We start from the raw sequence: 56897 nt of genomic DNA on the forward strand, positions 1-56897 counted from the left end.
AAATCCTGCTCCCGCAACCAGCGTTTCCGGCTAAGCCTCCGCAAAATGCGGGGCTTTCTCGTTTCAGGGTTCCCCAAAGCCATCAGACCGGCCAATTCTCCAACAAGTTCAAGCTGATGGCCGCCCGGCGCAGCACCGTCCGGAACCATCCGCACTTCTGAAATCAAAGCCCGCAGCGACGCCGTCGCCGCCCGACGCACTTCCGGTGCATTCAAAGCGCCAGCAAGATCCTCGATCAGCTCCCGGTACCGAGCCGACAGGCTCGGATGAAGCCTCAGGGCAGGGGGGGGGCGGGTTGTCCGTGATGAGCGCCTCAAGGCGGGCCTTCTCACCTTCCAGCTCAGACATTTTGTCCTTCATCGAGGCGGAGTACATGCCGTCCTCGATGGCTGTCAGGATGTTGGCGATCCGGCTCTCCACCTTCTTGAGGGAGCGTTCGGCCTTCTGTCGGTCCTGGCAGGCCCCCACGGCGGCGTCGTTGAAGGCCTTGCGGTACTCCTCCGCGAACTGCGCCAGCAGGTCCGGTGCCAGAAGCCGCTGCTTCAGCCCGGAAAGCACCCGCTCTTCCACTTCTGCCCGGCCAATGGTGGCGCAGTTGGTGCAGACCGCAGCGCCCTTGTTGCGGGCACCAGCGTAGCCATAGCGCGTCTTGTTGATCAGCGTGTAGCTGGCGCCGCAGCAGGCGCAGCGCAGGAGGCCTGACAGCAGGTAGGTGGGGCGGCGCGCACGTTCCAGCTTCGGCCGTTCCGTCAGAACACCCGCCGGGTTCATCGCCAGCCGCCCTTATCGAGCGAACCTTGCGATGGCCACTTTGCAACGGTTGGTGACGAGCTGCGCGCGCAAAATCCTGGCAAGCGATCAGGGTTCGCATAGGGCTCTTCCGCCTGCCCAAGCTCGCAGCGAACGTCAGGATCGTGCGCCTAGTGACTTGGATTGACCAGGTGATTTAAAGTGTTCCTCATACAACAATAGGAATAGCCCTCTGCTGATGATGAAGCTTTCTAGCAGCACGCTCCGACGACTGCTCTTCGTCTCCCTCAATCTTGCGTTTCTTGCTGGATCCGTCGCGATTGGCGAAGAAAGCTCAGAACTGATTTTGGAACTCGACTGCGCACTCAACAACACTGAAGGAGAAGAAATTTCAATCGCTGTTCGAGCGACTATCGAGAGTGAAATACAACTTAAAATCAACGAACTGATCGTAGATGCCGTTTTCGTTCCAAACCTGATTAGCCACCCGCCAACTATTACCTTTTCAGCTTCATTCGGCGAGGGTGTTTATACGCTAGTCGTGCACAGGGACTACTTTTTGCCTCATCCAGAGGGATACGATCCATCGAAGCCGCCAGCTAGTTTGACGGTTCAATCTTCAGATACAGATGTGACGCCTGTCGTAGACGTGTTCTTGGGCAATTGCTCTGGGATGTAGCCGGTTCTGAGCGGCAAACTTGTCCCGCATAGCGGCGAGTCCGGGGCCCGGTGTTGAGCGTCCGCTTCGCGCCGTTCACGGCTTGCTGCAGGGGCGAGGGCTTGCCTGGTGATCAGTGACCGGAATGGGCTCAGAGCACCCGTCTGCGCTCCCCGCAGCGGGCAACCGGATCGAGCCCAAAGCGACGGATGCTGCAAGGCGCGCGATCGCCCGCTTTTCGGATAGTCACCGACACGAGGCAAGTCTAAGAAAGTTTTGCCAAAGGTTTGTGGCACCAAAATTTCAACGATCTAGGTGGCGATGCCATCCGTGCCAAAAGCGACCATCCGAGTTTGCGGCCTCCAATGAGAACAACTTTGACCGACCTTCAAGCAACACATATGTCGACGTAGCTCCCGCTAAGGTACCTTTTGAAACAGGGTCACGCTACATGCGCCGCGAATCCATTGTTTAGCTGAATAGCTTCTTTACCACTGAAACTGCCTCGGAGAGCTCCTTTAAAGCAGGTGCAGCAGAAATTGTTGCGTCCCATAACGCTTTCAGAATAGTTTTGTTGGGTCCTTTCTTCTCATGTTCCTCCAAAATTCTTCAAAATTTTCAGCAGCTTCTTCATTTTTGGAATTCTCAATAAATTCAATAATTTCCGCTATTGCTTGAGCTAGAATTGGGTCGCTAGACTGCACTCCCCGAGTGATTTCAATCGTACCAGATCCGACAACAATCGCGGCATCAGGTGAGTTGATTATGATATCGCCCATTTGTATTGAGTTTTCACGAATTTTGGACATAGACTCTTTGATCTTCTCCAGAGTTTGATTGGTCGCTTTCTCGCGCTCCGCCAAAGAGTTAGTGCTTTTTGCAGTCGTTTTTGACAAGCGGCGCACCTCTTCGGTCTTATCTACTCCTACTCGCCTTTGATGATTAGACACTTGTTCCGCCCGAGACAGAAATTTAAACCAAAAGCCGAGAGCGGGCACAAAAGCAATTCCTGCAATGACTATAGGTGTGGCGGTTGCTGCAGTTGGAGCGATGATAAAAAAACTACAATAGAAACCATAGTGAGCGCAAATGACCACCAATATGGAGACCGCAGGTAGCCTGAAGGCCTGCCTTGCTCGTCGGACATCTCAAAATATGAATGAGCCTTGAAAATGTTCATTTCGTACACCTACCCAAAACGATATGCGCTATTCGATCCTATATTCGCCTGACTATCTTCAGGGTCAAGGAGTGTTGCTAAGCGACGGCTTTGCCTTGCGTCTATCCGAAAGCGGACGTTGGTGCAGACGCAGCGAAGGTTAACTTCGTCCCGGTAGCGGCCTTACCGGAACCAGGCGTTGGGTGTCCGCTATGCGCCGGGTTTGCGCCGTGCTGAAGATGCGAGGGGGTGACTGGCGGCCAACGGCGGCAATGGGCTCGATGCGGCCGTCCGCTGCCGCAAGCCCGAACGTCCGCTGGTCGCGACTTGCTACACATGCGCTGGCGGACACCGTGGCAAATGTCTGCAGAGGGCTCCTCTGCCCCTTGTTCTGACCGTGTCCGCTAATCCTATGCTTCGTGACGATCACCTCGCTGGGTCTACTAGGTGTTGTAGATGCTAAATCTCGCGTCCTATAAATCCAGCGAGTCGTAGCATCTTTTTTCATTGAGGAACACAATGCGATTTATCCTTTCAATTCTTTTGGTCTGCGGGTTGAGCAGTGCCCAAGCAGAAACCCTAAGCGGCGTCGAACTAAAGGCGAAACTTAGCGATACAACTGTGATGCTCTCGAAGAACGGACGCAAAGTCAGGCGACGTCTGGAGATGACTTTACTTAAAAATGGGGCAGGCCAGTCGCTTCATGTGCCGTCAGGACAGTCAATTCCAGTGGAATGGGAAGTCAGAGGGCAGGAACTGTGCATTCTCAAAGGGCGAAACGGTCAAGACGCCTGTTATGCAACTGAAATTGAAGGTAATAGCATCCGGCTTCAAGCGAGAACGAGCAGCGGTAAAATTCGCCAACTTAAGGGGACGATCTCCCCACTTTAAGATGCAAGTTTAGCCGGGCTGTCACACAACGCCCGGCAATTCCACTTGTTCTCTGCTTGGGACAGGGATCCATCTAGGCGATAGCAACGCGCGGTGTCTGCGAGGAAAGACCAAGTAATGGATGTCCGCTGTGGGCTCGGAGCGGCGGTTGCGCTGACGTGCTAAGCGGGTAAGCTGCGGCCAACAAAGGAGTTTCAGAGGCTGAGTAGGCATACTGTTTTAGCTACTTGATGATGGGTTGCCTTGAAGCTGGCTTTGCGATCGATAGGAACTGAAATGCGTATGACATTTTTGCGGAAAATCTGTTGTTTGGCGACTGCTGCACTATTGGCACCCGAGGCAGCCCGCGCCTCTGATTGTATCGCAAGTTACCGGACAGAGTTGCGGGTGGGCACCCAGGAGCAGTTGGACCATCTATTGGGGCTGCTAGATGACTTGCCCAGCGATCTATCCGCCCACTTGGCTGTACAAATCGATGATAGCTTCCTCAGGGCTTTTTCGGCGCAACCCTTTGCAGCAGCCAGATTCAGTGACCTTATCTATACCCTGGAGTTTCTAAATAAAGCCATGGGAGCAGAGTTTACACCGCAAATGCATGCGGCTGTCGTAACGCAATTTACCAGCCCGGTGACGATGCACCAAATGATGGCTCCACTGGAGAAGGCCCTTTTGAACGCGCCGGAACGTTTCTCGGATCTTATAGATCGCCATGTGGGAGCACATAGATTTTGGGAGCGATACGGCTTATGTGCATCAAACTCACCGTATTGGTTTTATCGCAAGGTAATGGAAACAGCCCTCCTTGATGTAGATGCAGCCACAATCCACGATGCGAGGAGGTTTATTAGATCTAGAAATGCATCGATACCGATGCGAAAACTCGCCGATGAAAACCTAATTGTTCGGAGGACGTACCAGCCGCACGATACCGCGCCTCGCGTTGAATACCATCTGCCGCCTTGCAGTGATCAATTGGGCCCGAGGCGAGTGGCTTATCGTTATGATGCAGCTGCAAGAACGTGGGCCGAGACTGCTCCTGTGTATGATTATCATGAGACGCCTAATCTAGGATTTTCGGATTGGAGTGAAATTGATTCAAGTCACAAAAGCCGGTTCAATCACTCAACGAATCCTGAGCAGTATGCTTTGCGCCAAGCTCAGTTGGCTGTTTTGTTTCAAGACGCCCAAAGAGAACTTGGTTTGCCGGTTAAGCTGCCTAAAGTTGATCTTTTACGTTGTAATTAAAGAACTTTGGACGGGGTGCTTTTCTAATACCTCTCCAGGCTCAGGACACATAACCAATAATTGACGATTGCTGCTAGAGCTATGGCGGACCGGAAGACCTTTGGGCATTTGTCGCACCCGCAGCTGTCGATGGGCTTTTCCATTCGAACTAATTGACGGATGTGCCTATTTCTCCAGAACAGTTGCTCTGCCGCTTGAATCCGCAGACCAACAACTGAAGTCACCTTTGGCCTCAATACATATTGGTCGCTTTCAGCTGCGTTGATGAGGCAATTGGATTGGCAGTTTTGCCCCGACTGTAGTTTTTCGTTGGTAGTATTTGACTGACGGCTTTACGTCGTTCACGGCTTGCTGCACACGCGAGGAGCCGCAAACCGACCAATGACTGGTGAGGGCTCGCTCCTGCCGTACGCCGCACCTGGCGCAGTCGGCCGGAAGGAGCCCTTAGTGACAGATGCCGCAGAAAGAACCGACGTCCGCTAACGCTTGACCGCCAGCATTGCCCAGTAGTCAGGGATTAACGCAATTGTTGCGGTTAAGGCCGGATCCTCCGATGTGATTTGCTCGCGACGTGCGCCAAGGGTTGCGCTCACTCCAGCTGCCAGATCGAAGGAGAGCCTGCAGCTTGCGCCTTGCCTATCTGTCTCCGCAGGGTCAGGACTGTAGAAGCACGTGACCCGTCCGGGACCGAGTACAGTGCCGGTATAGCGTGCCGCCAGTTCTGGTTCGTCGCGATCAGATGGGCCAGGTGTTGCATCCTTTCGCAACTCAAACTGCATCGCTGGTGCGTCCTGGCACCAGATGCTACCTGCCTGGTCAGGGCGGATCTCGAGGCACCAGCGGTCGATCTTCTCTTGTGTGAGGCAGTAATCATTGCTTGGGCGGCAGTCGTGCTCAGTTGCAGAAACACTGATGGTCCGAAAGATGATCGGATCGCTACGTTCGTTAAGGAGCACTTCATCAGGTTTGGTGAAAATGGAAACGGGATTGGTCAGGCTCGTCGAACAACCAAAGAGTCCAGATTGGACACCTGGCGCACAGTCATCGAACAAGTGCAAGCGAGGGCTGGCCGGAAAAGCCAGCTGATGTCCAGCCAGCATGCCTTTGAAATCTGAGCGGATAATTGCTTCGGCGCGCGTTTCGCGGTTCTCGGCGAGCTGGTGTTTTGTTATCTCACTTTTCGCAACGGGCAGCAGGGTCAACGAGGCCAGCAGCCCTAGGATCGCCGCTCCCGTGGCCCAGCTTACCCGCCTCGCACGCCCTTGCCCGGCCCAAAGCACAACAGAAGCGGCAGCCATGCCCAGAGCTGCACTGCTGGCCGCAAATGGAACCAGCATGATGGGTCCAAGTGCGAAGAAAGCGAAGTTCAGAACCGAGCCGATGCCTTGAAGCGGCGCATTACCTGGCCCAAGCAGCAGCGCCAGAGGCACGCCACCCAGTGCCATCCCCCAGATCAGTGCTCTTCGTGGCTTGCCGACAAAGCGTAGGGCAAGAGTGAAGCCGATGAGAAATCCTAAAAAAATGAATACAAGCATGGTGTCCCTGTGGCTATCGCGCTGAACCCATACTGAGGGTCAACTGACACATAACTGAGTTTTAACAAGACTGGTGGAGAACACAAAAGCGGACATTGGGGCAATCGCAGTGAAAGAGCGCTTTGTCCCGACTACCGTCATTCATTTCATTGCGATGCTGATCGACTAATAAAAGCACCGCTATGATGGGTTGCTTCGTGGTATCGTGAAAGTTCGCTGGAGGTAGGTATCCCGAACTCAGTGAAGACGGCTACACGAATGCGGAGAGGGCGGGTAGAAAGCGGCGGTTGCCTGCTCCCGCAACCAAAATTACCACAATGGAAACAGAATCTTACGCCCCGCAGCCGTGGGGCATTCTGCGTTCGCCCCCTCACCGCTGGAAGCACTGTGGAAGCAAATGGGGCGGAATGGCGCTGTGGCGGGCTGGCAACAGTTGAAGTTTTCGGGTGGCGGTTTGCGGACCTTCTCCGCAAGTGCGAGATCTCGTGGCGTCATTCAAGGAAGCTGACGTCCGGGCGTTCAAATAAATTCGTACTATTGCGCACCGCTGCCGAGTACAGGTCCGCGGGAAGATAGACGAGGACATGAAGCCCGTCATTCTGGCTCCCCGGCAAATTCGGCGAGCAGGCGGTTGAATTCCGCGGCCTGCTCGATGTTGACCAGATGGCCGGTCCCGGGAAACTGGTGCCACACGGCGTTGGGCAAAATGTCTTGCAGGAAGGCATTTGTCTCGCCCACCAGGTAGTAATCCTCGTCTCCGGTCACCAGAAGCACTGGCTTTTCGAAGGCTTTCAGCCGCGCCTGATCCTCAAACAGAGACCGCCGGTTCCAATGCACGGTCGACAGCACATGAACCGCGCCTTCGGATGATTGGCCGCGCAGGTTCTTTGCATAGACGGCCCAATTCCCGGGGTCGTTCTTCTGAAAGCTCAGATAGGCAGGATCATCCTCGAGCACGGCAACCGCGCCGTCACCGCCGCGCTCTTCGCGCAGCTTGGCTTCGTGGCTGACCCACTCCTGCCGGTAGCGGATCCGCTCCTGGCCGTCGCGGGGGCCGGAGCTGTTGCCGACAAGGGTCACGCTGGCAACACGGCCCGGATGGTTAAGTGCGAAATCGAGGCTGGTGAAGCTGCCCATGGAGGTCCCGGCCACGTGGGCCTGGTCCAGCCCGAGATGGTCCATCAGGGCCAGAAGATCTCCTGTCGAGCAGGATTGCCCGTATTGGCTGCGGTCCTGCGGAACCGCGGAAGGCAGAAAACCGCGGGCGCTGTAGGTGATGCAGCGGAAGGATTGGCTCAATTCCGCCACCTGCAGGTGCCAGCTGCGGTAGTCGCCGCCGAATTCATGAACTAAGACAATAGGGGCGCCGCTTCCGGTCTCTTCAAAGTAGATCGAAATGCCGTCTGAGGTTTGAAATTCGGGCATATGCTGTGTCCTGAATTGGCCGTTAGGAAGTTTCTGCGGTCAGCGCATCGATGGCCGCCTGGGCATAGCCCAGATCGGCCAGAACCTCGCGGGTGTGCTGTCCCAGCTGCGGTGCCGGGCTTTCCTGCAGATCCTTTTCTGCAATCGGGTTGCGCGCAAACTGCATGTCGCGCCCGTTCGCGTTCACGGTAGAAAATGCTGCATATTCACTGGCAATCGGGCTGTCGGCAATGGTCTGGATGTTTTCCACCACCGAACAGGGGATCGCGCTGCCGATCAGGGTCTTTGTCCAATAGGCTGAAGGGTGCTGTTTCAGATGCGCACCCAGCACCTGGTCCAGGGCGTCGCGGTTTTCCAGCCGCGCCTCATCACCCTGAAACCGCGGGTCGTTCAGCAATTCGGTATAGCCAATGGCTTCGCAGAACCGCGGCCAGTCCTTGTCGCTGCCAAGGCCAATGACAATGTCCCGGTCGGCGGTCGGATAGGGTTCGAACGGCGTCATCGACGGGTGACGCGAACCGATCGGCCCCGGAACGATGCCCGCATTCAGGTAGCGGGCAAAGGCGTTTTCCAGGCACACCCACTGGCAAGCCAGCATGGAGACATCCAGGTGGCTGGTTTCCTCCGCCCCTTTGGCATCGCGCTCATAGAGGCGCTGCATAATGCCAATGGTGGTAAACAGCGCGGCGGCGATGTCGCCAACCGAGAAGCCGACACGGGTCGGATCGCCGTCCAGCTCGCCGTTGATGCTCATCATGCCGCTCATCGCCTGCACCACGATGTCATAGGCAGGGCGGTGCGACAGGCTGCCGGTCTGGCCGAAGCCGCTGATCGAGGCGGAAATCAGCCGGGGATTGATCCGCTTGAGGTCGGCGTCGCTGCAGCCCAGCCGGTCGCGCACTCCCGGGCGCATATTCTCGACAAACACATCGGCGGTGGCCAGCAGCTTGTGCAGGGCTTCCTTGCCCTCCTCGGTTTTCAGATCCAGTTTCACCGAGCGTTTGTTGCGGTTCAGCGAGGCAAAATAGAGGCTGATGCCGTCCTCGAACGGCGGCGTGGTGCGGGCCAGATCGCCGTTCGGATTTTCCACCTTGATCACATCGGCGCCGAGGCTGGAGAGCAGCCAGGTGCAGAAAGGACCGGACAGGACCGAAGTCATATCAACAACGCGGATGCCCTTCATGATGAGCCTCCCTTCAGCATGGATTTCAAGGTCTTCAGATGCGCGCCCTCGGCGGCCAGGGCTGTGGCGCAGAGGCTGCGGCAGGTCTCCTCCAGCGCGTCACGAGAAACCATCCGGTCCGCCAGCCCCCAAGCCGCGGCGTCTTCAGCGCTCACCGCGGCACCGCCAAGCAGAATTGCGGCGCTGCGGCCCGTTCCGGCCAGCGCCGTCAGTGTATCAACGTCGTATTGCCCGGGCAGCACCTTGTTCTTGAGCACGGGGTAAGAGAACCGGGCTTCCGGCACGCAGACGCGGATGTCGCAGCCAAGCGCCAGGGTCAGCCCGCCGCCGATACAGGGTCCGTTGATCGCCGCCACCGTCAGCACCGGAACCGCGCGCAGCGCCGCGGCCATTTCGTCCCAGGGATCGGGGCCGTTTTGCACATCGTACAGCGTGTTCAGGTCCGCGCCGGCGCAAAACACCCGTTCTCCGGCGCCGGTGATGAGGACGACCCGCAATCCGTCGTCGCTGGCCGCCGTGCGGAAGATGTCCCGCAGCGCGGTCAGCATCTCCGTGGTCAGCGAATTGGCCTTGTCCGGCCGGTTGATGGTCACCGTCAGACAGGCGCCCTCGCGCCGGGTGAGGATCAGGCTGCCTGCACTCATGACCGGTACTCCGGCACCGTGCGCTCCAGCATCCGGAGAAGCGAGGGCCATTGCACATCGCCATGCGGGCCGTTCTTTGGCGCTCCCCAGTCGTGCAGTGCAGCCATGGCGTCCTCGGTGATGGCAATTGGCTTGTCTGTGGCACCCAGAATATCCACCTGAATTTTGCAGGCCATCTCAAGGTAGTAGTGATAGGTGAAGGCCTCGGCCGCGGTTCGCCCGACGGCCAGCAGCCCGTGGTTCTGCAGCAGCATGGCGAAATTGCCGCCCAAGTCATGCGCCAGCAGCGCGCCCTCATCTTCGACCGCAGTCGAGTCCTGATAGCGATGGCTCGACAGAGTGCCGAGCACAAATCCAGCGTGCTGCGACAAGGGCAGCAGCCCCTCCGGCATCGCTGAGACCGCTACTCCGGCGCGGGTGTGGCTGTGGATCACGTAGTTCACATCGGGCCGCGCATTCAGGATGCCGGAATGAATGATATGCCCCGCCAGATTGATGACCTTGCCGCTGCCCGGCTGATCATCCACTGCCGCGCCGTCAAACGACATGCGGGTCAGGTTCGACGCGGTGATCTCGTCGAACATCAGGTCATGCGAATTCAACAGGTAATGCCCCGGGTCCTGCGGCAGGCGCGCCGAGATATGGGTGGAGGTCAGGTCGGTCCAGCCAAAGTGATGCGCCAGTCTGTACAGCGCGGCCAATTCCTGGCGGATTGCAATGCTCATTTGCTCTCTCCCAAAGCATCCCGGTAGAGATTGTGGAAATGGCGCAGGCCCACCTCGCTCATCGCGCCGCAGCCGTCTCCGATAACATATGGCCCCGGCTCAAAGGCGCGGCTCTGCATCCCCTTCTGGATCTTGGAGACAACAACCTCATCTTCGGCTCCGGTGGTTGCCTTGTGCTTGTGCATCAGCGCAATCACGTCCTCGTCCGCGATATCGCCGCTGGAGAACCAGCGGTAGCGGTAGACCGTCTTGTTCCAGGCGATGGGCAGGAACTGGCGGATGGTGAAGTACCCCCCCGGATAGCAGCACATCGAGACATTGGGGAAAATCCAATAGGCCCCGTAGTCACCGGCGCGCGGACTGGCGGTCAGGTCGTAATCGTATTGCTTTTCGTTTCTGGTCTGCGCCTTGCCGTCATGCCAGATCGTCTTGCCCTTCGGGATGGTGGTATAGCCTTCCATCTCGAGCACGCCATGGGTCAGCGAGGAAGCATGCACCGTCGGGCAATGATAGCACTCGTTGTAGTTTTCGACCGAGAGCTTCCAGTTGCTGTCATGCGCAATCTCGGTTTCGCAGACAAACTTCAGCTTGGTTGGATCGGGGTGAAAGCTGAGCATATTCTGGCGGTACTCTTCCAGCTCTTCCCCCATCGGCGCGGCATCTTCGTCAAGATTGACAAAGACAAAGCCGCAGAATTCCTCGACCCGGATGGTGCGCAGATTAATCTGATCACAGCTCAGCCCATCGCTCTCCACCGATCCGGGCGCGCGGCGCAGCCTGCCGTTAATCTCATAGGTCCAGGCGTGATAGGGGCAAACCAGCACCCGCTTGCCCTTGCCGCTGCCTTCGACAATCGGATGGCCGCGGTGGCGGCAGATGTTGTAATAGGCCTTGATCCCGCCGTCCTGCGCGCGGATGACAAAGACGTCCTCATCAACAATGGCGAAGGTCTTGTAATCACCCGGTTCCGCGATCTCGGACACATGGCAGACGCATTGCCAGCTGCGGAAGAAGATCTGCTCCTTGTCCCGCTCGAAGTATTCCGGCTCGACGTAATACCGCGCAGCTAATGGCGTATCCCGTGGCATCTGCCCTCCGCTTCTGGCGGATATTTCCCGGCTCCGCCGCGTTGCTTGTTCCCTGTCGAGCCGCAGCCTGCCTTGTTGTTATCGATGTGAATAGATAGAAAGATTTTACACCTAGGGTAATTTTAAGTTGGCCTATTCATGCTGAATCCTTCGGATCAGGCTCCGCTCGGGGCAGTGCGTGTCTTTGCCGTTGCCGCGCGCTACGGGAACTTCAAGCGCGCCGCAGCTGAGCTGAGCGTGACGCCAACGGCCGTCAGCTCCCAGATCAAGTCGCTTGAGGCCTACCTCGGCTGCCGGCTGTTTGACCGCAGCGCCCAGTCGGTCACGCTGAACGAGACTGGCCGCCAGTTCGCAGAGGCTTGTGAAGCGGTCTTTGCACGGCTGGACAAGGCGGTGCAGGAGGTGCGCCAATCCGCCAGCCGCACCTCAATCACGGTGGGGGTCGGCGCGCTGATCGGTTCACAGTGGCTCTCAAAGAGACTGTTCAGCTTCTGGCAGCGCTTTCCCGAAACCGGGCTGCACCTGCAGTACTCTCCCGGCGGGGTGGAATTCTCGGACGGGCAGACAGACATGATGCTGGCCTGGGGCGATGGCCGCTGGCCTGGGCTGATCTCCGAGCCGTTGCTGCGGTTCAAGACATCGCCAGTGATCAGCCCTTCGCTGCTGTATAGCAAACCGCATCCAGCCAGACCGGCGGATATGCTGACTTTGCCGCTGCTGCACTGGAAAGACCAGTTCGACTGGCTGGAATGGTTCGCCGCCATGGGGGTAGAAACCGGCGGCCGGTTGCCTGGCGTCGTCATAGATGACTCCAGCGTCCTTCTCAGAGCCGTACTGTCCGGCCAGGGGGTCTCGCTCGGACTGCTGCCGCTCATTGAAAGTGAACTGCGGTCTGGCCAGTTGATCCGGCCTTTCAAAGAAGATTTTGCGCCGTCACGTTCCTACCACCTGGTCTACCCGCCTGATGCCATGGATCAGCTGCAGCTGAAGGCTTTCCGGAATTGGATTATCGAAGAAGCCGGTTTGAAAAACCCCTAGCCAGTAAGATTGGACAGCGCATCTAGCCTGTGAGCCCTTGGCTTCAAGAGATTTGGGCAGTGCTTTCAACTTGCTCCCGCAGCAAATTACTAGACAGTCTCGGGTGTTTGTTCGCCTGATCCTGAACCATGCACCTGCAGCTAATGTCTCTTCTGACGGGTCGCACCGCAGCGCCCTGTTGCTGTGGCGAGTGACCGTTCTGGGCCGTCCTCAAACTCGGTTCGTCAAGCCTGCCTTGAATCGATGCTGCACCACCGCATGACCGTTTCGAGCCCTTCTAGGAATTGCTGCGACTGTCCTGAACGACTGCTATTGCTGCTTGGGTTTGCCGCGTCACTGAAAACATACTCTTCGGTATGATTTCATTGACTGACGACTCGAATTCCCATAATCACACTTAAAAGTATGATTTTCTGGTGCCCGCACTTCCGCGGCCCCTCCTGCAAAACGAAGGGTATGGCAATGTCTGAAACAACAAGCATCCAACCAAGCCGGAACATGCGCCTCAAAGGCGTTGGCATCGCGCTCATTGGAGCAGCGCTGATGAGCCTCGATCCGGTTTTCATCCGGTTTTCCGGCGTAGAAGAACTTGAAACCTCGTTCCTCTTCGGTCTCTTCACCGCGATCTCAATGGCTGTCGTCATTCAGCTGAAAGACAAGCGAGGCCTTCTCAGAGTATTGCGTGAAAGCGGGTGGCCCTTGCTGGCAGCAGGCATCTTGATGCTTGGAAGCGCCAGCGGGCTGGTGTTTGCGATTAAGAACACCTCTGTCGCAAACACGTTTCTGATCTTCAGCACGACACCAGCGATTGCAGCGGTGTTCAGCTGGATCCTCCTGCGTGAAAAAGTGTCCAGGCAAACATTGTTCGCCATTGCCGGGGTGTTTGCCGGCATTGCAGTTGTGGTTTCCGGCTCGACCGGCACCAGCAGCTGGTTCGGCGACATGCTGGCTGTGTTTGCGGTCTCCTGCCTCGCCCTGATGATGACACTCTTGCGCAAATTTCCCGGCGTGAGCCGCATGGGGGCAGTGGGTGTTGGAGGCTTCCTGCTGGCAGTGACAATGTTCTTCTTCACCGAGCCATCGGCCTTCAGCTTGAACACATGGCTGATCATGGGCGCGATGGGCCTGCTTACTGCTCCGTTTGGCCGGGTTCTGTCGATGGTCGCAACCCGCTATGCCACTGCGACCGAAGTGTCGATGACGCTGATGCTGGAAACTGTCCTGGCTCCGATCTGGGCATTCATTTTCTTCACTGAGGTCCTGGGTGCCAACAGCCTGGCCGGCGGTGCCATCATCCTGGTCACGATCGTGGCCTACACACTGCATCTAACCAGAGAGGAAGGCTGAAGCTAAGCGCTCGGCATCATTGTGCGCCCTGCTGCACGCACAGCAAGCGCTGACTGATCTTCCTGACCAAATCCTGAACTAAGGGGCCGCTATGATCAATCTTGAAATCGTGGGTTATGACTTTTGCCCCTTCATCCAGCCCGCGATTGTTACCTTGAAGGAAAAGGGTGCCGCATTCACCATGACCTACATCGAGCCCCATGAAAAGCCGGACTGGGTGCGCCAGGTTTCGCCGGAAGGCATGACGCCGTTTCTGTTGGGGGACGGTAAGGTTCTCTTTGAATCCGCTGCCATAAATGAATTCGTCAACGAGGCAATCAGCGGCGATCTGCATCCCCGAGATGCGTTCCTGAAAGCGCAAAACCGTATGTGGATCAGCCGCAGCTATGATCTGCTGGACTATATCTACGAGCTGAAAACCACGGATAGCCAGAATGTATTCCACGCTGAGAAAATGAAGCTGAGAACGAAGCTTCGTGCCCTCGATGAAGCGATTGGTGAGAACACATTTTTCAATGGCGCAGATTTCAGCTTGATTGATGGGGCCTTTGCTCCTGTGTTCAGGTCCATCGCCTTGCTTGATGGCCAGTTCGCTGCGGGCATTCTTGACGCTTTGCCGAATGTCGCAAGGTGGTCAATGAACATCCTTGACAGACCGTCGGTGCAAGCCTCTGTCGTAGAGAGCTTCGACGCAAGATCGGCAGAAAAAATCCTGCGAAGCCATGCTATTGCAGCCCGATTGCATTCAAGCTCTGCGGCTGCATCAGACGTTTTTTAGATCGGCCAGCAGCACCCGTGTTGCGGCCTCAGCAAGCCGGACGATTTCTTGTTCGTCCGGTCGCCCTCTTCCGAACAGAACGTCATCCCGGAACGCGAAAAGCATCGACGTAAAAAGAAGCACAGCCTCGTTTGGATTGGCAACGGATAGCCGTTCCTTCAGAAATTGTGACAAAGCCGCACTCGTCTCATCCGGCGCCACGGCAAAAAAGCTTTCTATGATCTCAGGCGACTTGGCGCTTTCGGCGACCAGTAATCTGAATATGCGCAAGGGCTCATCTGCAATGTGCCAGCGGATAAATCCCTGGGCGAAGCCAGCCAGCGCTTTCCGGGTGTCAGGATCTGTCAAGTGACGCGCGAAATCAGCCTTGCTCGATTGCCCCACAAACCTGACAGTAGCTTCGAACAGCTCGATCTTGGACGGAAAATAGCGATAGACGGTTTGTTTGGTAACGGCCGCGAGTGACGCAATCCTGTCCATGTTCGCGGCTTCGTAGCCTGCTGAGAGAAATTCTTCCCGCGCTGCGTTCAAGATTGAGAGGCGCTTCGCTTCTCTTTTTTCTTCCATTCTACCCATAGTGCTAAAGCCGGCCTCCAATTTATCATCCTCATTAGTATGAAAATTTTGGCTGCAGCTCAAGCGCAAGATAATCAAACTCAAGAGTGTGATTGTGGAGGCGGGGCCAATGGCTGAACTCAACCAGATCGGCTGTATCAAAACGCCCTGCAAGCGACTTGAAGATTGTCCGAACAATTCCCAGGCGGGTGGGCCTGAATGTGAGGTCATCTTGGATGAAGAGTTTGCACCCGGCCTGAACGGTCTGCGAGTGGGCCAATCGGTTCTTTTGTTGTATTGGTTCGAGGGTGTTGACAGAACTCTGGTCACGCAAGCGCACCGATCGCGTGCTGACGGAAGAGAGGTTGGCACATTCGCCCTCCGTTCACCGCATCGGCCAAACCCAATAGCGGCCTCAACAGTGCCGATCCAATGGATTGCAGAAGGCAAGCTAAGGGTCGGGGATTGGACTGCCTTAGCGGCACAAAGCTCCTGGATATCAAACCGGCGAAGAGATAAGTCAGCGGTTTCCGGAAGGCCGGCGTTCGCGCAAAGGCCGCGAATACCCATGCTTCGTCCCGCAGTGTATGGGCTCTCATGTCGCGTGACTTCGCGGGCGCAGCGAATGTCTTCTCTGACTGGACGGGACGGGCCGCGACTCTTGGTTATTGTGGCGAGTGACCGCTCTGGGCCGATCGTGCCTGCTGCTTGGAAGCTTCCGGATTGCCTAGGACTTTTTGCACCTTCAGCTGATTAGCTTCAGACGGTTTTCCGATATAGTTTGCAAGCTGCAAAAACTGAGAACAGACCTCTAAGTCAAGCGCGCCGACTTCCGCATTGGAAGCTCCTATTGTACGGGATAACGCGTCAGAATGAAATTCTTCCTTCTAAGGTAACCACTGCATTGCCTCCGAGAACAACTTTGGCGCCGTCATGGTGACACAAGACCGTGCCGCCCCGGGATGACAATTGACGCCCCCTTAATTGCTGCTTGCCCAGACGCGAAGACCAAAAAGTAGCGAGGCAACAATGCGCAACACCGGAGACAGAATCCTCCGGAACACCGTTGGCCGGAGCAAAAAAGCGCGAAACAAAGTCGTCCTCGCCCTGGCTTTTTGCTGTGACGATGACTGCCGGCAAGGGGAGCTTGGAAAGTACGTCAAAGTCCGGCCGAAGGCGGAGCACATCGTCCGCGTTTTCAAACACAGCCAGGTAGTGTTTTGCAGCCAGAACTTGTTGAGGTTTTGCTCCCAAGGCCTGGCTCAGGCCGTCAGGTTCTTCGACTGCCGCAGGTAACAACGCCGGCATCTGCAGTTTCAATAGCCCGTTTTCCCGGTGGACTGACATCTCGGCAGAAGAGGAAAAAAAGCGGATCTCTTCAAGCGCGGGTGCAAGACGGTTCAACAGTAGGTGGCCCGCCGCCAAAGTTGCATGACCGATCATGTCGACTTCCCGGGTTGGTGTGAACCAGCGCACGTCACACTCCCGGTGCGTTTCGGTACCTGCGCCTTCTCCTCGCGGGACAAAGAAGACAGTTTCCGATTGGTTCATCTCGGCCGCAATGGATTGCATCACCGCGTCCGGCAGCCAGCGGTCAAGCGGGCAAACAGCAGCCGGGTTGCCGGTCAGCGGCTTGTCCGCAAAGGCATCTACAAGGTAAACAGGTATTTGCATGTCAGACACTTAGTTCTCATTAATTAGCAAGTGCAGGGTGGTCGGTATGCAGTCTGGAGCCCGTGTTTCGAAGCAGGTCAGCCAGATAGGTCGGGCAGTTTCACCCGATCTTCGAGATACGGCAGGCGGGCCTGAGCTATGGAAATTTCACTTTTTTCGGCCTGCACGCACAGCAGTTCTTCTCCTTCGCCTGCTCTGGCCAGTTCCTGCCCGTTGGGGGCAATGACGCAGCTGCCACCGAAGAAACCCATGCCGTTCTCATGGCCGCAGGAATTCGCGTAGCAGACATAGATGCCGTTCTCAAAAGCCCGCGCCGGAATGATGTTATTGGCTACTACGCCCCACTGCGTGCCCAAGGCTGTGGGAACCAGGACAATCTCGGCACCGGCCTGGGCAACTGCGCGAAAGGTTTCCGGAAATTCGGCGTCATAGCAGATCAGCGTGGCGGCTTTGAACCCATTCAGTTCGAACAGCGTGTAGCTGCTGCCGGGGCAGAAGTGATTGCCTTCAAAGCCGGGCGGCAGCAGCAGCTTGCGGTGGGTTGCCAGACGCGCCCCGTCCTTGCCGATGCAGGAGGCGGAATTGTAAAAGCGTCCGTTCCTTTGTTCGGCAAAGCCGTAGTGGATGGCGACCCGGTGCGCCCGTGCAAGCGCTGCAATTTCCTGGGCGGAGGGTCCGTCAGCGGTTTCCGCCCATTCGGCAACCCGGCTTCCGATGTTATAGCCGGTCAGGAACAGCTCTGGCAGGGCAAGCAAGTCCGTTTGCTGGCCGTCCAGCCGGGACAGGCAGTCCCGCAGCCAGGTCAGCCGCGCCTGCGGACCCTCAAGGTCCGCAGGGCTTTGGGCAACAGCGATATTCAGGCTGTCAGTCATGGCTCAGCCCTTGCTCAGCAGGATTTCGCGGGGGTAGCTGGTGATGTAGTTGGTGCCGGTTTCGGTCACCACCACGGAATCCCCGATCCGGCCTGCGGTCACACCATCAACCGAGATGCCCCCATCCACCGCAAATGTCATACCGGGCTGCAGCACTGTCTTATCGCCTTCCTTCAGCTCGGGGGCCTCCAGGTAGGCAACGCCAATGGAGCGGCCGGTGCGGTAGCCGGTTTCATAGCCGCGGGCGCGGTAGACCTCATTGGCTGCAGCGGCGACCTCTTCGGCCAGGACGCCGGGTCGCATCACCGCAATCGCGGCCTGCTGGGCTTCGATGGCGGCCTCCTGCACGTCGCGGGCCTGGTCCGTCACATCACCGATGTGGAACATGCGGTCAAAGCCCAGTTTATACTGTTTGAACTGCGCCATGTTGCAGAAGCAGAAATAGACCGGGTCGAACTTCTCGTAAGCCTTCACGCTGGCACGGCGGTGCACCATCGAGGCGTCTTTGCCGCTCTGCAGGATTTGCAGGTTGTGGATCATCGGTGAAACAAAGCGGTCCCAGCCCTTGGCGGTCAGGAAGGTGGCCGCCTTGCGCGAGCCTGCCTCAATCACGGCCAGAGCGCTTTCATACTCCTGCGCGCCTTCGCGCAGACTGTCATGGGCGGCAGCCATCATTGCGCCGGCGATCTGGCCTGCTTCCTTCATGACGCCGATCTCGAACGGTGTCTTAATAGTGCGCATGGCGCCCAGCACCGGCGAGATATCTTTCAGCGGCATGCCGGGATAGGTGTCATCCAGATGGTTCCGCACGATAGCGGGGATAGAACCGCGCTCGATCCAGATCTCCTTGGGGTTTTCACCCAGGGCGCCCGCCAGAGCACGGCCCCAGCTGCGCTGGCCGATGTCTTCCCAGGTACGCACGTCCTCGACCCAGGTCATTTCCGCCACCATTTCGGATTCCATCAGCGGGGTGATGACGATGGGGGCATCATTGGCGTCGACAACCAGCATGGTGGGGCGGCCGAACTCGATCCCAAGATAGCCCCAGAACCCGGCCAGATAGGCGATAGAGCTTTCGTCGGTAAAGACGGCCTTGGCGATACCCTCTTGGCGCATGCGGTCCTGCAGGCCGAGGGTCCGTGTCTTGGCTTCTTCCAGCATGAGGTGGTTTCCTTCTTTTTGAGGTGTTGAGCGTTATTGGTCAGTCCAGCAAACTCGGCAGGAACAGGGCGACGGGCGGCACGAAGGTCACGATCAGGACCATCGGCAGGTGCCCCAGCAGCAGGAATTTCATGGTCGGGCCGACGTAGACCGACAGCGGCTGGCGGGTGACGCCGCCGGCCATGTAGAGGAGCGGTGCGCAGGGCGGGGAGATGTTGCCAAGCCCGAGGTTGGTGCCGACGATAGCGGCGAAGTGGATCGGGTCCAGGCCGATCTTCTGGGTGACCGGCAGCAGGATGATGGCTGCCAGCACGCCGCCGGAGACATCGTCGATGATCATGCCCATGATCAGCAACAAGAGGTTGATCAGCAAGAGGATGACGATCTTGTTGTCTGAGATCGTCAGCAGCAGGTCGGCAAATTGCGTGGGCACCTTGGCCAGCACCATGCCGCGGCTCATTACAAACAGGAAGAACAACACCATCAGGATTGCGCCGGTCAGCCGGGCGGCCTCAACCGTTGAGTTGAACAGCATCTGCATCGGCAGAGAGCGGTAGATCGCAATGCCCACGATCAGCGTATAGACCAGCGCCACAGCACCTGCCTCAGTCGGGGTGGCGATGCCGCTGTAGATACCGCCCAGCACGATCACCGGCATGATGATGGCCAGGCTCGCTTTCTTGCCGGTTGTTGCGGCCTCGGCCAGGGTGTCACGCAAGGGCAGCTTGGGCGCGGTGGTGATAGTTGTGTTATTGCGCAAAAAGAAGAAGTTCAACCCGCAGTAGATCAGCGCCAGCAGCACGCCCGGCCCCATGGTGGCGAGGAAGCACTTGGCGACGGATTCCCGGATCGCAATGGCAAAGACGATCATCGGGATCGAGGGCGGGATCATCAGTGCCAGCACCGAAGAGACCGCGACCAGCGCGGTGGCATGGCCGGGCGGATAGCCCTCCTTGATCATCCGCGGCACCATGATCTTGCCGATTGCGGCAATGGCGGCCGAGGCGCTGCCGGAGATTGCACCGAACAGCGCACAAGTGATGACGGTGACGGCGCCCAGCCCGCCCTTGGCACGGCCGACAAAGCTGTTCACGAAGTTCAAGAGCCGCTCGGAAATGCCAGAGGCGCCCATCAGCGTGCCCGACAGGATGAACAGCGGGATCGCCAGCAGCGAGAAGGCGCTGACCTGGGAATAGCCAAAGCCGGCATGGAAAGAGATATTGGTGCCGGACATCAGCCCATAGGCCAGCGCACCGGCACCGAAGGCGAAGCCGACGGGAACTTCGATCAGCAGCAGCAGGATAATGGCCAGGAAGGCGATAAGGAATACGGTCATAGGGTCAGTCTCCGCCTTTTCCGGTAAGCAGCGCGCGCGCTTCCAGGAAGACTTGCAAAATCAGATAGAGGACCATCAGGGCGAAGCCGCTCACCATGCTGAAGTCCCAGATGTATTTGGGCAGCCGCATGTAGGTGCTCTTGCGGTTCAAAGAGAGGTTGTAGGCCGCAAAATCCCAGGCGAACCAGGCAAAGACCGCAACCGTCACCAGGCAGCACAGGGTACCGAACAGGCGGACAGTTAGCAGCGTTTCGCGGTTCTGTGTCAGGAGCGTCAGTACGCCGCCCTCGATATGGTCGCGCTCGCGGGTGCAATAGGCCATGCCGATGAAGTAGATCCAGAGGGCCAGCATCGGTGCCAGCTCCTCGATCCCCAGGAAGGGCGAGGCGATCACGTAGCGCATGAACACCTGGGCCGCCATCAGCAATCCCAGGGCGATCATGGCGGCGAACAGCACCACCCGCATTAGCAGCGCCACCCTGTCCTCAATGGCAAAAAGCCCGCCAAGCCCGCGGTAGACAGCTGCCGATGGATCACTGCCGACCGGCATGATCGGCTCTGGGGTCAGGACGTTGTCCAAGCTGTCCGTGTGTAAAAGCTCTTTGGTCATGCGCCGTTCTCCTCAGCCGGTGCAGTGCCCGGGCCGCTGCCCGGGCACTGGGTTTCGGATCAGTTGCCGCCTGCGGCAGCCTTGATCTGGCCCATCACTTCGGCGCCGATGATCTGCTCCATGTAGGGGTATTCCACCGCGGTCACCTGCTGGCGGTAGGCGTCCAGCTGCTCGGGCGTCAGCTCGACAACCTCAATTCCGGCCTCTTTCATCTGGGCAAACCACTTGGGGCTTTCGGCTTCGGCGTTTTCCCAGGCCCAGGCCACAGCCTCATCCGCAGCAGTGCGGATCCAGCCCTGCTGTTCTTCGCTCAGGCCATCGAACCAGCGCTTGTTGGCGGTCCAAAACGTGTGCTCGAAGTTCTCGCGGGTGAAGACGTAGGCGCTGACCACATCCTTGAACAGCAGCACTTCGGAGGGCGGCGAATAGGCACGGCCGTCGACGGCGCCGGTCTGCAGGGCTGTATGCACCTCACTGAAGGCCATCGGGACGGGCGCAAAGCCAGTGGCTTTGTAACGCTCAATGGCCATCGGCATGCCGGGTACCCGCATTTTGAAGCCCTCAGCCTCTTCCGGGAAGCTGGTCGGCACCTCAACGCCCTTGCGCACCACAAAGCCGGTGAAATCGGTCGGGATCGTGCCCAGAAGCACCATGCCCAGGTCGTTCATGATGCCGTCATAGACGGAGTTCATGACCGAGCCCGGTCCATAGACTTCGCGCCCGGTTTCCCAGTCTCTGGCGACATAACCCAGCACTGACACATCCCACCGCGGGTCCAGCTCGGAATGGTTCCAGGACATGGTCATTTGCACCGCGCCCTGCGACACCTGCTCGACGATCGAGGTCCAATCCCCCAGGTCGCCGCCTGGATGGTAGTCAACGTTCAGCGTGCCGCCGGACAGTTCCTCCAGCCGCGCCGAGAAGCGCTCGGATACCTGATGGAAGATGTGCTGGGTGTCCATCACATGGCCCAGAATGATGTCCTCAGCCCGCGCCGCAGGCAGCGTGGCGGCCAGAACGCCAGCCGCCGCGGCACCCGCTTTTATTAGTGTTGCGATCCCCACGAAGGTTTCCTCCCTGTTCGTATTTCAGTCGCGGCTCGAATCGAAACTCCAGCCCTGCAATTTGCTATGCTGTATACAGCTATGGCGTCAATACTTGTTTTTGTTCGAAAATTGCCCTCATATTTGCCATGCTGCATGCATCGGTTCAATTTGCGGAGAGAAAATGTTTGATGAAGGCCGCCACCACCGGGCGAAGATCGGCTTTGTCCTGCTGGCCACGGAACAGACAATTGAGGATGACATGTTCCTCCTGTGCCCCAACGGGGTTGGAGTGCATTTCGCCCGCGCCTGGATCGGGGACAGCATAACGGTCAACAGCCTCAGCCAGCATGCCGAGGATCTGGCTCGAGCTGCCTCAACGCTGCTGCCGGATGGCAGCCTCGATGTGATCTGCTACGGCTGCACCTCCGGCAGCCTGGTCATCGGAGAAGACCGGGTTGCCGCGGAATTGAAAAAGGGCGCGCCAAACTCCAAGGCCACCAGCCTGATCACTGCCGTCCTGGAGGCCCTGCGCGCTGTTGGCGCCAAACGTGTTGCAATTGCTACGCCCTACCTGGACGAGATCAACGATCAGGAAGCCCAATACCTGGAAAAGGCGGGGGTTCAGGTCGCACGGATTCACGGGCTGCAGCTGGAAAAAGACAGCGACATGATACGTGTCAGCCCTAGGTATCTGGCCGAGTTTGCCAAGAAGGCAGACACGCCAGACAGCGACGCGCTGTTCATCAGCTGTGGGGCGTTGCGATCGCTGGAGATCGTGGATCGGCTGGAACAGCAGCTGGGAAAGCCGGTGATCTGCTCCAACCAGGCAATGATGTGGCATGTGTTGCGCCTAGTCGGTGTCCCGGACCAGATCAAAGGATACGGCCGGCTGCTCCGGGAGCACTGAAATTGGCTCTTCTTTGCTATCAAACGCCTTGATATGACTTCTGAAGCCGTCGCCGTCCCGGAAAGGAAGCTCACTTGTCTGCAGAGGCCGTACCACTGACACCACCAGTTTGGGGAGACCGCAAGCCGGGTGTTGAGGACATTCAGCGCCTGATCCTGAAACGGATCTGCTTTCTGGAGTACACGCCTGGAGACCGGCTGAAGGAGGCGGAACTGGCCGAGGAATTCGGAGTGAGCCGCACCCCGGTGCGCGATGCGATCAGCCGGATCAGTCACCTAGGCTTGGTGGAAACGATCAACGGTGTCGGCAACGTCGTGATGGAGCTGCCACCGGAAAAGATTGCCCATGTCTACGATATGCGTCTGCATCTGGCTTCGCTGATTGGCGCAACGGCGCCCGCTGAGATCGAAGACAGCCACCTGGAACGCGCCCGCGACCTTCTAGAGCAGGCTCATCAGCTCAGCGGGCAAGTGGATTCCCGCCAATATGTCATCGTGAACGATCAGCTGAACACGCTGATCAGCGATCTGATCGGCAATTCGGTCCTGCGCTCTTTCTGGACCCAGGCCTATTACCAAGCGGCCAGCACCTGGCACAGGGTTGTCGACTGCGCAGGTGCGGAAGTGGCGGATGCTTTGGTTGCCGAACTTGTGGATCTCGAAAACGCCTTGATCGAGAAGGATATCCAGGCTGTCGGGTACATTCAACGCATCCACATTGGCTATGGATATGCCCGCATCAGGAAGTTTCTGTTCAGCGAAACAGCTAAGTAACTTCCATGGTCATTGTTTGGGCGTAATGAACGAGCCTTTTCTAAAACTAAAGTACCTCAGCTTTGCTGCATACCTGCTTCATTCTAAAGTAATTCGCATCCAGAACGCGAAGAAGGTTTGGCGAGGCCCGAGCTGCCTCATTTACCTATTTGAAATGCTGCGTGGTAGAGCGAGGTCCGGTTTGGCGGGCTGCACTGCCGCAAGGAACGAAGCCGCTAAAGGTCAGCTTTGGGCCGCTGTCGACGGCCCTTTGCAACTAAATTTCAATGGCTTCAAAGATTGCCAAGGCATCTTCGAGTTCAACACCGAGATACCGAACTGTGCTGTCCATCTTGGTGTGGCCAAGCAGAAGCTGGACCGCACGCAGATTGCCGGTTTTTCGGTTGAAATACGCAACTTTGGTCCGCCTCATCGAGTGCGTTCCGTATGAAGTCGGATCCAGGCCGATGGACTTGCCCCATTCGCGGACCAGCCGTGCGTACTGGCGCGTGGAAATATGCGGCCTTTCGTGAAACCGCCCCGGCCAGAGGTATTCGGATCCGATCAAAAGAGGTTCCTTCATCCACCGCATTATCGAGTTGCGCGTTCCGTCAGTGATCTCAAACCTGACCGGCCGCCGGGTTTGCACTAAATGATTGAGGCGCGTTCCTTGACCTGACCGGAGGCGAACACATCTGCGACTTTCAGCTTCACGAGGTCGCAACTGCGTAACTTGCTGTCTAAAGCCAGATTGAAGAGAGCCAGCTCGCGATGGTTCTCCGCGATTTCCAATCGGACACCGATGGCCCAAACATGTTTCGGCATCAGCGGACGCTTCTGTCCAACAACCCGCCCTTTGTTCCAGGCGGGGCGGCAGGCGCGTATGGCCGGTAGGTTTGCAATAGTCATGGCGGCTCCTCCGGTCCGCCACGTTCCGCCGCATCGCCAATCCGTCATTGGCAGTTCTGAGTAACACGATGAAAGCTGGTCTTTTAATGATTACAGACCAGCCAAAACCAGACGACAGCGGTAGCGCGAAGCTTTGCATACGTAGCACCTCTTGAACAGGGTCAAGCAGACATTGACCTAGGGAGGAACTTTGGTGGCAATCTATTCAGCGGCATTCTTTAAAGTGGCCATCAGCTGATGGAACTTCTCACCCTGGACGGCCACGTGCTCTCGCAGTGTATTGGCAGCAAGGTCCGACGTTCCCATTTCCAGTGCCCGAACGATATGTTCATGTTCGGCCATTGATTGTGCCATCCGGCCGCGGAAGCGCAGCTGCTGGCGGCGGAACGGTTTCAGCCGTTTGTGCAGTTTTGTAGCTTCCTGAGCCAAAAAACCGTTGCCCGACTGCTGGTAGATGATTCTGTGGAAGCGCTCGTTTTCGGCGTAGTAGGCGTCCGAGTCGCGGGCGTCGACTGCGGCCTGGCAGTTTGAATTGGCGTCCCGCAGCTCCTCAAGCGCTTGGTCGGTGATCCGCAAGGCCGCAAGCCGGCCGCAAACCGCCTCCAGCTCTGCCATCACCTCGAACATCTCCATTAGCTCCACCGGTCCGGGCTGGCGCACAAAGGCGCCGCGGCGCGGGATCAGCTCGACCAGACCGGAAAGGGCAAGCCGTTGAAAGGCTTCGCGAAGCGGCGTGCGCGAAACGCCAAACTGCTCGGCCAGCCGGACCTCGTCCAACCGGTCACCGTCAGAAAAAGTTCCGTTGAATATCAGCTCTTCCAGCTGCTCGGCGATGTTGTCGGCGCGGCGTTGTTCCATGGTTTCAGGTTTACTCATGGCGCGGGTAAAATTCAACCTTGGCATTCTTGTATACAAAAACATTGACTTGAAAAACAAAGAACGTTTACCCTTTTGCCATCCCCTGGTCCGCCAGGAGAGTTTTAAGGGAGGAAAAAATGAAATCTGTTTTGAAGGCCGCCGTGGCCGGACTGGCGCTTGCTGCTGCGGGCAGCCTGGCAAACGCAACCGAGCTGCGCCTGTCGCATCAATGGTCCAATAAGGACATCCGCCATCAGGTCGCTCAGATTGTCGCCGACGAGGTGGCTGCTGCGGATGTGGATCTGAACATCAAGATCTTCGGCTCGAAATCGCTGTTCAAGCCGCGCGAGCAGTATAAGCCGCTGAGCCGCGGCCAGCTGGACATGACGGTGCTGCCGCTTTCATACGCCGGCGGCCAGCAGCCTGCCTATAACCTTACCCTGATGCCGGGACTGGTGAAAAACCACGATCACGCGGCGCGCCTGAGCGACTCGCCCTTCATGGAGGCGCTGGAGGCCAAGATGGCCGAGGATGGTGTGATGGTGCTGGTGCATGGCTACCTGGCAGGCGGTTTTGCCGGCAAGGACAAGTGCATCACCAAGCCCGAGGACGTGAAAGGGTTGCAAACCCGGGCAGCCGGCAAGTCGTTTGAGCAGATGCTGGCCGGTGCAAGTGCATCGATTGCTTCAATGGCGTCTTCCGAGATCTACAACGCTATGCAGACCGGAGTCTTGCAGGCGGCCAATACCTCTTCTTCGTCCTTCGTCTCCTACCGGATCTACGAGCAGGTCAGCTGCTACACCCCCGCAGGCGATGTGGCTCTGTGGTTCATGTATCAGCCGCTCTTGATGAACAAGCGCACCTTCGACGGCCTCAGCGAAGACCAGCAAAACGCCTTGCTGGCGGCCTCGGAAAAGGCGCAGGCCTTCTATCTGGAAGAGGCCAAGAAGCAGGACGCCGCCTCGGCCAAGATTTTTGCCGATGCCGGTGTCGAGATTGCCGAGATGTCGGCGGAGGACTTTGAAGCCTGGCGCAAGCTGGCGATGGAGACCTCCTACCAGAAGTTCGTCGATGAGGTTCCGGACGGGCAGACACTGCTCGACCTGGCGCTGGCAGTTGAGTGACCCCCTCGCCTGACTGCCGCCGGAGCGGCCCCTGCGCCGCTCCGCTCCCCCTCAACTTCTTCAACAACGGGAGGCGATGATGGCCAGCCAAAGCAATGCAGCCATTGCCCATGCCGGCAACAATCCCTTTCTTCGCCTGGTCGCGGCGCTTTCGACCCTTGCGGGCTGGTGCTCGGCCGGCATGATCGTCGCCGCGGTCGCCATCACCTGCCAGATGATCGTGGTGCGTTTTGTGCTGAACGGCTCCACCATCTGGCAGACCGAGGCCGTAATCTATTTGATCATCGCAGCCACTCTGGTGGGGCTGCCTTATGTGCAGCGCCTGCGCGGCCATGTGAATGTTGACCTGATCCCGCTGTCGCTGGCGCCGCGCGGGCGCTTTGCCTTGGCGGTGCTCACCTCAGGGCTCTCAATCGTCATCGTCGCGATCATGCTCTGGTACGGCTTTGAGTACTGGCATTTCGCCTGGGAGCGCGGCTGGCGGTCGGACACCGTCTGGGGCGTGCGCCTGTGGATCCCCTACCTCGCGATCCCTGTCGGGTTCGGCCTGCTGCTGCTGCAACTGATTGCAGATCTGGTGGCCGTGCTGACCGGCATCGATAAACCCTTTGGACTGGAGTAAAGCCGATGGACCCGCTTCTGCTTGGCGGCATTGTGGCGCTGGCCACCATTCTCGTACTGTTCTCCGGCGTCTCCGTGGCCATTGGCCTGCTGATTGTCTCCGCCGGTTTCCTGATCACCTTTGACGGTCCCCGCTCGCTGGAGCTGATGCCGGAAATCCTGTTCGGCAAGCTCGACAACTTCGCGCTGCTGTCGATCCCGATGTTCATCATCATGGGCGCCTCGATCGCCTCCACCCGGGCTGGCGCCGACCTTTATGAGGCGCTGGAGCGCTGGCTCACCCGCATTCCCGGCGGGCTGGTGGTTTCGAACCTTGGCGCCTGCGCCCTGTTTGCCGCCATGTCCGGCTCCTCGCCTGCAACCTGTGCCGCCATCGGCAAGATGGGCATCCCGGAAATGCGCAAGCGCGGCTATCCGGATGGCGTGGCAGCCGGCTCCATCGCTGCGGGCGGTACTCTGGGCATCCTGATCCCGCCCTCGGTTACCATGATCGTTTACGGCATCGCCACTGAGACCTCGATCGGCCGCCTGTTCCTGGCCGGGGTGATCCCGGGGCTGATGCTGGTCGGCCTGTTCATGGCCTGGTCGCTCTATTCGACTTGGCGTTCAGGCGATGCCACCCGCCTTGGCTCGGGCAGCTACACCTGGAGCCAGCGGTTTGAGATCCTGCCCCGCGTTCTGCCTTTCCTGGCGATCATCCTCGGCGTGCTCTACGCCATGTACGGTGGCATCGCCACGCCGTCGGAAACCGCTGCGGTTGGCGCGCTCCTCTGCCTGATGATCGCGATGATTATCTACAAGCTGTGGAATCCGCGCGATCTGTGGGTGGTACTGCGCGACAGCACCAAGGAAAGCGTGATGATACTCTTCATCATCGCTGCCGCCGGTGTGTTCTCCTACATGCTGTCCTCGCTGTTCATCACCCAGGCGATTGCCGAATGGATCGGCACGCTGGATGTGAACCGCTGGGTGCTGATGGGAGCGGTCAACGTCTTCCTGCTGATCGCCGGCTTCTTCCTGCCGCCGGTTGCGGTGATCCTGATGGCGGCGCCGATCCTGCTGCCGATCATCACCACTGCTGGCTTCGACCCGATCTGGTTTGCTGTGGTGCTGACCATCAACATGGAAATCGGCCTGATCTCGCCGCCCGTCGGCCTCAACCTCTATGTGATCAATGGCATTGCTCCGGACATTTCGCTGAAGACCATCCTCACCGGCTCGCTGCCCTTCGTGGCCTGCATGGCGGTGGCAATTGTCCTCCTCTGCCTGTTCCCGGGCCTGGCCACCTGGCTGCCCGACCTGGTGATGGGAGCGGCGCTATGACCCTCTTTGCTGATCTCCTGTCCACGGTGTTCGAGCGGCGCCAGCGTCGCGAGACCGCCGCGGAGCCGGACGGCCGCCCGCTGGAGGAGCTGGCCAGCGCGCTGGTCGGCTCCACCGGGGAAACCTCGGGGCTGGCTTTGGCAGAGCAAATCCTGACCCGCTTTGCCGCGCTGGAGGACGAGGGCAAATCCGCCTTCTTCCGCCAGCTGGCCAGCGGCATGAACATCGCGCCCGAAACTGTCCGTAAAACGCTGGAGGCCTACGAGAAGAACACCTCCAAGGACACCTACCGCGCTTTCATGGAGGCCTCTGAGCCGCGCCGGCAGGAGCTGATACGCCGCCTGAACCGGGTGCCCAATGCCACCGGCGCGCTGGTGCGGATGCGGGCGGACCTGCTGCGGCTGGGCCGGGGAGAGCCAGAGCTGGAGGCGCTGGATCTCGATTTCCGCCATCTCTTTGCAAGCTGGTTCAACCGCGGTTTCCTGGTGCTGCGCCCGATCAGCTGGGAAAGCCCGGCGCATATCCTGGAAAAAATCATCGCCTACGAGGCGGTGCATGCCATCGGCAGCTGGGACGACCTGCGCCGCCGGTTGGAGCCCTCGGACCGGCGCTGCTTTGCCTTCTTCCACCCGTCAATGCCGGACGAGCCGCTGATCTTTGTCGAAGTGGCCCTGACCAAGGGCATTCCTGTCTCGGTGCAGGCGCTGCTGACCGAGGACCGCGAGGCGATGCCCGCCGAAGACGCCACCACCGCGGTGTTCTACTCGATCTCCAACTGCCAGGCCGGGCTGGCCAGCATCTCCTTCGGCAACTCGCTGATCAAGCAAGTGGCGAGCGATCTGGCGGCCGAGCTGTCGGGGCTTGATACTTTCGTCACCCTCTCGCCCATCCCCGGCCTGACCAAATGGGTGAAACAGGAAGGGCTGCGTTGGAATGAGGAAGACCCGGAAGAAATGCGCGCCACCGCCGCCCGATACCTGCTGACGGCCAAGGGCAAGGGCGGGCTGCCCTATGACCCGGTCGCCCGCTTCCACCTGGGCAACGGCGCCATCGTGCATGCGGTCCACGCCGATGCAGACACCTCGGACAAGGGCCGCGCCCAGTCCGGCAGCACCATGGTCAACTACCTCTACGACCTCAAGAAAACCGCCCAGAACCACGAGCACTTCGCCGCCACCCAACAGGTCGCGGCCTCCGCCGAGGTGCAATCCCTTGCGGCATCCGCCAGTGCACAGGCTTAAGAAAGGCAAAACCCCATGGTAAATCCATTGTTTGACCGGCTTTTCGGCATCCACGCTGGCAAGGCCACGCCCTTCCTGCATCTGCTGAACGGCGAAGTGATCACCCATCAGGACTTCCTCGGCATGGCTGCCCAGATCGCCAATGTCCTGGCCCAGACCGGGCTGAAGCCGGGCGACCGGGTGGCGGCGCAGGTGGAGAAATCTCCCGAGGCGCTGGCGCTTTATGCCGCCTGCGCACAGGCCGGGCTGATCTTTCTGCCGCTGAACACCGCCTACACCGCCGATGAACTCACCTATTTCATCGAAAACAGTGGTGCATCAGTGGTGATTTGCGATGCTCGCAGCGAGGTCACTCTAGCCCCCATCGCCAGCGGTCTCGGCGCCGGGATCGAGACGCTGAACGCCAACGGTTCCGGAACTTTGATGGACCAGGCCGCTGCTATGCCCCTCTCCTATGCCACGGTTGACCGGGATGGCGATGATCTTGCCGCCTTCCTCTACACCTCCGGCACCACCGGCCGCTCCAAGGGGGCGATGTTGACCCAGAACAATCTCTTGTCTAATGCCGAGACCCTGGCACAGGAGTGGCGGTTCACTAGCGATGACGTGCTGCTGCACGCGCTGCCGATCTTCCACACCCACGGGCTGTTCGTGGCCACCAACGTGACCCTGGCGGCGGGCGGCAGCCTGATCTTCATGCCGAAATTCGACCTCGACGCGGTGTTGCAGCACATGCCGCAGGCGACCAGCCTGATGGGGGTGCCGACTTTCTACACACGGCTTTTGAGCGATGATCGCTTCACCCGTGAGCTCACGCAGCATATGCGCCTCTTCGTTTCCGGCTCAGCGCCTCTGCTGGCGGAGACCCATGTCCAGTTCGAAGAGCGAACCGGCCACCGGATCCTCGAACGCTACGGCATGACCGAGACCAATATGAACACTTCCAACCCGTTTGAAGGCGACCGCCGTGCAGGCACCGTTGGCTTCCCGCTGCCCAGCGTCGAGCTGAAAATCACCGACCCGGCCAGCGGCGAGACCCTGTCGCAAGGGGATGTCGGCCAAATCGAAGTGCGCGGCCCCAATGTTTTCAAGGGCTACTGGCAGATGCCGGAGAAGACCGCCGCGGAACTGCGCGAAGACGGGTTCTTCATCACAGGAGACCTCGGCAAGATCGACGGAGACGGCTATGTCCATATCGTCGGCCGCAACAAGGATCTGATCATCTCGGGTGGCTACAACATCTATCCCAAGGAGATTGAGCTGATGCTGGACGACCAGCCCGGCGTGCTGGAAAGCGCTGTCATCGGTGTGCCGCACCCGGATTTTGGCGAGACCGTGCTGGGTGTTGTCATCGCTGAGCCCGGCCAGTCTCCCGATCTGGACGCCATGATGGAGGCTGTGCGCCAGGCGCTGGCCCGCTTCAAGCATCCGCGCCAGCTGATCCTGCTGGATGAACTGCCCCGCAATACCATGGGCAAGGTCCAGAAGAACATTCTGCGCGACCAGTACAAAGACATGTTTGCGTCCTGACACTCCTCTCCCTGGGCAGGCGCCTCGGCTTTGCGGAGCGTCCGCCGCCTTTTTCACCGGAGAAACTCACTATGCCGAAATACAACAACATTCTGGTCCCGGTCTCTTTTGAAGCCGGCCGCAATGCCGCCCAAGCGCTGGAAATCGCTGACGCCATCCGCGCCAGCGGCGGCCGGATCACCGTGCTGCACGTGCTGGAGCAGCTGCCGCAATATGCCAGCGACCAGCTGCCGGAGGACCACATGGAAACCGCGCGCTCAACCGTCACTGGAAAACTTGCCCCCCTGGCAAGAGACTTGCGGGATGCGGAGATCGTGGTGGTGGAAGGCCACAGCGCCCGCAGCATCCTCGATTACGCCGAAGAGAACGCGAAGGATTGCATCGTCCTGGCCAGCCATCGACCAGGAATGCAGGATCTTTTCCTTGGTTCCACAGCTGCACGCGTCGTGCGCCAGGCACGGTGCTCAGTTCACGTAGTCCGGTGAAGGCTTGCCTTTCGGGGAAGCCGCATCGTGACGCGTCATTTCGGCCACCGGCCGGTGTCGGACAGGTCGAGTCAATTAACCCGGAACGGTGAACGCGAGTTTGCAATGGTTGCCTTCGTGCTCAAAGCTGACGCATAATCACAACAACCAGATGAGCCAGATCCTCTCTTAGCTCAGACAGCCATCTGTCCCAATATCCCTGACGACGGACACGTTTCTTCGGCCTTCCGAAATGCTGCGCAATGCACGAACTGTTGAATCGTAAAAGCTGCGCTGCGGCGTTCGGCCAGCCTCAAGGCGTCAACCAGGTGTGTTTGCAGGCTTCCGCAAACTCCAGTTCCAGCGTTAAGCTGCCGTTATCTGTGCGCTACCACGCGTTTAAATGACTGCGGAGAGGGCAGGTGGGATACTGCGGTTGCCTGCTCCTGCAACCAACATCTCCCGCGAGATGCAGGCAGACACACATCCCCTTCGTCAGGCTGTATGCGTTTGGCGCTAAGTTGCTAATGGTTTTTGTTATAGTTTAGAGTGCTCTGCCGCAACGCGGCTGCTTTCCTGCGAAGTGCCGAGCGACAGGATACCCGAAATTCGGGTGAGAGCTCAATCAATGATGCATTTCATGGAAACCTAGCTTGAAGCAGACTTTATCTTGTTGCCTTTGGGAACGGGTCGTCTTGGAACGGGTGCACGGGGCGGCCTTATCTTGACCAGTGCGGCTGGCAGTCACCGTCCAGCCGACGTGCCATACGGAAGGTGGTAATGCCGTGATATCCCGGATGGGCGCGTCCGCCAGTGATTTCAAACCCCAGGGCGCGGAATTTGGCCTGGTTCTCCACCAATGCGGTGCGGGTTTCCAGCACCAGATGGCTTTTGCCGCGCTGACGGGCGAGGGTGGCGGCGCAGCTGATCATCCGGCGGGCCAGCCCGCCGCCCATGTAATCTGATTGAATGGCAAACCGGCCCAGGAACAGTGCGTTCTCCTGTTCCTTCAGGAACAGGCAGCCGGCCAGCCGGTTGCCTTCTATGGCAATCATCAAGTGCTCGCTTGCGGCCCGCTGCGCTAAGTCTGCTGCGGTGCAGCAGTAGACGGTGCTGGGCGGGTCGACCCTGCCAACAGTGCGGGCAAACGCGTGGCGCAACAGCCCCAGCAAGCCAGGCCAATCGTCGAAATTTTCGGGATTGAGCGTGATCTTTACTCCTTTGTCATCCGCCAGAGCTTCAGCTGCGGCGGGTGCCGGGGTGTCTGCGGGACTGGTATTCAACGGGAGCAATGCCAAATTTCCTTTTAAAGTTGCGGGCAAAGGCGGAAGTGCTGGCAAAGCCGCAGGCGGCGGAAATCGCCGGCAGCCGGTAGTCGGTTTCGCTCAGCAGTTTACGGCCGCGTTCCAGGCGCAGATCGCGGTAGTAATGCGCGGGAGTGCGGCCGGTGTGGTTGCTGAACAGCCGCTCCATATGGCGGCGCGAGATGGCTGCACGCCGGGCGACTTCCTGCAAAGGCAAGGGGTCTTCCAGATTTTCGGCCATAATGCCCGCGGCCTTCACCAGATGCGGGCTGCGGCTGCCGAGCACATAGGAAAGCGAGCTTTGCGGCCGCTCCTGCCCGCTGCGCAGGCCTGCATGGACGCACATGTCTGATACGGTCCGGGCAAAGCGCTGGCCGTGGTGGGTGGCAATCAGGTGCAGCGACAGGTCCAGCGCTGCTGTGCCGCCGCTGCAGGTAAGAATCTGGCCATCAGCACAGAACAGCTGGTCCTGCGGCTCCAGTTCTGGGAAGCGTTCGCAAAAGCCCAGACGGTCCTCCCAATGTAGGGTGAAGCCGCCGGATTTCAGCAGGCCTGCCTCGGCCAGCATCCTGGTGCCGCCAGAGACGGCGCCAACTGTGCCGCCAAACCGCGCTTTGCGCCGCAGCCAACTGATTACAGGGTCTTGCGCGGTCTGCTGCGTTGCGGAGCCTGCAACGATGAGGGAGTAATCGGCCTGCGGAGCATTGGAGAGCGGCCCGTCAACGGCCAGTTCAGTGCCGTTGGAGCAAGTTACGCTGCCGCCGTCTTCGGACACTGTGTGCCAGGTGTAAAGCGTCTGTGCCACCAGCTGATTGGCAATCCGGAGGGGTTCGATTGCCGAGCTGAAACTAAGCATGGAAGCGCCGGGCAGAAGGAAGAACGCAAAAGACTTTTGCGCCAGGTCCCGGGGGAGAGAGGGGGCGGGCGCCAGCACATTGCCATTGCCAGATCCGGCGCTTCCAGCTGAGCACGGCCCCAAGGAGCCAGGGGGCCGTGCAGAGAGATTCCGGTCAGCCTTCATAATCGCTGAGGGTGAAGAACAGGGTATCGCCGATTTCGCAGAGCGCTGGCGTGCGTTTGCAGAACACCACGCCGCCTTTGTTGAAATGCAGCTCTTCCGGCTTTTCCCACGGCTCTTTCAGGTTCCAGATGTAGCCTGCCAGCTGGCCGTCTTCGACCACATCGCCCAGGTTCACAACCGGCTCGAACATGCCGTCCTTGCCTGCAAAGATATAGTGGTCGCCGGTCTGCATCGCCTTGAGCGCAACCTTGTGCTCGGGCTCGGGCAGGTGCTCATCTTTGACGAAGAGGCCCATTTCCCGCATGCAGCGCTTCATGCCGTTGAAGCCGAATTCGCGGATCCAGGGGCGGATCTTGCCGGCCCCGCCGAGTTCGGTGGAGAGATAGATCTTGTCCTGGGGCAGGATCTCGCCAGACAGGGTGGTTTCATGCACCCGGTCGCCGACGATGCCCAGCGGCGCGCCGAACAGCTCCAGGAACTTCATCTGCATCGCGTCCTTCTGGGCGTCGCCCATCAGACGGATTTTCACCGAGGGGTGGTGGTCGATTGACTTGCCGGCCGAGTGCAGGTCAAAGAAGGCGTCGCCGCGCGGCACGATGTGATTGGTGATGTACCAGGCGATCATCTCGGTCGGGGAGCCGTACTGGTTGCCCGGGAACATCCGGTTCAGGTTGGCTTCGCCGGTCCAGTCCAGCGGCGAGGTGCGGCGGCCGGCATAGAAGGCGGGCGCATTGGCTGCGGGCAGGAAGATGATCTGGCCTTTGATGTCCTCGGGCTCCAGCTCCTGATAGAGGCCGTTGCAGATCGAGACACCTTCGTATTCGTCGCCATGGTTGGCGCCGATGATCACGGCAACCGGGCCGTCGCCGTTTTTGATCGACATGATCGGCATCGGCAGCCAGCCATAGGCCGAGCGGTCGGAGGAGAACTGGATGCGCACGTAGCCGTGCTGCTTGCCTTCGGCGTCCAGATCGATCTCGCATGAAGGTGCGAGGGAGACTTTGGGGCAGGGCATGGGAATATTCCTTCTTTTTATGCCGCTTGAGCTTGGGATTGGAGTTTGCGCCAGGCCGCGCCGAGCTTGGCGATGCCGTCCTTGATGTCGTCCACCGTGATGAAGCTGTAGGCCATGCGGATGCAGTTGCCGGGATCGTCATTGGGGAAGCTGAGGCGGCCCGAGGAGACCTCGACGCCTTCCGCGATGCCCAGTTCGACCAGCCGCTCGGCATCGGTGCCTTCGGGCAGGGTCGCCCAAAGGAAATAGCCGCCTTTGGGGGCCTTGATGATGGCTTCGGGGATGTGTTCGGCAAAGGCTTCGATCATCGCGTCGCGGTGGATGCGCATCTGGTGGATCATCTCGTCGATGTGATGCGCCATCTTGTTGGACTGCATCAGCTGCACCACGATCCGCTGTGCAAAGGCGTTGGAGCCGCCATCGGCCTTTTGCATCGCCATGCGGCGGATCACGCCGGCGTCGCCGATCGCCCAGCCGACGCGCAGGCCAGGGGCGAGGATCTTGGACACGGTGCCGAGGCTGATCACATGGCCGGTGGTGTCCAGGGATTTGATTGAGGGGATCACGTCACCCTCAAAGCGGATACGGCGGTAAGGGTCGTCCTCGCAGATCACGAAGTTATAGCGCTGCGCCAGTTCCAGCATCTTTTTGCGGCGCGCCAGCGAGGTGGTGACGCCGGTCGGGTTGTGGAAGTCCGGCACGTCGAACAGGAGCTTGGGCATCGCTTCCGCGTTGTTTTCCATCCGCTGCAGTTTTTCTTCCAGCTCGTCGGCGCAGAAGCCTTCCTCATCCTGACCGATGTCCAGGAAGCGCACATTGTGGGTGCGCATGATGTGGACAGCAGTCATATAGGTCGGGCGGGTGACGATCACGGTGTCGCCTGCCTCGCAGAAGGTGCGCAGGGCAAGATCAAAGGCGCTTTTGGAGCCGTAGGTGACCAGCACGTTCTCGCGGCTGGCCTTGATGCCGTCCTCGGCCACAAAGTTGCAGATCTCGTCGCGCAGGTCATCGAGGCCCATCAGCGGCGCGTATTGCATGGCTTCTTCGCGCAGGGGGCCCACGGCCTCGGTCGCCTCGCACACCACGTCGGGCAGGCAGGGCGGGTAGGCGGCGCCGGAATTCAGGGCGATAGTGCCCGGCGCGTGGTCAAACACCGATTTGCCAAGAATGGCAGAGCGGCGGGCGAATCTGAAATCAGTCATTGTCTTTCCAGTCAGGTTCAGGATGCGGCGGCCATGCGGGCGGCGGTAAAATCCTCGATCGCGGCCCCCACGGATTTGAAAACGGTGATTTGGCTGTCCGAGGTGCGCGGCTGCGCCTCGCCGCGGCACAACTCGGCCATGTCGCCCACGATGTCAGCGCGGGTGATGGTGCCCTCAGCAAGCGGCTGGGTGATGTCGCCGGCCTCAGCCATGGCGCCATCATAGGTGTCAACGATGATGCCGCCGGCGGCGCGTTTCAGCGCCTCGCTGTCGGCCTCGCGCATCTCAGTCGTGAAGCCGCCGACCAGATCCAGATGCGCGCCGTCTTTCAGCAGAGCCCCTTTGATCAGCGGCTCATTGGTGATGGTGGCGGCGGCGATCACATCTGCCTCGGCGACGGCGGCGTCTAGATCGGCGGCCACAGTGACGGCCTCGTCGAACTGACCGGCCAGCGCCTGGGCCTGCTCGGGGCGGCGGGCCCAGATCTTGACCGTTTCATAGTCGCGCACCGCGCAGTGGGCCGGGATCAGGTTTCCTGCGATGGTGCCCGCGCCGACGATCAGCAGCGATTTTGCATCTTTGCGCGCCATCTGATCTGCGGCGAGGGCAGAGGTGGCGGCAGTGCGCCGCGCGGTCAGCTCGCCGCCTTCCATCACCGCCTCGGCCTGGCCGGTCACCGCATCGAACACCATCACGCTGGCGTTCACCGCGGGCAGATTGCGGGCTGAGTTGCCCGGGGCGATGAACAGGATCTTCACCGCCAGCTTGCCGCCTTCCTCCCAGGCGGGCATTGCCAGGAAAGTGGCGTCCGGCTCGCCCGGCACCGGCACGGCATGCGAGGTGCGCAGGGGCTGCGAGACGCCTTTGGCAAAAGCCTCCTTCAGTTCGGAAATCAGCGCAGCCCAAGGCAGGGCGGCCTGCATGTCGCTGTCGGTGAAGAGTTTCAACTGGCTATCCTCCCGCTGCCGGTTTTGTCGGATAATATATTATCTAGTATCAAGCGGCGTCAAGCGTTGTGACTGCCCGCGCAAAAGCGCCCGCCCGGCCCTGCACAGCAAGGCCGGGCGGGCGTTCGCCTGCGGATAGAGTTGGGATGCCGTTTTGAGAATCAGCCTTGCGGGATTGCGGATTCGATCCTGTGATTCTCCGGGGCGCCGCCTGTTTCGGCAGATGGTGCGGCTGAGGAGGGGTTGCGCTGAGAGGCCCTGTTTTCTTGGGCAATTGGCCCTTTGCAGATGCTGCTTCTGCCAATTCGCAGAAAATTCTTGCTCTGAATAATATATTATCTAGTATGACGGCACGCAAACACAGCTCGTGTAAGGTACGACATGACAGCCCCATACGCAGATTTCACCAAAGAAGAGTTCGAAGCGCGCTACGCCAAAACCCGTGCGCTGATGGCCGAGAAGAACCTCGACGCCATGCTGATCACCGAACGTCTGAACTATCAGTATTATACCGGCCACCGCTCGGAGCAGTGCGCCGTGGACAAGATCCGCTCCTACATGTTCATCCTGCCCAAGGATGGCGACCCGACCCTGATCACCATGCCCTTCGAAGTGGCGCAGGTGGAGCAGACCTCCTTCATCACCGATATCCGCACCACTGGCGGGCTGATGGGCCATCCGGAATTCATCATTGGTGTGCTCAAGGACCTGGATCTTTCCAAGGCGCGCATCGGCGCCGAACTGGGCCGTGAGCAGTATCTGGGTATTTCCTACCTGGGCCTGCAGGAAGTGATGAAGGGCCTGCCGGAGGCGCAGTTCATCGACGCCGCCGACATCATCCTGAAGGTGCGCAACGTGAAGTCGCCGCAGGAAATCGAATACCTGCGCCGCGCCTCGATCATCTCGGCCGAAGCGCAGAAGAAGACCTTCCAGGAGGTGCGCGCGGGCATGACCGAAAACGAGGTCGCCCAGATCCTGCGCCAGAACCTGATTGCCAATGGCGCCGAGAAGATCTCGCTGCTATGCGTGCTGTCCGGTGCTAACGAAAAGGGCATTGTGCTGCTGCCGACCGACCGGGTGATCCAGAAGGGTGAGACCCTCGGCTTCGATGTGGGCGTCAGCTACAAGGGCTACTGGTCCGACCTGGCCCGGACCGCGTCAATCGGCAAACCCTCGGATGCGCTCAGCGAATTCTACACCTGGGCGATGCAGCTGCGCCATGACTGCAACATGCAGCTGACCGCGGGCAACACCCCGGCGCATGTGATCGAAGTGGTCGATAAATACCTGTCCGAGCGCGGCCTCAAGACCATGGGCGTCGGCCGGGTCGGCCACGGCGTTGGCATCGAGACCACCGAATACCCGTCGCTGGCCGCGTTTGAGGACATCCAGTTCGAAGTCGGCAACGTCTTTGCCTGCAACCCGAACTTTTCGAACGAGCTGGGATTCATCAACGCCGAGGACAACTGGGCGGTGACAGAAGGCGAGCCGGACCTGCTGTCGGCTCCGGTGGCTGAATGGGAGATCCCGGTCATCGAAGCCTGATGAAGATGTGAACCATGGGCGTCACGGGAAAACCGTGGCGCCGCACCAAGGGAGGACACAATGGAATTCAACAAACTGCGCCGGACACTGCTCAAGACAGTGGCGGCTGCTGCATTGGCCGGAGTGCCCGCGATGGGCCTGGCCGAGACGCTGGAGGACCGCGGCAAGGCGGATGGTCTGCGCGTTGCCTATTACAACTTTGCCCCCTTCGCCTATGTCGATGGCGACGGCAAGGTGATCGGCGAGCAGGTGGAAATCCTGCGCCATGTGCTGGGCGAAATGGGCCTGAGCATCGCCTCTGAAACCTCGACCGAATGGGGCAACCTGATACCGGGGCTGAAGGCGGACCGGTTCGATATCGTGGCGGCAGCGATGTTCGTTACGCCCAAGCGCTGCAACGAGGTGGCGTTTTCCGAGCCGACCTTCGGTATCCAGCAGGCGCTGGTGGTGAAAAACGGCAACCCTTCGGGCCTGGCGGAATATGAAAGCGTGCGCGAAGCGGGCGTGACGATGGCTGCGATCTCCGGCACTGCACAGGTCGACTGGGCCAAGAGCGTTGGCGTCGAAGAGGCTAGCATCATGCAGGTGCCGGATACGCCGACCGGACTGGCGGCTGTGCGCGCGGGCCGGGCGGATGCTTTTGCTATTGATGCACCCGGCGCGCGCCTGGCGGTGGCCAGCAATGAGGGCGGCGAGTTTGAGATGCTGCAGCCCTTTGCCGAGGTGGACGGCAAGCCTGCCAGCCCGCATGGCGCCTATGCAGTGCGCCCGGATGAGACGGCTTTTGTCGCGGCGTTCAACGCCAAGCTGGCCGAATACATCGGCACGCCGGAGCACCTGAAGATCATGGAAGCGCATGGACTGCAGCCCAGCGAGCTGCCGTCGCGCAGCACCGCCGATCTTTGCAAAGGCTAACCCGGGAGGGGCCTGCGGGCCCCCTCCGCTGACTGCTCAAGGCCGGAAGATGACGATGCAAGACCAGACCCCGCTGACAGAGACCGTGCTGGGCAACAGCCCCGGCCCGTTCCGCGTGGGCGTGCTGGCGCTGGCCAATGATCAGGTGATTGAGCGCGACCTGGCGCGGCTTCTGCCGCCGGAGGTGCTGACGTTCACCACCCGCATCGCCTTTGGCGGCGATTGCACGATGGAGCAGCTGGCAAAGATGGCGCCGCAGCTGGCAGAGGCTGCACAATTGCTGAATCCGGAAGTGGCCTTGGATGCGGTCATTTTCGGCTGCACGTCGGGCACGATTGCGATCGGCCCGGAGACAATCCGCGATGCCATCCAATCCGTGCGTCCCGGCGCCTTGGCAGTGAACCCGGTAGAGGCCGCTTCAGGTGCGCTGCGCCACCTGGGCTCGCGGCGCATCAACCTGGTGACGCCCTACGAACCTGAAATCGCTGCCCGCATGGCGGCGCAGTTTGAGGCGGCGGGCTTTGCCATCAACCGCAGGTATGACTTCGGCATCACTGCCTCGGAAGACATCAGCCGGGTCCAGCCTGAGGCGATCCTTGAAGCGGCCGCCCGGCTGGGCGGGGAGGGGGCGGAGGCTACCTTTATCTCCTGCACGGATTTCCAGTCTCTGGACGTGCTGGAGCGGATTGAAACCAAGACCGGGATTCCGGCGGTGTCCAGCAACCAGGCAATGGCCTGGGACATTCTGGCGTCGCTGGGGGTTGCGAACGGCGTGCCGGGATATGGCCGGCTGCTGAGCGGCATACCGAGCTGACGACACAATAAAACAGGGAGAAAACTCATGACATTCAACAAGATCCGCAGAACCGTGCTGAAAGGCGCCCTGGCGGCAAGCGTGGCAATGCTGCCCGCAATGGCGGCCCATGCCGAAAGCCTGATGGACCGCGCCAAAGGCGAGGGCCTGCGCGTCGCCTTCTACAACTTCAAGCCATATGCTTATAAGGATGACAGCGGCAATCTGACGGGCACCGATGTGGAAACCCTCCGCGCTGTGCTGGACGCGATGGGCGGCAAGATCGCCGAGGCGAAATCCACTGATTGGGGCGCGCTGATCCCTGGTGTCAAAGCCGACCGTTTCGACGTGGTGGCCGCCGGCATGTTCGTCACCCCCAAGCGCTGCGCCGAAGTGCAGTTTTCGGAGCCGACCTTTGGCATCCAGCAGGCGATGGTGGTGGCCAAGGGCAATCCCAAAGGCGTCACCAATTATGAATCCGTGGCCGATCAGGGGCTGAAGATCGGTGTGGTCTCGGGCTCAGCCCAGAAAGGCTATGCCGAGGCGGTGGGCCTAAGCGACGCCAGCATCTCGCAGCTGCCCGACAACCCGACCGGGGTGGCTGCCCTGCGCGCAGGCCGCATCGACGCCTGGGCGGTCTCGGCCCCCGGCGTGCGCCAGATCATTGCCAGCCTGCCGGATGCGCCGATTGAATCGACCGCGCCCTTTGCCGAGGTGGCAGGTTCGGCAGCGGTTTCGCACGGTGCCTTTGCTTTCCGCCCGGAAGACGCGGAGTTTGTTGCGGCCTTCAATGCTGAGCTGACAAAATTCATCGGTTCCGACGCGCATATCGCGCTGCTGCAGGAACACGGCATGACCGCCGATGAGCTGCCGATCAGCGCCACTGCCGAGCTCTGCGGCAGCTAAGACCAACAGCCTCCTCCGGCTCCGGACCCGGGGGAGGCATGACGGATGGGGAGGGCCGGATGGTACCAAGAATAGCCATTGTCATTGGCTTGGCCGCCTTTTTGGCGGGCCTGTCGGTGGCGACTTTTGCCGAGCTGAAGATGTTTCTGCCCGCGATCCTGAAAGGCGCGGTGGTGACGGTTCAGATCTCGGTGCTGTCCTGGCTTGTCTTTATGGCAATGTCGCTGATTGCCGGTGTCGCCCGGGCCCGGTCAACCGGCCCGGTGCTGTGGCTGGCCGTTGGATACATTGAGATTTTCCGCGGCACCTCGCTGCTGGTCATTCTGTTCTGGCTGTTCTTCGTAATGCCCGAATTCGGCCTTACCATGTCGCCGGTGCTGGCGGGTGTGCTGGGCATTGGGCTGAACTTCGGTGCCTATGGCGCGGAGATCGCCCGCGGTGCCATTGGCGCAGTCCCGCGCGGCCAGACCGAGGCGACCATTGCCCTCAACATCTCGCCCTGGAACCGGATGACCCGGATCGTCCTGCCGCAGGCCATCGCCATCATGATCCCCGGCATGGTCAACCTGACAATCGAGCTGATCAAGGCGACCGCGCTGGTCTCGGCCGTTACATTGGTCGACATCACCTATGCCAGCGTGCAGCAGAACCAGCTGCATTTCCGCACCGTGGAGATCTTCGCGATCACGCTGATGCTGTATTACTGCTTTGCCCAGTTCGTGCGCTTTGGCGGCGACGCATTGGAAGAGCGCTTCTCCCGCCACCTGAGCAAAAGGGTCTGAGCCATGGACTGGAGATGGGATTTCACATTCGACGTGGTGCTGCCCAAGATGTGGGAAGCCGCAGGCGTCACCGTCTGGGCCACGGTTGCAAGTTTTGTGCTGGCGCTGATCGGCGGTCTGATCCTGATGCTGCTGAAGACGCACCGCTCGCCCTGGATCAGCAGGCCGGCCACCGAGTTCATCGAGTTCATCCGGGCCACGCCCCTCCTGGTGCAGATCTTCTTTCTGTTTTTCCTGCTGCCCGATTTCGGCATCACCCTGCCGCCGCTGACCACCGGCATTCTGGCCATCGGCATCTATAACTCGGCCCTCTGCGCCGAGGTCTACCGGGCCGGGTTTCAGGCCGTGCCCAAAGGCCAGTGGGAGGCCTGCATTGCGCTGAACCTTTCGACCTACCGCACCTTTAGGGATGTGATCATCCCGCAGTCGCTGCCGCCGATCGTGCCTGCGCTGGGCAATTACTTGGTGGCGATTTTCAAGGAAACGCCGCTGCTGTCCTTCGTGGCGGTTGCGGAAATCATGCAAATCTCCAAGCTGATCGGCGCGGAATACTACCGCTTTACCGAAGCCGTCACCATTGCCGGGATCTTCTTCCTGGTGATGAGCCTGATCGCCGCCTTCCTGATCCGCCTGGTTGAGAACTACGTCAAGAGGAGCATCCTGCATTGACCCATCCCATGATCCAATTCGACAAGGTACTGAAAGCCTATGGCGCGCTGCAGGTTCTGAAGGATCTCGATTTCAGTGTGGACAAAGGCGAGGTGGTTTCGATCATCGGCCCCTCCGGTTCCGGCAAGACCACGGTGCTCAGGGTGCTGATGACGCTGGAGGGGATCCAGGGCGGCACCATGTATGTGAACGGCGAGCCGCTGAACCGGATGCAGAAGAACGGCACGCTGGTGGATGCCAGCAAGGCGCATGTGCGCCGGATCCGTTCGAAGATCGGCATGGTGTTTCAGAACTTCAACCTGTTCCCGCATATGACGGCGCTGGAGAACTGCATCGAGGCACCGGTGCACACGCTGGGCCAGGCGAAGGCCGAGGCGAACGAAGAGGCGATGCGGCTGCTGACCATGGTCGGGCTGGCCGACAAGGCGGGCCATTACCCCAGCCAGCTGTCGGGCGGCCAGCAGCAGCGGGTGGCGATTGCCCGTACCCTGGCGATGCACCCGGAAATCCTGCTGTTTGACGAGCCGACCTCGGCGCTGGACCCGGAAATGGTGGGCGAGGTGCTGGAAGTGATCCGCGATCTGGCCAAATCAGGGCGCTATACCATCCTGCTGGTCACCCACCAGATGGGCTTTGCCAAGGAAGTGTCCGACCGGGTGTGCTTCTTTGACGGCGGCCGCATGGTCGAGCAAGGGGCGCCGGATCAGCTGTTCGACAACCCGCAGAACGCGCGGCTGCAGCAATTCCTGTCCAAGGTGCTGGAGGCGGGGTGAGCCGGGCTGTGGCATATCCTCTGCCGGAGGGTGTCCTGCCCGATGCGGTGGCGCTGCGTCGGGCGCTGGCGCAGGGGGCACTCTCCGCGCGCGCAGCGCTGGAGAGCTGTTTCGCGGCCATCGACCGGGCAAACGGCATCCTGAACGCGGTGGTCTATCAGGACCGGGCCGGGGCGCGTGCGGTTGCTGATGCTTGTGATGCGGCGCCTGCGCCCATCGGGCCGCTGCATGGGGTGCCGGTGACGGTGAAGGAGTGCTTTGACTGGCATGGCCATCCTACCACCTGGGGTGATCCGGCCCGGACGGATGACATTGCCGCCGAGGATTCGGCCGTGGTGGCGGCACTGAAACGGGCCGGAGGGGTGATCCTCGGGAAGACCAATATCCCGCCGTACCTGTCCGACTGGGAAACCGCCAACCCGCTGTTCGGGGCCACCCGCAACCCGCATGATCCGAAGCGCAGCGCGGGCGGGTCGTCCGGCGGGTCGGCAGCGGCGGTGGCTTCGGGCATGTCTTACATCGACATCGGCAGCGACCAAGGCGGCTCGATCCGCCTGCCGGCCCATAACTGCGGCGTGCATGGGCTGAAGCCGAGCTGGGGGTGGATTTCCCTTCGCGGCCACAGCCCCTTGGGCGAGCTGCGGGAGCCGGATATCGGCGCGGCAGGGCCGCTGGCGCGTTCAGCACGGGACGCGGCACTGGTCTATTCGGTTCTCAGCGGCGACGCTGGGGAGGCTGCAGTGGACATCGAAGAGCTGCGGATTGCGCTGCTGCCCGATTTGCCTGGCTGCCCGGTTGATGACTGCTACCGCACCGCCATAGAAATGTTTGCCTGCCGGTTGCGCTGCGCCGGTGCCGAGGTTGCGGAAACCGCACCGGAGATAGATTTTACCCGCGCAACCGAGCTGATGAACCTGCTGGTGCGGGCGGAAACCGCGCGCAAGGCGGAACTGGCGGCAGAGTTCCGTGCCCGCCAGGGCGCTGACGCCCCCGCAGGCGCCTATGCGGCGCTGAATGAACGCGGCAATGCGCTGAGCCACCGCGATTGGCTGGTGCTGCATGAAGAAAGGCTGCAGCTGTGCCGCAAGCTTAAGGGCTTTTTCGCAGACTCCGACCTGCTGCTCTGCCCGGCGGCAGCCGGGGCAGCGGCACCTCTGCGCCCAGATTGCGATGTCACCGCCCGCACAGTGGTGGTGAACGGGCGCGAAGAACCCATACTCAAGCAGCATATGCTGCACATGCTGGGCAGCCTGTGCTATCTGCCCGCGCATGTGATGCCAATCGGGGGGCTGCCTTCCGGCCTGCCGCTTGGTATTCAGCTGATTGGCGCTTTGGGGCAGGACCATAAGGTCCTGGCGGCGGCCGAGGCCTTTGGCCGCCTGGAATGTGACGAATAGGTACGGTGGATCATGAAGAACATCCTCAACTACGGTGATGGCCCCAAGGCGATCTATGAAGTGCTGAAGCAGCAGATCATTGCAGGCGAATTGAAGGCCGGGGAAGAGCTGAAGATCATGCCGCTGGCCAAGGAGATGGACATCTCCATCGTGCCGCTGCGCGAGGCGATCCGGATGCTGGCGGCGGAAAGCCTGGTGGAGCTGCGCCCGCGCCGCAGCCCGATCATTGCCAAGATGAACGAGCGCGAGCTGATCGAGATGAACCAGATCCGCGGCGCGCTGGAGCCGATTGTGCTGGCCGATGCGGTGCCGCGTCACACCGAGGCGACCATCGCCGCCTGCCAGGCGCTGATCGAGCAGGATGAGCGCTCCACCGACCTGTGGGAAAAGGTGGAGCTGAACCGCCAGTTCCACCTGGCGCTGCTCGAGCCCTCGATCATGAAGCGCTCGCTGGCGATTATTGGCGACCAGTATGACGGCATCGCCCGCATCACCCAGTTCCGGGTGGTCGATCACGGCGGCATGGTCGGCAAGCATAACTTCGAGCATGAGGCGATCCTGGATGCGGTCCGGGTGGCCAATGTGGAAAAGGCGGTGGTGCTGATGACCCGCCATATCGATCACGCAACAGTGCGTGCCAAGCACGAGCTGAGCCAAGCGGTGGAGGCGGGCCCGGCTGCGGGCGGCTCCGCTGCGCAAGCGACCAAGGGCTGATCCAGCCCTCAACAGGGAAGACAACAGATGAAGACCTGCGACTATGTCGTGGTGGGAGCCGGCAGTGCCGGCGCCATCATTGCTGCACGCCTTGCGGAAGACCCCTCGGTCTCTGTCCTGCTGCTGGAGGCGGGGCCGAGGGACAGCAGCCCCTTGTTCCATGTCCCGGCGGCGATGCGCTATGCCTACAACGCGCCGAAGTACAATTGGAACTACGAGACCGAGCCGGAGCCGTTCCTGAACAACCGGGTGCTGGTGCAGCCGCGCGGCAAGGTTCTGGGCGGCTCAAGTTCGATCAACGGCCAGCTGTACCTGCGCGGCCACCCGATGGATTACGAGGGCTGGGCAGAGGCGGGCGCACGCGGCTGGTCTTATGCCGACGTGCTGCCCTATTTCAAACGGCTGGAAACCCGGGTGGATGGCGCCAGCGACTACCGCGGGGGCGAGGGCAGGGTTCGCGCTTCGACGATGGGTGCGGACAATCCGCTGACCCAGGCCTTCCTGCAGGCGGGCAGCGAGGCGGGATATCTGCGCACCGATGATGTGAACGGCGGCCAGCAGGATGGCTTTGGCCTGCTGCCCAAGAACGTGGCCGATGGCCGCCGCTCCTCCACCGCGCACTGCTACCTGCGCAATCCGTCTGCCAACCTGACCATCGAGACCGGCTGCCATGTGCGCAGCATCGTGATGGAAGGGCGCAAGGCCACCGGCCTGCGGATGGTGCAGAACGGTCAGGAGGTGGCGGTCAAGGCCAACCGCGAAGTGATCCTGTCGGCGGGCGCCTTCAACAGCCCGATGATCCTGATGCACTCCGGCATCGGCCCCGCGGCGCAGCTGCGCGGGCAGGGGATTGAGGTGCTGCACGACCTTCCGGGCGTGGGCGAGAACCTGATGGACCACCCGCTGACCTCGCTGCAGGTGGCCTGCACCCAGCCGGTAACCCTCTACAAGCATCTGAACCTGTTCTCGCAGGCGAAGGGCGTGCTGGACTGGCTTCTGACCCGTAAGGGGCTGCTGGCCAATAACCACTTCGATGCGGTGGGTTTTGTGCGTACCAAGGCGGGGGTGCGCTTCCCCAACCTGCAGATCGCCTTGTTCCAGATCGCGGTGGCCGAGGGTTCGGCGGATTTTGTCAAGGAACACGCATTTCAGCTGCAATTTGCCAACCAGCGCCCGCAAAGCCGCGGCTATGTTCGGCTGGCGTCAAACGATCCCTTCGCCGCGCCGCGCATCCGTTACAACATGCTGGAGCACCCAGAAGATGTGGAGGAACTTAAGGCCGGCTTCCGCCTCAGCCGCGAGCTGGTGCAGCAGCCCTCGCTGGCGGCCTTTACCGGCAAGGAGATTTTCCCCGGCTCAAAAGTCGAAAGCGATGCGGATCTGGAAGCCTGGCTGCGCGAGACCTGCCATTCCTCCTATCATCCCTGCGGCACCTGCAAGATGGGCAGCGATCCGATGGCGGTGGTCGATCCCGAATGCCGGGTGCATGGGATCGAAGGGCTGCGGGTTGCAGATGCCTCGGTGATGCCCATCATCCCCTCGGCCAACCTCAACTGCCCGTCGATGATGATCGGCGAGAAGGCCGCGGACATGATTGCCGGCAAGGACCCGCAGCCGCCGTCGAACCTGCCCTATTACAGCGATCCGAACTGGGAAACCTCCCAGCGCTAAGGCGGTTGTAAGGCTTTCTGAGACGTCTTTGACCATCCGCCCGGCGGCAACGCCGGGCAGCGCCCGACCCGCCCCATGGGCGGGCGCTGCCCTAGTCCCATGACTGCAGGTGTCCGGCCTGTTTGCGCACAAAAAGAGGGCGCCCGGTTGGGCGCCCTTTCCAGTCGGGGGAGTTTCCGGCCTATTGCGCAGCCGCCGTCAGCCGCGGGAAGAGATACTCCTTCACTGCGGCTTCTCCTCCAACGCAGCCCAGCCCGCTCTGCTTAATGCCGCCAAAGGGCACGTCGATATATGCGGTCGTCAGCTGGTTCACCGCGACGCTGCCGACCTGCAGCCGGGCACCAACGGATTCGGCTTCAGCCTGATCGGGTCCATAGACATAGCCGGACAGCGCCAGCTCGCAGTTGTTGGCCTCGGCAATCACCGCTTCAAGGTCGTCATAGGGGGTGATGCAGGCAATCGGGCCAAAGATCTCCTCGCGCAGGCCCAGGGCGTCCCAGGGCACATCGGCAAAGACCTTGGGCGAGACCCAATTGCCGCCTTCCTGCGGTGCGGGGTCATTCACGATGGCGGTTGCGCCCTTGGCCATGGCATCTTCGGCAATCCGCTGCATTGAGGCGACGCGCTCGGTGGTGGCCAGCGGCCCCATGGTGGTCGCGTCTTCCAGCCCGTGGCCCAGAACCAGATTGCGCACATAGGCACCGGCGGCCTCGGCAAAGGCATCATGCTGGGCGCGGTTCACGAAGATCCGGTTCGGTGCGGTGCAGACCTGGCCTGCGTTCCAGAACCGCTTGGAAATTAGCGCTTTGGCGGCGGCTTCCACATCTGAACCCGGCAGCACAATGGCGGGTGCATTGCCGCCCAGTTCCAGTGTGCAGCGCATGATCTCGGCACCGCATTGCGCCGCCAGTTGGCGGCCCACCCGCACCGAGCCGGTATAGGACAGATGCCGGGTGGCGGGGTGCTTGATCAGCGCCTCCGACAGCACCGCCGAAGACCCCATCAAGAGGTTCACTGCGCCCTCCGGCAGGCCCGCCTCATGCATCAGACCGATCAGCCGGGCCACCGAGGCCGGGGTGGAGTTGTTGGCGATCACCACCGCGGTGCAGCCCGCCGCCAATGCTGGCGCCAGGTGCACGGCTGCGGTCTCAACCGGGAAGTTCCAGGTGGTGATGATGATCACCGGCCCGGCCGGGATCATGTCGATGGTGCGGTTGGTGCCCTTGTCGGGGCGCTCATAGCGGAACGCCATGGTTTCCGCGAGTGAGGCGAAATGCTCGAACATCTCGACCACTCCATCCATCTCCATCCGTGCTTCGGCCAGCGGCTTACCCTGCTCTGCGGTGATCAGGCGCGACAGCTCTTCATGCGCCTCCTGTACCCGCTGAGCTATGGCGCCCAGCATCCGTGCCCGCTGCTTTGGCGGCAAGGCAGACCAGGCGGGGAAGGCCTTGGCCGCTGCGTCGGCTGCCAATCGGGCGTCGTCTGCAGTCGCGCAGACCACAGTCCCAATAGGTGCACCTGTTGAAGGGGATAGATTGTTGCGAATTTCACGATCAGCTGACGGCTGCCAAGTTCCGTTGATCAAAGGTGCGCAGTTTTGGGCCATCGAGGTTTCCTGAAGTCGTTCCGAGTTGCGGAAGAATAATATATTATATGGAGTGATGGAAGGGGAAATCAGCCAGTATGTGCGTGAATCCTGATCGGATCATTGAAAATGATATATTATAAAGGCATGGATGATTGGTTGTAAGGGCTGGCCGTATGGCTCACTCGGATCTTGAACTTGCAATCCGCAGTAATCAGCACGAACCCAGCAGCCCGGAAATCAAAGAAGAGCCTAGGTATCTGCTCCTTCTTGACTCTTCATCCTTGCTTGCCAGCGCCGCTTCAGCCCGGAGGGAAACGGTTCTTCTGCCCCGCGCGCGTATGGCATGTGTTTTTGGTTTCGGCGCCAGGATGGGGTGATGCCGCAGTTCCTGGTTTGAGACGCGACGGCTTTGTCATCGTTCCTTTGAAAAGCGGCTCGGAGCCAACCCGCTGTTCTAAGAGAATTGGGCTGCATCTGCGGGACAAGAACCTGGTCAGAAGTGAAAGCGGAGTTTGGAGCCTTCTTCCAATGGGCATTCAAAAAAATCGCAAAAAGAAGGGGGCATTCCGGCAGGATGCCCCCCCAAACAAGTGTGCTCATTGCGGAGTTCAGGCGATACTCACATCATCGAGGCCAAGGATCGTAACCGTGACTACTTGGCTGTCGATGCCTCCATTTCCGTCGTCCACTGTATATGTGAACGTGTCCGTGGCGCTTTCACCCGCATTCAAGTGCTCAAAGGCGCCATTGGCGGAAAAGGTAAAGGTGCCGTCGCCATTGTTGACGACAGACCCCGAAGTGGCGCTGTCATCCAGGCCGAAGGTGAAAGTATCGCTGTCTGGGTCCGTGAAATCCGCCGAAACGGTGATGTCCGGGCTGGGGCCGTTGACCGTTGCCTCGAAGGTCATGGCATCGACGCCCAGATCATCTGTCGTGTTGATTTCGTAATCGAACGGCCCCATGTCGACCGACACATCCACGCTGCGGCCGTCTCCCAGATCGATACCTGTGAGGGTCAGCGAAATGCTATCGACATCCTGGTTCGTATCACCGAATGCGAGCCAGACAGGGTTGGCAAGCGAGGTGGAGCCGCCGCTGGTGTCGGTGATGTCATATTCCGTGCTGGATACCGGCTGGCCGACCCCGTCGACAAAGACCTGCGACCCCAAGCTCCACCCTGAATTATTCGGGTTAGGATGCACGATCAGGCCATTCCCGGATGATAGGTGCTGCGCAGCGATCTGATCGAATGTGTTGTTCGCGCCGCCGTCGCGCGGAAGCGTGATGGCCGTACCCGTATCAAAGTCGAACACATACCAGCGGCCGATATTGCCCATCGTCGTGCTGCCAATGTTGTCGGACAGGACGGTCTGGGGATCTTCCTGAACAGAAGCTGACACGGCTTCGGCATCCGGCGCGTCATTGGCGCCGGTAACAGTTACAGTTACGGTTTTTGTGTCGCTGCCGCCATTGCCGTCGTCAACTGTCACGTCAAAGCTTTCGGTTGCCGTTTCGCCCGGCGCAAGGTGATCAAACGCGCCATTGGCGCTGTAAGCGAAGCTGCCGTCCCCGTTGTTGACCACTTGCCCCGCAAGCCCGGCGGTATTTGCACTGTAGGTCAGGGTGTCGTTTGTATCCGCATCGGAGGCGTCAAACTGGAAGGTTGCGCTGCCGCTGTCCTCTGAGACCTGAGCGGCCTCGACTGGGGCATCGCTTTCAACGAGGCTGGTGCCAAAGTTGTTGACCGTGCGGCCGTTGGGGGACTGATCTTCGTAGCTGCCGTTCAAGGGCAGATACAATTCCAGGCCTGCCTCGCTGCCATCCAGGGGCTGATCATAGCTGGAGGCAATTTCCGAGGCATCCCGGGTAACGGACCAGATGCGGACATCAGCGATATCACCGTCAAAATAGTTGCCGCTAAAGCTGGAAGAAAAACGGCCGATGGCGATTTCCTGGCTGCCGGTCAGCGGGGAGGCTGAGCCGACGTCGAGCGATCCCGCAAACACGCCATCGACATAGAGCGACAGAGTGTTTGTCGTGCTGTCAAAGGTGCCTGCCATGTGGTGCCAGCCGCCGTCAGCAACATCCACCGCTTCGACCTGACGGCCTGCTCCGTTGTCAAGGCGGACATGCGCCTGGCCGTTATGGACCACCAGCGAGTAGGTCTGACCGCCTCCGACCGGAGCAGAAATCACACGGTTATAGGCCGCGTCATCATCCGTTGTGCGTACCCAGGCTTCGATCGTCCAGTCGTCAGCGCGCAAGCCAGGATCAGAGGCGATGCTGAGATAGGTGTCCGACCCGTTGAAGGCGGCAGCCTGACCGGTGATCACCGGGTCGCCGAGGTCAGGTTCGTCGTTCTGGCCAGTTACGGTGACGGTCACGGTTTCGGTACCGGTTCCGCCATTGCCGTCATCAACCGTGTAGGTGAAAGTGTCGGTTGCGGTCTCTCCGGCTGCCAGATGCTCGAATGCACCGTCTGCGTCATAGCCGAAGGTGCCGTCGCCGTTGTTGGTGACAGTCCCTTGCGTGCCTGCTGTATCGATGCTGAACGTGTGGGTGTCGGACGCGTCGGCGTCAGAGAAATCCGCACTGATGGTCACGGCCGGGCCGTCTTCGTTTGCATCGCCGCTGACTGCCAGCGCCACCGGAGCATCGTTCTGGCCGGAGACTGTGACCGTCACGGTTTCAGTATCAAAACCGCCATTGCCGTCATCTACAGTGAAGGCGAAGGTGTCGGTTGCGGTCTCCCCGGCTGCCAGATGCTCAAAAGCACCGGCAGGGTCATAGCTGAATGTGCCGTCGCCATTGTTTGTGACAGTCCCCTGGGTGCCGGTTGTATCGACGCTGAACGTGTGAGTGTCAGACGCGTCGGCGTCAAAGAACACCGCGTCAACCGTGACCGCCGGGCCATCTTCATCCGCCGTGGCAGATACCGCGGATGCAACCGGACCGTCATTTTCGCCTTGAATAGTGATCTCATAGCTGACTTCGGTTGTGCCGCCTTCACCATCAGACAGAACCAGGGTCACGGTCTCGGTGGTTGTCTCACCGGCGGCGAGATAGTCATAGCTGCTGCCGGGGTCAAACGAGATCTGGAGGCCGCTGCTGGACCCGGTCACGGCATCTTCGGAGGCGCCTCCCTGCACAACGGCAAGGCTGCCGCCGCCGGTCACGGTGGCGGAGTCGAGCGAAACGGGGTCGCCGTCCAGATCATAGACATCCACATTGAACGCAAATGAATCATTCTCGGCTGTCTCGAGGTATTCTCTCCGCAGAACCGCCAGAGGTCCGTTGTTGCTGTTCAGGTCCAGCGTGAAGTCATCGAACACCAGCACTTCGAAGCGGTGCAGGAAATCACAGCCGTCATCGCCTGAGACAAACATCCAGCGGCCGCCAGGGAATGTTACGATTTTGTAGTCCAGCACCGAACCGGAAAAGACTGCAGTATCCCGGCCTCTGCCGCCGAACATGACGTCGTTGCCGCCGCCGCCGGTCACTGTGTCATCGCCGGAGCCGGACATAATCCAGTCTCCGAACCCTGAACCGGTGATGTCGTCATCGCCCCGGTGTGTTCTGACAAAAGCACCATGACTGCTGCCGGATAAGTCGATCTCCTGATCCTGATGCCGGCTGTTGTTCAAATAACCGCGTCCGCGATAGCCCATTGGTGCAAACCCCCATTTACCAAAAAAGGCGGCTATCCAGCTCAATTCCGGTGCTGGCGCTGCCTTTTTTCCGGCACCCCCCGCGCCGGAACTCTCAGATACAATTCAATTTGAAGGTTAACTAGGCAATCACCCGTTTGGGTGATATTAGCGCTTTCGGACTAATTCTTGTGGTATTTGCGGCGTCAATTTCAATACTTAGGGGGTATTGTCGCCTGTTGACCTATTCGCATGGAGTACCTACAGCGTTGCGGCCCTCTGGCGGCGTGGAAGCAAAATGGTCCGGTCTGGCCAGCGGAGAAGGCGAGGAAAAGGGTCTACAGCTTAAATCAGCATCAGTTCCTGGGCGCGGCGTACAGCAGCCGTGCGGTTGCTGACAGAGAGTTCTCTGAAAATAGCTTTCACATGGGTTTTGACTGTGTTTTCGCTGATGGACAGAGCTGTCCCGATTTCTCTGTTCGTCTGCCCGGCTGCAAGCAGCTGCAAAATCTTCAGCTGCTGCGGGGCAAGACGCGGTGCAAGCACGTGCTCGCCGTCCACCTTGTCCACCTGAATACGCTGTGCATTGCGCCGCATCTGTTCCTTGGACGAGGGACCGTGTTTGGCTGCAGCGTGAATCGCATTGAAAAGATCGCCGCGGCTTGCCGATTTATGTACGAACTGAAAGGCTCCGGCGCGCAGGGATTTTTCCTGAGTAGCTGCATCTTCTGATGCGGAAAGGATTACGACCGGAGCATCGAATTCCCGGGCATTCAATTCCCCGAGCAGCGCAATCCCGTTCAGGTTTTTCATGGCCAGATCTGAAATGACGACGTCGAATATGCACCCTTGATCCAGGGCGTCGAGAAATGCATTCGCACAGGAGTAGGTTTGCGGTGAAGCTGAAGGGTAGTAATGCTCTATCAGCAGCCGCATGCCATCAAGAAACAGGTTGTGGTCATCGACAATGGCAATACTGATCGGGGCCTTCGAGCTCTTCACTATCGCGGCCCCCTGTTTCAATTGCCCCGGGAACGACCTTAATCCAATTTCAAAAAATGATCTATGGTGCTGCAATTTCCCGCGGCTTTTGCAAGCTCAAACTACATGTTCATTGCCGCCCGTTAGGTCTCTGCAGCACTGCTGCGAGGAGACCGGCGTGGCGGGTTTGCTGCTGCAGTCTGACGGGGCCGTTTCCACCTTTGAGCGGCAGTTTTCACAGTTCGAAAAGGTTGTCTTCATAAGCGCAATTGGGATGGCGGGTATGCCCGGGCTAAATGAGCGTGATGGCGTGGCTTGGGCGGCAAGAGGTCTCTGCGGGACTGGAGGTCACCCTCTTACGATGGCATGCGCAGAGAATTCTGCGAGCTCGCCCCGCCAGATTTGACGGCCAAAGCAGAACGGCTTTCCGTTCGCCCCGTAGATTACCTGCTCCAGTTCAATTCCGGCATTATAGGTGGGCAGGCCCAGCAGGCCGGCTTCGTCCTCGTTCAGCGCGCGCATCCGTATCGTGATGTCACCGGAATGCGGCGGCATGTCATACTCCTTCTCCATCAGCGTCGTGGTCGATTGCTGCAGATTGTGATCAAGCAGGCCGGGAAAGAGACGGGCGACAGCGTATTCCTCTTCAATGAAGGCAGGATGATCCTTGAGAAGAAATACCCTGGTGTATTTGTAAAGCGCCTCGCCTTCGGCGACAGCCAGTTTGGCAGATAAAGCTGCATCAGCTTCAATCGTCTGCTGTGAAACTACCTTGATCGTCAGGCCAAGTTCTTCCTTGCCGGCCAGAGCAGAGAGGCTGACTGTCCTGCTGATATCGTAGGTCAGCCGCTGCGGTGAAACGAATCTGCCGCGGCGGCCGGAACTATAGGCCAATCCTTCCATTTCAATAGCCAGGAGCGCGCGTCGGGCGGTCATTCTGCTGATCCCGAACTGCTCTCCGATGGCTCTTTCCGAGGGCAGCGATGCGTGCGGAGCCAGTCCGCCGCTAAGGATCTGTTCCCGCAGGTGGTCAATAACCATCTGAAAAGCAGGTGTTTTCTTTTCTTCGTCCGAGTCGGTTCGATTCATCATGCACAGGTCCGCAAGTTTTCCTTGGTATATACCAGCCTATTGGTATATACCAGATTCCAAGAGCTCTTCCCCTCTGACTGCATGGTGAGCCTGCAGTTTGCAAGGGAAGGGCAGGGGGGGCAGGCAGAAATCCCGAAGGTTTTGGAGGAAGGCCAATGAATGCAGTGCCGGACATTCAATCGCTGCAGTTTGACAGTGATGGAGGGCTGGGTGGCAAAGCCAGGATTGGTCTGATCGTTCTTCAATCCGACCAGACTCTGGAGCATGAGCTCTCCGGTGTTCTCCGGCAGCCGGGTGTGGCGCTGTACCACGCGCGGATCCCGAATGAGATGGAAGTCACTTGCGGTACGCTGCAGAAGATGGAGGCGGACCTGCCGGCCGCAGCGGCGCTGCTGCCTGCTTCCTTTGAGCTGGATGCCATTGGCTATTGCTGCACTTCCGGGGCAACAATGATCGGCGAGGCGCGTGTGGATGCAATCCTGCGCAGCGTGCACCCGGCCGCAAAAACCACAAATCCACTGACCGCCTGCAAGGCGGCGCTCAAAGCGCTGAAACTAAGCCGGATTGCGCTGATAACGCCCTATGAGGCCGAGGTCACGGCCGGGATGCGGAACAATCTGGCCGCGGCCGGCATTGAAGTGAACGCTATTGGCAGCTTCAACCAGGCCGATGATTTCAAAGTCGCCCGGATTTCCTCTCAGAGCATTCTGGCGGCGGTTAAGGAGATCGGGCAGCGGACAGATTGCGACGGCGTGTTCGTCTCCTGCACCAGCCTGCGGGTCATGGGCATCCTGGCCGAGGCTGAGAGCGCACTCGGGAAACCCGTTTTGTCCAGCAATCAGGTCACAGCCTGGCATCTGGCCCGGCTCGCAGGGCTGCGCAACGGCGTGCCTGGAGCCGGCATGCTGTTCCACACCCAATTGAAGTTGCAGGATTGACACGATGACGGACATGCACCCCGCTGCGGACCGCGGGTTTACCACACAGGAGTTCGAACAGCGCACCGCTGCAGCCCAGAAGATCATGGCGGGTCTCGGGCTGGATGCACTGCTGCTCACCACAGAGCCGGAAGTGCGCTATTTCACTGGCTTCGACACCATCTTCTGGCTCAGCCCCACCCGGCCCTGGTTTGTGGTGATCCCGGCAGAAGGTGCGCCGATTGCGGTGATCCCGGAGATCGGCGGCCCCAGCATGTCGCTGACCTGGATTTCGGATGTCCGGACCTGGCTGGCACCCCAGCCAGAGGATGACGGTATTTCCCTGCTGGTGGAAACTCTGCGCGAGGTGATGCCCAACGGCGGCACGCTGGGGCTGCCGATGGGCCACGAAACCCATGTGCGCATTCCGGCTGCGGATTTTCAACGGCTGCAAGAGCGCCTGGACGGTGTTTCGGTCGCCGACGGCACCGATGTTGTCCGCCGCCTGAGAATGGTGAAATCCCGCTCTGAGATCGCTAAAATCGCCCGGATTTGCAGCATTGCGTCTTCTGCCTTCGAAGAATTGCCGAATTACATCAAGGCCGGTGACACCGAACGCCAGGCCTTTGCCAAATTCAAGATCGACCTGCTGCAAAAAGGTGCCGATGACGTGCCGTATCTGGTTGGCAGTTCGGGGCTTGGCGGGTTTGAGGATGTGATCAACCGGCCAACGGACCGGATGATTGAGGACGGCAGCATGCTGCTGCTGGATACCGGCGCGCTCTGGGGCGGTTACAGCTGCGACTTTGACCGGAATTATGCTTTTGGCCATGCCTCGGATGAGGCCAGGTCTGCTTACGATCTGGCCTGGCGTGCAACTGAGGCGGGATTGCAGGCAGCGCGTCCGGGTATCACCACCACCTACCTGTGGGGCGTGATGGCCAAGGTGCTGGAAGACGGCGGCTGCAGCGGCCATCAGATCGGCCGCATGGGGCACGGGCTGGGCATGCAGGTGACCGAATGGCCCTCGCTGATGCCTGGAGACAATACGGTGATTGAAGAGGGCATGGTGCTGACACTGGAGCCCGGACTCTCCTTCGGCGGCGGCAAGATGATGCTGCACGAAGAAAACATCGTCATCCGAGAGGATGGTGCCGAACTGCTGTCGCGCCGGGCGGCGCGTGAGCTTCCGATTATTACCTAATCCACGGGTTTCACGAGAATGACCAAACAACTCCCGTCCCACGCTCAGGTTGTCATTATCGGCGGCGGCATTCACGGCTGCTCCGTGGCTTACCATCTGGCAAAACAGGGGCTGACCGATGTTGTGCTGCTGGAGCGTAAACAGCTGACCAGCGGCACCACCTGGCATGCGGCCGGGCTGGTGGGGCAGCTGCAGGGCAGCCATGCCACCACGGCTTTTGCAAAGTACGGCATAGAGCTGCTGGAAGAGATCGAGGCCGAGACCGGCCAGAACCCTGGCTACCGGCGGTCGGGATCGATCTCGATTGCTGTCAACGAAGAGCGAATGGCCGAATTGAAGCGCAAAGCGGATTTTGCTGCTCT

General features: G+C 59.8%; 53 protein-coding genes and 1 pseudogene (1 of these 54 running past the window's edge). 28 read left to right on the top strand and 26 right to left on the bottom strand.

Going from position 1 to position 56897, the window contains the following annotated elements; translation table 11 throughout:
- Positions 1–108 precede the first annotated feature (108 nt).
- Entirely contained in the window at positions 109–771 is a 663-nt protein-coding gene (locus tag RA20_RS08680; RefSeq protein ID WP_039126915.1) for a zinc ribbon domain-containing protein, read from the bottom strand.
- A 217-nt stretch (positions 772–988) separates the two neighbouring features.
- Here RA20_RS08680 and RA20_RS25335 point away from each other — a divergent pair, with 217 nt between their 5' ends.
- A complete protein-coding gene (locus RA20_RS25335; RefSeq protein ID WP_152618459.1) occupies positions 989–1429 on the top strand; it encodes a hypothetical protein in 441 nt (146 codons plus the stop codon).
- A 539-nt stretch (positions 1430–1968) separates the two neighbouring features.
- Here the strand turns inward: RA20_RS25335 and RA20_RS08685 are convergent.
- Positions 1969–2508 (bottom strand): hypothetical protein, encoded by a 540-nt coding sequence (locus RA20_RS08685; protein WP_193748806.1) that lies wholly within the window; start codon positions 2506–2508, stop codon positions 1969–1971.
- Positions 2509–3086: 578 nt separating this feature from the next.
- Between RA20_RS08685 and RA20_RS25340 the strand changes: the two genes are divergently transcribed.
- Positions 3087–3458 carry a hypothetical protein gene (locus tag RA20_RS25340; RefSeq protein WP_152618461.1) on the top strand — a complete coding sequence of 124 codons (372 nt, stop codon included), beginning with the start codon at positions 3087–3089 and terminating at the stop codon, positions 3456–3458.
- Positions 3459–3734: 276 nt separating this feature from the next.
- Entirely contained in the window at positions 3735–4703 is a 969-nt protein-coding gene (locus tag RA20_RS25345; RefSeq protein WP_152618462.1) for a hypothetical protein, read from the top strand.
- Positions 4704–5182: 479 nt separating this feature from the next.
- Here the strand turns inward: RA20_RS25345 and RA20_RS08690 are convergent, their stop codons facing one another.
- The 6 genes from RA20_RS08690 to RA20_RS08715 form a co-directional block, all read right to left on the bottom strand.
- Positions 5183–6238, bottom strand: a complete 1056-nt coding sequence (locus tag RA20_RS08690) for a hypothetical protein (protein WP_039126925.1) — start codon at positions 6236–6238, stop codon at positions 5183–5185.
- Between the two features lie 594 nt (positions 6239–6832).
- Positions 6833–7663 (bottom strand): alpha/beta fold hydrolase, encoded by an 831-nt coding sequence (locus RA20_RS08695; RefSeq protein WP_039126928.1) that lies wholly within the window; start codon positions 7661–7663, stop codon positions 6833–6835.
- Between the two features lie 22 nt (positions 7664–7685).
- Entirely contained in the window at positions 7686–8846 is a 1161-nt protein-coding gene (locus RA20_RS08700; RefSeq protein ID WP_039126929.1) for a CaiB/BaiF CoA transferase family protein, read from the bottom strand.
- Positions 8843–9490 (bottom strand): enoyl-CoA hydratase/isomerase family protein, encoded by a 648-nt coding sequence (locus RA20_RS08705; protein ID WP_052248895.1) that lies wholly within the window; start codon positions 9488–9490, stop codon positions 8843–8845. The genes RA20_RS08700 and RA20_RS08705 overlap by 4 nt, the downstream gene beginning before the upstream one ends.
- Positions 9487–10215, bottom strand: a complete 729-nt coding sequence (locus tag RA20_RS08710) for a class II aldolase/adducin family protein (protein WP_039126931.1) — start codon at positions 10213–10215, stop codon at positions 9487–9489. Before RA20_RS08710 ends, RA20_RS08705 begins: the two co-directional genes overlap by 4 nt.
- Positions 10212–11303: an aromatic ring-hydroxylating oxygenase subunit alpha gene (locus RA20_RS08715; RefSeq protein ID WP_039126933.1), complete on the bottom strand. Its 1092-nt coding sequence runs from the start codon at positions 11301–11303 to the stop codon at positions 10212–10214. Before RA20_RS08715 ends, RA20_RS08710 begins: the two co-directional genes overlap by 4 nt.
- A gap of 138 nt (positions 11304–11441) precedes the next feature.
- Between RA20_RS08715 and RA20_RS08720 the strand changes: the two genes are divergently transcribed.
- From RA20_RS08720 to RA20_RS08730, 3 genes are all read left to right on the top strand, one after another.
- The gene (locus RA20_RS08720; RefSeq protein WP_082017948.1) at positions 11442–12341 is read left to right on the top strand and encodes a LysR substrate-binding domain-containing protein; all 900 of its coding nucleotides are present in this window, start codon (positions 11442–11444) and stop codon (positions 12339–12341) included.
- A 462-nt stretch (positions 12342–12803) separates the two neighbouring features.
- Positions 12804–13688 carry a DMT family transporter gene (locus RA20_RS08725; protein WP_193748807.1) on the top strand — a complete coding sequence of 295 codons (885 nt, stop codon included), beginning with the start codon at positions 12804–12806 and terminating at the stop codon, positions 13686–13688.
- Positions 13689–13779: 91 nt separating this feature from the next.
- Entirely contained in the window at positions 13780–14466 is a 687-nt protein-coding gene (locus tag RA20_RS08730) for a glutathione S-transferase family protein (RefSeq protein WP_039126941.1), read from the top strand.
- On the opposite strand, the gene RA20_RS24955 is transcribed toward RA20_RS08730, so the two are convergent.
- Positions 14452–15183: a TetR/AcrR family transcriptional regulator gene (locus tag RA20_RS24955; RefSeq protein WP_241482226.1), complete on the bottom strand. Its 732-nt coding sequence runs from the start codon at positions 15181–15183 to the stop codon at positions 14452–14454. The genes RA20_RS08730 and RA20_RS24955 overlap by 15 nt on opposite strands.
- Between RA20_RS24955 and RA20_RS26370 the strand changes: the two genes are divergently transcribed.
- Positions 15152–15778, top strand: coding sequence for a TrmO family methyltransferase domain-containing protein (locus RA20_RS26370; protein ID WP_206540094.1), 627 nt, complete (start codon positions 15152–15154; stop codon positions 15776–15778). The two genes, RA20_RS24955 and RA20_RS26370, sit on opposite strands and share 32 nt — an antisense overlap.
- Before the next feature lie 110 nt (positions 15779–15888).
- Here the strand turns inward: RA20_RS26370 and RA20_RS08745 are convergent, their stop codons facing one another.
- From RA20_RS08745 to dctP (RA20_RS08770), 6 genes are all read right to left on the bottom strand, one after another.
- Positions 15889–16695 (bottom strand): PhzF family phenazine biosynthesis protein, encoded by an 807-nt coding sequence (locus tag RA20_RS08745; protein WP_039126947.1) that lies wholly within the window; start codon positions 16693–16695, stop codon positions 15889–15891.
- 77 nt (positions 16696–16772) lie between these two features.
- The gene (locus RA20_RS08750) at positions 16773–17567 is read right to left on the bottom strand and encodes a carbon-nitrogen hydrolase family protein (protein ID WP_039126950.1); all 795 of its coding nucleotides are present in this window, start codon (positions 17565–17567) and stop codon (positions 16773–16775) included.
- Positions 17568–17570: 3 nt separating this feature from the next.
- Positions 17571–18728: a M24 family metallopeptidase gene (locus tag RA20_RS08755; protein ID WP_039126953.1), complete on the bottom strand. Its 1158-nt coding sequence runs from the start codon at positions 18726–18728 to the stop codon at positions 17571–17573.
- A 40-nt stretch (positions 18729–18768) separates the two neighbouring features.
- Positions 18769–20064, bottom strand: coding sequence for a TRAP transporter large permease (locus tag RA20_RS08760; protein WP_039126956.1), 1296 nt, complete (start codon positions 20062–20064; stop codon positions 18769–18771).
- A gap of 4 nt (positions 20065–20068) precedes the next feature.
- On the bottom strand, positions 20069–20674 hold the full coding sequence (locus RA20_RS08765) for a TRAP transporter small permease (RefSeq protein WP_039126959.1): 606 nt from the start codon (positions 20672–20674) through the stop codon (positions 20069–20071).
- Positions 20675–20733: 59 nt separating this feature from the next.
- Positions 20734–21738: a TRAP transporter substrate-binding protein DctP gene (gene dctP / locus RA20_RS08770; RefSeq protein ID WP_039126961.1), complete on the bottom strand. Its 1005-nt coding sequence runs from the start codon at positions 21736–21738 to the stop codon at positions 20734–20736.
- Between the two features lie 163 nt (positions 21739–21901).
- Here dctP (RA20_RS08770) and RA20_RS08775 point away from each other — a divergent pair, with 163 nt between their 5' ends.
- Positions 21902–22627, top strand: coding sequence for a maleate cis-trans isomerase family protein (locus tag RA20_RS08775; RefSeq protein WP_039126964.1), 726 nt, complete (start codon positions 21902–21904; stop codon positions 22625–22627).
- A 74-nt stretch (positions 22628–22701) separates the two neighbouring features.
- Positions 22702–23400: a GntR family transcriptional regulator gene (locus RA20_RS08780; protein ID WP_052248896.1), complete on the top strand. Its 699-nt coding sequence runs from the start codon at positions 22702–22704 to the stop codon at positions 23398–23400.
- 256 nt (positions 23401–23656) lie between these two features.
- Here the strand turns inward: RA20_RS08780 and RA20_RS08785 are convergent.
- Positions 23657–24288, bottom strand: a pseudogene (locus tag RA20_RS08785) (tyrosine-type recombinase/integrase).
- 201 nt (positions 24289–24489) lie between these two features.
- The gene (locus tag RA20_RS08790; RefSeq protein ID WP_039126971.1) at positions 24490–25146 is read right to left on the bottom strand and encodes a GntR family transcriptional regulator; all 657 of its coding nucleotides are present in this window, start codon (positions 25144–25146) and stop codon (positions 24490–24492) included.
- 137 nt (positions 25147–25283) lie between these two features.
- Here RA20_RS08790 and dctP (RA20_RS08795) point away from each other — a divergent pair, with 137 nt between their 5' ends.
- From dctP (RA20_RS08795) to RA20_RS08820, 6 genes are all read left to right on the top strand, one after another.
- Positions 25284–26270 (top strand): TRAP transporter substrate-binding protein DctP, encoded by a 987-nt coding sequence (gene dctP / locus RA20_RS08795; protein WP_039126974.1) that lies wholly within the window; start codon positions 25284–25286, stop codon positions 26268–26270.
- Between the two features lie 79 nt (positions 26271–26349).
- Positions 26350–26892 (top strand): TRAP transporter small permease, encoded by a 543-nt coding sequence (locus RA20_RS08800; protein WP_039127066.1) that lies wholly within the window; start codon positions 26350–26352, stop codon positions 26890–26892.
- Between the two features lie 5 nt (positions 26893–26897).
- Positions 26898–28214 (top strand): TRAP transporter large permease, encoded by a 1317-nt coding sequence (locus RA20_RS08805; RefSeq protein ID WP_039126977.1) that lies wholly within the window; start codon positions 26898–26900, stop codon positions 28212–28214.
- Positions 28211–29455: a malonyl-CoA decarboxylase gene (locus tag RA20_RS08810; RefSeq protein ID WP_039126980.1), complete on the top strand. Its 1245-nt coding sequence runs from the start codon at positions 28211–28213 to the stop codon at positions 29453–29455. The genes RA20_RS08805 and RA20_RS08810 overlap by 4 nt, the downstream gene beginning before the upstream one ends.
- A 15-nt stretch (positions 29456–29470) precedes the next feature.
- Positions 29471–30985, top strand: coding sequence for a malonate--CoA ligase (locus RA20_RS08815; protein ID WP_039126983.1), 1515 nt, complete (start codon positions 29471–29473; stop codon positions 30983–30985).
- Positions 30986–31056: 71 nt separating this feature from the next.
- The gene (locus tag RA20_RS08820) at positions 31057–31470 is read left to right on the top strand and encodes a universal stress protein (RefSeq protein WP_039126985.1); all 414 of its coding nucleotides are present in this window, start codon (positions 31057–31059) and stop codon (positions 31468–31470) included.
- 698 nt (positions 31471–32168) lie between these two features.
- Here RA20_RS08820 and RA20_RS08825 read toward each other — a convergent pair.
- The 5 genes from RA20_RS08825 to RA20_RS08845 all read right to left on the bottom strand — a co-directional run bounded on the left by RA20_RS08825 (position 32169) and on the right by RA20_RS08845 (position 36938).
- On the bottom strand, positions 32169–32732 hold the full coding sequence (locus RA20_RS08825; RefSeq protein ID WP_052248897.1) for a GNAT family N-acetyltransferase: 564 nt from the start codon (positions 32730–32732) through the stop codon (positions 32169–32171).
- On the bottom strand, positions 32689–33609 hold the full coding sequence (locus tag RA20_RS08830) for a GlxA family transcriptional regulator (RefSeq protein ID WP_052248898.1): 921 nt from the start codon (positions 33607–33609) through the stop codon (positions 32689–32691). Before RA20_RS08830 ends, RA20_RS08825 begins: the two co-directional genes overlap by 44 nt.
- A 154-nt stretch (positions 33610–33763) precedes the next feature.
- Positions 33764–34789 carry a succinylglutamate desuccinylase/aspartoacylase family protein gene (locus RA20_RS08835; RefSeq protein WP_039126989.1) on the bottom strand — a complete coding sequence of 342 codons (1026 nt, stop codon included), beginning with the start codon at positions 34787–34789 and terminating at the stop codon, positions 33764–33766.
- Between the two features lie 17 nt (positions 34790–34806).
- Positions 34807–35991 (bottom strand): aminotransferase-like domain-containing protein, encoded by a 1185-nt coding sequence (locus tag RA20_RS08840; RefSeq protein WP_039126991.1) that lies wholly within the window; start codon positions 35989–35991, stop codon positions 34807–34809.
- Between the two features lie 17 nt (positions 35992–36008).
- Complete coding sequence (locus tag RA20_RS08845) at positions 36009–36938, bottom strand: ornithine cyclodeaminase family protein (RefSeq protein WP_082017951.1); 930 nt, start codon at positions 36936–36938, stop codon at positions 36009–36011.
- A 381-nt stretch (positions 36939–37319) separates the two neighbouring features.
- Between RA20_RS08845 and RA20_RS08850 the strand changes: the two genes are divergently transcribed.
- From RA20_RS08850 to RA20_RS08895, 10 genes are read left to right on the top strand one after another with little or no spacing between them, the layout of a single operon-like run.
- Positions 37320–38483, top strand: coding sequence for a M24 family metallopeptidase (locus tag RA20_RS08850; RefSeq protein ID WP_039126994.1), 1164 nt, complete (start codon positions 37320–37322; stop codon positions 38481–38483).
- A 60-nt stretch (positions 38484–38543) separates the two neighbouring features.
- Complete coding sequence (ehuB, locus tag RA20_RS08855) at positions 38544–39398, top strand: ectoine/hydroxyectoine ABC transporter substrate-binding protein EhuB (RefSeq protein WP_039126997.1); 855 nt, start codon at positions 38544–38546, stop codon at positions 39396–39398.
- Between the two features lie 55 nt (positions 39399–39453).
- Positions 39454–40212, top strand: coding sequence for a maleate cis-trans isomerase family protein (locus tag RA20_RS08860; RefSeq protein WP_052248899.1), 759 nt, complete (start codon positions 39454–39456; stop codon positions 40210–40212).
- A 27-nt stretch (positions 40213–40239) separates the two neighbouring features.
- Entirely contained in the window at positions 40240–41097 is an 858-nt protein-coding gene (ehuB, locus tag RA20_RS08865; protein ID WP_039126999.1) for an ectoine/hydroxyectoine ABC transporter substrate-binding protein EhuB, read from the top strand.
- A 59-nt stretch (positions 41098–41156) separates the two neighbouring features.
- Positions 41157–41879: an ectoine/hydroxyectoine ABC transporter permease subunit EhuC gene (gene ehuC / locus RA20_RS08870; protein ID WP_206540096.1), complete on the top strand. Its 723-nt coding sequence runs from the start codon at positions 41157–41159 to the stop codon at positions 41877–41879.
- A 3-nt stretch (positions 41880–41882) separates the two neighbouring features.
- Positions 41883–42548, top strand: a complete 666-nt coding sequence (ehuD, locus tag RA20_RS08875) for an ectoine/hydroxyectoine ABC transporter permease subunit EhuD (protein ID WP_039127002.1) — start codon at positions 41883–41885, stop codon at positions 42546–42548.
- The gene (gene ehuA, locus RA20_RS08880; RefSeq protein WP_275041458.1) at positions 42545–43321 is read left to right on the top strand and encodes an ectoine/hydroxyectoine ABC transporter ATP-binding protein EhuA; all 777 of its coding nucleotides are present in this window, start codon (positions 42545–42547) and stop codon (positions 43319–43321) included. Before ehuD ends, ehuA begins: the two co-directional genes overlap by 4 nt.
- Positions 43322–43329: 8 nt before the next feature.
- A complete protein-coding gene (locus RA20_RS08885) occupies positions 43330–44718 on the top strand; it encodes an amidase family protein (RefSeq protein WP_193748810.1) in 1389 nt (462 codons plus the stop codon).
- A gap of 12 nt (positions 44719–44730) precedes the next feature.
- Positions 44731–45432 (top strand): GntR family transcriptional regulator, encoded by a 702-nt coding sequence (locus RA20_RS08890; protein WP_039127008.1) that lies wholly within the window; start codon positions 44731–44733, stop codon positions 45430–45432.
- A gap of 27 nt (positions 45433–45459) precedes the next feature.
- Positions 45460–47103 (top strand): choline dehydrogenase, encoded by a 1644-nt coding sequence (locus RA20_RS08895; protein ID WP_039127011.1) that lies wholly within the window; start codon positions 45460–45462, stop codon positions 47101–47103.
- Positions 47104–47284: 181 nt separating this feature from the next.
- Here the strand turns inward: RA20_RS08895 and RA20_RS08900 are convergent, their stop codons facing one another.
- From RA20_RS08900 to RA20_RS08915, 4 genes are all read right to left on the bottom strand, one after another.
- Entirely contained in the window at positions 47285–48712 is a 1428-nt protein-coding gene (locus tag RA20_RS08900; protein WP_082017953.1) for an aldehyde dehydrogenase family protein, read from the bottom strand.
- Between the two features lie 590 nt (positions 48713–49302).
- Positions 49303–52338 carry a VCBS domain-containing protein gene (locus RA20_RS08905; protein WP_193748812.1) on the bottom strand — a complete coding sequence of 1012 codons (3036 nt, stop codon included), beginning with the start codon at positions 52336–52338 and terminating at the stop codon, positions 49303–49305.
- 348 nt (positions 52339–52686) lie between these two features.
- Entirely contained in the window at positions 52687–53343 is a 657-nt protein-coding gene (locus tag RA20_RS08910; RefSeq protein ID WP_039127017.1) for a response regulator transcription factor, read from the bottom strand.
- Between the two features lie 327 nt (positions 53344–53670).
- Complete coding sequence (locus RA20_RS08915) at positions 53671–54411, bottom strand: GntR family transcriptional regulator (RefSeq protein WP_039127086.1); 741 nt, start codon at positions 54409–54411, stop codon at positions 53671–53673.
- Positions 54412–54569: 158 nt separating this feature from the next.
- Between RA20_RS08915 and RA20_RS08920 the strand changes: the two genes are divergently transcribed.
- The 3 genes in view from RA20_RS08920 to RA20_RS08930 are tightly spaced (at most 18 nt apart) and all read left to right on the top strand, a layout consistent with a single transcriptional unit that may run on beyond the window.
- Positions 54570–55352: a maleate cis-trans isomerase family protein gene (locus tag RA20_RS08920; RefSeq protein WP_039127020.1), complete on the top strand. Its 783-nt coding sequence runs from the start codon at positions 54570–54572 to the stop codon at positions 55350–55352.
- Between the two features lie 4 nt (positions 55353–55356).
- Positions 55357–56535 carry a M24 family metallopeptidase gene (locus RA20_RS08925; protein WP_039127025.1) on the top strand — a complete coding sequence of 393 codons (1179 nt, stop codon included), beginning with the start codon at positions 55357–55359 and terminating at the stop codon, positions 56533–56535.
- 18 nt (positions 56536–56553) lie between these two features.
- A protein-coding gene (locus RA20_RS08930) for a GcvT family protein (RefSeq protein ID WP_039127028.1) crosses the window boundary here: on the top strand, positions 56554–56897 show its start. Its footprint extends 2131 nt past the window's final position; only the first 344 of its 2475 coding nucleotides appear in the window; it begins with the start codon at positions 56554–56556; its stop codon lies off the right edge, out of view.

It is taken from the genome of Leisingera sp. ANG-Vp (assembly GCF_000813725.1).
GTDB lineage: Bacteria > Pseudomonadota > Alphaproteobacteria > Rhodobacterales > Rhodobacteraceae > Leisingera.

What these genes read in the sequence shown, in the direction of transcription:
- RA20_RS08680 (WP_039126915.1), bottom strand. Translation starts at nt 771, where the DNA reads ATGAACCCGGCGGGTGTTCTGACGGAACGGCCGAAGCTGGAACGTGCG.
- RA20_RS25335 (WP_152618459.1), top strand. Translation starts at nt 989, where the DNA reads ATGATGAAGCTTTCTAGCAGCACGCTCCGACGACTGCTCTTCGTCTCC.
- RA20_RS25340 (WP_152618461.1), top strand. Translation starts at nt 3,087, where the DNA reads ATGCGATTTATCCTTTCAATTCTTTTGGTCTGCGGGTTGAGCAGTGCC.
- RA20_RS25345 (WP_152618462.1), top strand. Translation starts at nt 3,735, where the DNA reads ATGCGTATGACATTTTTGCGGAAAATCTGTTGTTTGGCGACTGCTGCA.
- RA20_RS08690 (WP_039126925.1), bottom strand. Translation starts at nt 6,238, where the DNA reads ATGCTTGTATTCATTTTTTTAGGATTTCTCATCGGCTTCACTCTTGCC.
- RA20_RS08695 (WP_039126928.1), bottom strand. Translation starts at nt 7,663, where the DNA reads ATGCCCGAATTTCAAACCTCAGACGGCATTTCGATCTACTTTGAAGAG.
- RA20_RS08700 (WP_039126929.1), bottom strand. Translation starts at nt 8,846, where the DNA reads ATGAAGGGCATCCGCGTTGTTGATATGACTTCGGTCCTGTCCGGTCCT.
- RA20_RS08705 (WP_052248895.1), bottom strand. Translation starts at nt 9,490, where the DNA reads ATGAGTGCAGGCAGCCTGATCCTCACCCGGCGCGAGGGCGCCTGTCTG.
- RA20_RS08710 (WP_039126931.1), bottom strand. Translation starts at nt 10,215, where the DNA reads ATGAGCATTGCAATCCGCCAGGAATTGGCCGCGCTGTACAGACTGGCG.
- RA20_RS08715 (WP_039126933.1), bottom strand. Translation starts at nt 11,303, where the DNA reads ATGCCACGGGATACGCCATTAGCTGCGCGGTATTACGTCGAGCCGGAA.
- RA20_RS08720 (WP_082017948.1), top strand. Translation starts at nt 11,442, where the DNA reads ATGCTGAATCCTTCGGATCAGGCTCCGCTCGGGGCAGTGCGTGTCTTT.
- RA20_RS08725 (WP_193748807.1), top strand. Translation starts at nt 12,804, where the DNA reads ATGTCTGAAACAACAAGCATCCAACCAAGCCGGAACATGCGCCTCAAA.
- RA20_RS08730 (WP_039126941.1), top strand. Translation starts at nt 13,780, where the DNA reads ATGATCAATCTTGAAATCGTGGGTTATGACTTTTGCCCCTTCATCCAG.
- RA20_RS26370 (WP_206540094.1), top strand. Translation starts at nt 15,152, where the DNA reads ATGGCTGAACTCAACCAGATCGGCTGTATCAAAACGCCCTGCAAGCGA.
- RA20_RS08745 (WP_039126947.1), bottom strand. Translation starts at nt 16,695, where the DNA reads ATGCAAATACCTGTTTACCTTGTAGATGCCTTTGCGGACAAGCCGCTG.
- RA20_RS08750 (WP_039126950.1), bottom strand. Translation starts at nt 17,567, where the DNA reads ATGACTGACAGCCTGAATATCGCTGTTGCCCAAAGCCCTGCGGACCTT.
- RA20_RS08755 (WP_039126953.1), bottom strand. Translation starts at nt 18,728, where the DNA reads ATGCTGGAAGAAGCCAAGACACGGACCCTCGGCCTGCAGGACCGCATG.
- RA20_RS08760 (WP_039126956.1), bottom strand. Translation starts at nt 20,064, where the DNA reads ATGACCGTATTCCTTATCGCCTTCCTGGCCATTATCCTGCTGCTGCTG.
- RA20_RS08765 (WP_039126959.1), bottom strand. Translation starts at nt 20,674, where the DNA reads ATGACCAAAGAGCTTTTACACACGGACAGCTTGGACAACGTCCTGACC.
- RA20_RS08775 (WP_039126964.1), top strand. Translation starts at nt 21,902, where the DNA reads ATGTTTGATGAAGGCCGCCACCACCGGGCGAAGATCGGCTTTGTCCTG.
- RA20_RS08790 (WP_039126971.1), bottom strand. Translation starts at nt 25,146, where the DNA reads ATGGAACAACGCCGCGCCGACAACATCGCCGAGCAGCTGGAAGAGCTG.
- dctP (WP_039126974.1), top strand. Translation starts at nt 25,284, where the DNA reads ATGAAATCTGTTTTGAAGGCCGCCGTGGCCGGACTGGCGCTTGCTGCT.
- RA20_RS08800 (WP_039127066.1), top strand. Translation starts at nt 26,350, where the DNA reads ATGGCCAGCCAAAGCAATGCAGCCATTGCCCATGCCGGCAACAATCCC.
- RA20_RS08805 (WP_039126977.1), top strand. Translation starts at nt 26,898, where the DNA reads ATGGACCCGCTTCTGCTTGGCGGCATTGTGGCGCTGGCCACCATTCTC.
- RA20_RS08810 (WP_039126980.1), top strand. Translation starts at nt 28,211, where the DNA reads ATGACCCTCTTTGCTGATCTCCTGTCCACGGTGTTCGAGCGGCGCCAG.
- RA20_RS08815 (WP_039126983.1), top strand. Translation starts at nt 29,471, where the DNA reads ATGGTAAATCCATTGTTTGACCGGCTTTTCGGCATCCACGCTGGCAAG.
- RA20_RS08820 (WP_039126985.1), top strand. Translation starts at nt 31,057, where the DNA reads ATGCCGAAATACAACAACATTCTGGTCCCGGTCTCTTTTGAAGCCGGC.
- RA20_RS08830 (WP_052248898.1), bottom strand. Translation starts at nt 33,609, where the DNA reads ATGCTTAGTTTCAGCTCGGCAATCGAACCCCTCCGGATTGCCAATCAG.
- RA20_RS08835 (WP_039126989.1), bottom strand. Translation starts at nt 34,789, where the DNA reads ATGCCCTGCCCCAAAGTCTCCCTCGCACCTTCATGCGAGATCGATCTG.
- RA20_RS08840 (WP_039126991.1), bottom strand. Translation starts at nt 35,991, where the DNA reads ATGACTGATTTCAGATTCGCCCGCCGCTCTGCCATTCTTGGCAAATCG.
- RA20_RS08850 (WP_039126994.1), top strand. Translation starts at nt 37,320, where the DNA reads ATGACAGCCCCATACGCAGATTTCACCAAAGAAGAGTTCGAAGCGCGC.
- ehuB (WP_039126997.1), top strand. Translation starts at nt 38,544, where the DNA reads ATGGAATTCAACAAACTGCGCCGGACACTGCTCAAGACAGTGGCGGCT.
- RA20_RS08860 (WP_052248899.1), top strand. Translation starts at nt 39,454, where the DNA reads ATGCAAGACCAGACCCCGCTGACAGAGACCGTGCTGGGCAACAGCCCC.
- ehuB (WP_039126999.1), top strand. Translation starts at nt 40,240, where the DNA reads ATGACATTCAACAAGATCCGCAGAACCGTGCTGAAAGGCGCCCTGGCG.
- ehuC (WP_206540096.1), top strand. Translation starts at nt 41,157, where the DNA reads ATGGTACCAAGAATAGCCATTGTCATTGGCTTGGCCGCCTTTTTGGCG.
- ehuD (WP_039127002.1), top strand. Translation starts at nt 41,883, where the DNA reads ATGGACTGGAGATGGGATTTCACATTCGACGTGGTGCTGCCCAAGATG.
- RA20_RS08890 (WP_039127008.1), top strand. Translation starts at nt 44,731, where the DNA reads ATGAAGAACATCCTCAACTACGGTGATGGCCCCAAGGCGATCTATGAA.
- RA20_RS08895 (WP_039127011.1), top strand. Translation starts at nt 45,460, where the DNA reads ATGAAGACCTGCGACTATGTCGTGGTGGGAGCCGGCAGTGCCGGCGCC.
- RA20_RS08900 (WP_082017953.1), bottom strand. Translation starts at nt 48,712, where the DNA reads ATGGCCCAAAACTGCGCACCTTTGATCAACGGAACTTGGCAGCCGTCA.
- RA20_RS08915 (WP_039127086.1), bottom strand. Translation starts at nt 54,411, where the DNA reads ATGAATCGAACCGACTCGGACGAAGAAAAGAAAACACCTGCTTTTCAG.
- RA20_RS08920 (WP_039127020.1), top strand. Translation starts at nt 54,570, where the DNA reads ATGAATGCAGTGCCGGACATTCAATCGCTGCAGTTTGACAGTGATGGA.
- RA20_RS08925 (WP_039127025.1), top strand. Translation starts at nt 55,357, where the DNA reads ATGACGGACATGCACCCCGCTGCGGACCGCGGGTTTACCACACAGGAG.